The following is a 54,029-nucleotide window of genomic DNA, read 5'->3' on the forward strand; positions in this document are numbered from 1 at the left end:
GCGTGGCGGACCCGACGAAGTCCGACTCGGCCACCCTCACCGTGGACCCCGTCGTCGTTCCGACGGTGGCGGTGAGCGTCACTCCGAAGACGGCCACCGTGGATCAGGGGGCCGTCGTCAACCTCACGGCCGAAGTCACGGGCACCTCCGTCGTCGCGGTGACGTGGGCCGTCGAGGGCGGTTCGGCCAACGGCGCCGTCACCAGCTCCGGCGCATACACGGCGCCGAAGAAGCCGGGCACGTACACCGTGACGGCCACCAGCGTGGCGGATGCGTCGAAGAAGGACTCCGCCGTCATCACCGTGCCCGTCGCCGGCACGGTGAAGTACGAGGACCCCACGGGTACGGGCTGGCGCCTGGTTCGCAACGCCAGCCTGTCCTCGGGCAACACGCTGGTGCTGGACCTGGTGGGCCCCACGGGCCAGTCCGGCCGCGGCGCGGACCTGACGCTGGGGCTGGATGCGGCCACCGCGTCCTGGTCCACCGTGGACGGCTCCGAGTACGTGGCCAACGGTGGCTACGAACTCGGCGCCGCGCCCCAGTTGCTCAAGTCGGGCGTGAAGGGCAGCACGCTGAGCGTGGGCGTGTACCAGAAGGGCGCTCCGGCGCACGCGTACAACGGCGCGCTGCTGTCCGTGGCGCTGACCGTGAAGGCCACCGCAGAGACGCCGGCCGGCACCGTGGTGCCGCTGAACGTCCTCAAGGCGCACGCGCTGCCGGCTTCCGGCTCGCTGCAGGCCATCAACGTGGCGGTGGGCACCCTCACCACCGCGCAGTAGTCCGGAGCCTGACGCAGTGAGAGCGGCGGCCTTCCCCAGGGAAGGCCGCCGTTTTCATGGATGCGCCCAGCATGGGCATGGCTTGGAGGTGAAGGTCCTCCGGGCAAGCGGGGCGCAGCACGCCCGAGCGAACCGCAAGGGGCCGACCGCGAGGGAGGTTCTGGAGGATGCAGGAAGCGAGACTGCGAGTCGACACACGCCAGCCGCAGCAACAACGGTGATTACGCCGGTTGAGGCGGGTATCCACATACCGCCTGCGGGCCCGGCGATTCTTCGCCAGCCGCCGCTCGGAGGCGAGGAGCGGCTTTCCTAGAACGTATGAGGGTGTTGTCGAACCTCGGCGCGGTGAGCACTGGAGTCGGGAGGCCGGCACCTCCCAGCGCGACATGACGCGGGAGTTCCGTTCGGCCCGACGGCCTGCGACGCGCCTCTGAGGGCCGCCCCCCCGGCCTGCGGATGGCGGTCGCTGACCAACGCCCAGGCGCGCCGCGCCTCAGCGCAGTTCCTGGGCGAACTGCTCACGATAGCGCCCCTGGAGCGCCTTCAGCGCCTCCGCCATCCCCACGGCGCGGTACTGCTCCGCCAGGAGTTGCCACGCTTGCCTGTGCAAGGGCTCCAGCGCCACGACACGTTCCAGGTGGGTCCGCGCCTCCTCGCGGGGACCCGACGCGGAGGCCAGCCATCCCAGGATGAAGTGCGCCTGCACCGCCTCCTCGTGCGCGGCCACCGCCTGCCGACACGCCGCTTTCGCGGGCCCCGGCCTGCCAGCGCGCATGTGGCCTTCGCAGTCCAACACGTGCAGCACCGCCGCGCGCGGGAACTCCCGCCTCAGCCAGGTGAGTCGTGCCTGCGCCTTCGTCGCCAGCCCCTTGTCGAGGGAATCCTCGACGTCCTTCGCCGCGCGGATGAACTCTCCCTCCCGCTCCACCGCGACACCGCTCACGGAGACATCCACCGGCAGCGCCTTCCAGCGTCGAGCCTGCCGAGCCCAGGTCCGCAGAGGCTCGGCCCGAGAGTCATTGCCCGCCTTCTGGGTGGCCTGCTCCGCCCACGTGACCGAGGAGGTCTGCTTGAAGAGGTCCGCGAGGTCTCCCCAGACTTCCGGCGGTGTTCCAGGGTTCGCTTCCATCCGTTGCCGCGCCCGCACGAGCTGGCCTTGCGCCTCCAGGTGATGCCCCTGTTGGAGGTCCAGGAGCGCAAGCTGGAGCAAGGGGGCGGGCTCGGAGGGGAATTTCCCGGCGGCGGCCTCGCACTTCTCCCGGGTCGCCGGAAGCTTGGGGGCGACACGCGCGTCCAGGTAACAGGCCATCCTTTGGACGAGGGAGTCCTCCGGGTAGCGTCGCGCGAGGGGCTCCATCTGCTGGGCGGCGATCTCCACGCGTCCCGCTTTCTCGAGCGCGAGGATTTCGTCGAGCCGGCGCCGGTCCTCCGGAGGCAGGGTGGCCTGGGGCTGGTGGACGACCAGCGTCGCCTTGCTCTCGCGGACCTTCGCGAGCCATTCGACGACAGCCTCCTTCTCCGGTCCCTCCCAGTCCGGTGAGGACGTCGAGGCCAGCAGTGCACCCAGCTCGGTCGCCCAGGCCCGCGCGCCAGCGTCATCGCGACGGCCCGCCGAGGCATGGCGAAGGCTGGTCTTGAGCAACGCCAGGGTCTGCGGTGTGAAGGCCGCCTGCGCCGGTGCGTAGTTCGGGAACATCATCCAGTGCGAGTTGCGCACGTGGAATGCCCCCAGCGTGTGCGCCCACTCGTGGAGGAAGACGGACGTCTCCTTGTGCATCTTCCGCTCCTGGTAGAGCGTCTGCCGCTCGTCCTGGGGCAGGTGGATCAGCGCCTCCATGATGGCGCGGACCTCCTCCGGGTTTCCCATCTCGCGCAGCACGCAGTGGCGCCCGAACAGCCGGGCCATGCCCAACTCATGCTGCGCGGAGGAGAAGAGCTTGAGCGCGGAGACGAAGCCGACCACCAGGTCCACGTCCTCGCCCGGGTCCGTCAGCTCCAGCGCGGTCAGTGAACCCTCCAACTCGCCCTCGACACCTCGATGCGCCCACTCGCGCGTCGACTCAAGCTCGAAGACAACGCCCAGCGGCCCCTGCATCACCAAGCTCGCGCGCTGCAACTGGGACACGACACTGCTTCGCCAGCGCAGCACCTGCTCCCGATAGTCCGAGTCCGCGTAGACCCGGACCCGGATCTTCCGGACCGGACCCGTCGAGGGCTGCGACGAGGACTCCAACTTCGCTGGCGCGAGGGTTCGCGCCTGTTCCCGTGCGTAGTCCACGGGTCGCTTCACACACGACACCCCGAGGACACAGCCCCACACCGCCAGCAGGACGCCCCGCGCCGCCAATCCCATGACACGACCTGTGCTCATGGATTCATCCCATACGCGAAATGCGTCAGGAGCGCACCTGACTCCCAGCGCGAGCGCACGCCGCGTGAGAGGGCGCGCCTGACGGCGCGGCGGCGATGGAGGCAGGCACTCCGCTTGACGTACGCATGACGCAGCGACTGGATTCAAGGACAGGGGGCCACTTGCGTCACATTCCAGAGCTGTCCGGAGACGTCCCGGGTTGGGGCGAGGATGGGGGTGATGTTGGCCTTGCCGTCGTAGAGGATGTCCAAAGACAGGCTCGCGTCCTGCGCCAGGTTCGTCAGGCGCAGGGTGCCGTCGAGCTCCGGCGTCACCCGCCACAGTTGCTCCGGAGCGGCGGCCGTGTCGACGAGCAACGGCTGGTTGCTGGCGGTGTTGGCCAGGGACAGTCCTTTGCCGCGCCACTGCGTCACCAGCCGATGGGCGCCGTTGGCCTCGGGGAGCAGCTTCCATCGCTGCCCCGGCACCATGGCCGTCTTGGCGAGGATGGGGGTGTTGTTCTTCCCATCGTTGATGATGTCCAGGGACAGGCCATCGCCCCGCCACTGGGTGGTCAGCCGGTAGTAGCACCGGCTGTCGAAGCTCACCGCCTCGGGCACCTGCGGCACGGGCTGTGGCAGCGGCGCCGGCGTCTGGGGGGGCTGCCAGACCATGGCGGGATTGCGGCCATGCTGACGCAACCACGCTGCGTGGTAGTGGAACTCGGCGGTCGGGGGAAAGCCGGCGTACTGGGGTGACATCCACAGCGTCACCGCCTCAACGTCCGCGCGTGCCTCGCTCACTCCTCTTCGTGCGCCTGACGCTCTCGACGTCACTGTCTTCCGGTAAGGGCGACGGCCAGCATCAACGCGAGGATGAGCGCCGCGTTCGCCTTGGGTTGCCAGTACTCGATGAAAAGCACCGCGATGACCAGCCACGCGATGCTCGCCGTCATGGAGATGATGATTGCCGGAGACGCGCGCAGGAGGTCCGGCGCACGCCGCGCCAGGAAGAGACCGAGCGCACCCAGCACCACCTGGCCCAGCGCGAAGCTTGAGTGCAGCCCGTAATACAGCGTCGTCTCCGCGCTCGGTGTGCGGATTCCGCGCAGATGTTGAGACATGACGTCGGCGAAGAAGTGCATCGTGCCGGCGAAGGTCAACCAACCGAATGCGGCGTAGACAAGGTGCCTGTGCATGAGGCTCACCCGAAAGCGACGCGCGTGAGCTGTTCCGACTCGCGCCACAAACGTTGGGCGGTTGCCTGCTCATTGGCACGGGGCGGCACCTTCGCGGGCGCCGGGAAGCCCCGTGTCTCGTTCAGCTTGTCCGGCCCGTAGTAGCCGCCTCCCTTCGCGTCGGGAGAAGTCGCGGCGTAGAGCGTCGGCAGCGCGCCCTGTGACGCGGGCTGGAACAGAAACCAGAAGAGCGAGCGGACGATGCCAACGCCACTCCAGCGGCCGGGGGCGTTGTGCAGCAGGTCGGTGCGCGAGATGCCCGGGTGTGCGGCGACGCTGGTGATTCCCCACTGATTCGCTTCGGCGCGGCGCTGCAACTCAAATGCGAACAGCAGGCACGCGAGCTTCGACTGGCCATAGGCCTTCATCGGCGCATAGCCGCGCTGCGACTGCAGGTCGTCGAAGTCCATCGTTCCGTCTCGCGCGGCGACACTCGACAAGGTGATGACGCGCGCATTCGTGCCTTTGCGCAGCAGCGGGAGCAGGTGTGCCGTCAGCGCGAAGTGGCCGAGGTAGTTGGTGCCGAACTGAAGTTCGAATCCATCGGCCGTCTGCTCATGCTTCGGCGGTGTCATCACCGCGGCGTTGTTGATGAGCAGGTCGAGCTTGTCCGTCTGGCTCCGCAGCCGCGCGGCGAAGTCAGCCACCGAAGTGAGGCTCGCGAGATCGACCTGCTCGAACCTCACGCTCGCGGTCGGTACCTCGGCGAGCACCTTCGCGACGGCGTCGGCGCCTTTGCGCGGGTTCCGCCCGGCGATGATGACCTCGCTACCGGCTCGCGCCAGTGCGAGCGCGTCTTCGAGCCCGAGCCCCCCAGTACCAGTGATGACGGCGAGACGGCCGTGCTGCGAGGGAATGTCGGAGGGCTTCCAGTTCATGTCTGTAAAGTAGGGCACCCCGCGCGGGCGAAAAAGAGCGTGCATCCAGACACACTGTCTGGAAAATTGTGACAATGAGCATCGACCTCGACTCGCTGAAGGTCTTCGTCCGCGTCGCCGAGCTGCGGAGCTTCACCGATGCGGCACGTCAGCTGGGCATTCCCAAAGCGCGTGCGTCGGCGCGAGTCCTGAGACTGGAAGCCGAACTGGGAACACAGCTTCTCCAGCGCTCGACCCGCGTCGTCCGGCTCACGCCCGAGGGCGAGCTGCTCCTCAAGCGCGCCCCCGGGTTTCTCGCGGAGGCTGACGAAATCGAGACGCTCTTTCACGCCGGTCGCGTGCTGCGCGGGCGGGTGCGCATGGAGCTGCCGGTCGTCGTCGCGCTCAGGTTCGTCATCCCCCGGCTGCCGGAGCTGCTGGCCCGGCACCCGCAGCTCCAGGTGGACATCTGCGCGAGCGACCGAATCGTCGCGGCGCTGCGTGAAGGCTTCGACCTTGTGTTGCGCATCGGCGCGGTCGCCGAACCGGGCCTCGTCGGCCGACGCATTGGCGAATCAACGATGATGAACTGCGCGAGCCCGTCGTACCTGCGCCAGTACGGAACGCCGCGCACGCTGGACGAGCTGCGCTCCCACCTGGTCGTCCATTACGCTGCGGATCCCGTCCCAAACTTCGAGTACCTCGAGGGAGATGTCTATCGGGAGCTGCCGATGCGCAGCGTGGTCACGGTCGACAATTTCGAAGCGTATGAAGAGGCCTGCATCGCGGGCCTGGGCATCGCGCAGGTTCCCCGTCATGGCCTCGAGCGACATGACAACACGCTCGTCGAGATCCTTCCGGAGTTCGTCGCGCGGCCCGCGCCTATCGTGCTCCTGCACACGCACGGGCGCTCGGTGCCGCGCCGCGTGCGGGTGGTGATGAATTGGTTGATGGGCGTGCTCGCGCCCATCGTTGGTGAACTCGTACCGCGGTGAGCCGTGGGCGCGTGCATCTCCAGCCACGGCGGGAGTGCGCACTCGAACCGGCGCCCCGGTCAGGTGGACGCGGACGCGGCGGCGGCCTTCGCCTCCGCGTCCCGCCTCGCGAGGATGGAGGCGCTGGCGGGAACCACCACCAGGCTGCCCATCCAGCAGAAGAAGCCGAAGGTGGGGTAGGACAGCTCGAGTCGGCGGCTCCGGCTCCCGCCTCCGGTTGTGGGGACGGGGATCGCGTACCAGGAGAAGGTGGACAGCCCGACGATCACCGCCGCGATTCCCACCCAGAAGGCCCGCCGGTACCGGCCCATCGCCAGGCGTCAACCGAGGAGCTGCGGTGGGGGCAGGGGACGTGCTGGGGGGCGCGGACGTCATGTTCCCGCCGACACTGCCTCGGAGTCCGCGCGAACGCCGGAGCCGCCCCGCTCCGTCGGTCGTCCGCGTGTCCAACCTCCACCTGGAGGACCGTGCCTCGCCGGAGGACTCGCGCAGGACAGGGGAGGGCGGAGGCGGGCCACGCTCCGCGATTCAGGCGACTTCGGTGGTGGGACTGGCCACCTCGCGGTGCTGCCGGAGCATCCGCTGGACGAGCTCCTCCAGCGGCTCCGGTCGGTCCGCCTCGTGGAAGCGCGCGCTCATGGCGGTGACGGCCTGCTTGTAGGATGGATCTCCCAACACCTTGTCGAGCAGCGCGAGCAGTCCGGGGGCTCCGAGCTCCCGAGGCGGGGCCATGACACCGATGCCGTGCTTGTCCACGATGCGGGCCACGAAGGGCTGGTCCTGGGTCAGGGGGAGCGCCACCATGGGCACGCCCTCCCAGATGCATTCCTTCACCGTGTTGAAGCCGGCGTGCGTCACCATCACCGCGGCGCGCCGCAGCAGCGGCAACTGAGGGAAGGACTGCACCGCGATGAGGTTGGGCGCGCGCCCGTCGAGCGTGGCCGGATCCGCGGACGTGCCCGTCCCCATGACGAACTGCCAGTCCGGCCGTTGCTTCGCCACGTCCACCATGGCCCTCAGCAGGGGCGGGACCCACTTGGACACATAGCCGCGGGTCCCCATGGAGAACACGATGAGGGGGCGGTCCTCCCTCAGCCGTTCCCAGGCAAAGGGCTGCGCCTCGCGATGCTCCTGGTTGATGCAGGGGCCCACGTGGTGGATGCGGGCCGCCGCGGCAGTCCCCGCGATGTTGGCGAATGCCTCCGGGAAGAGCATCAGCTCGTTCACGCCCCCCACGCCGTGGAAGGGGTTGTTCCCCGGCGTGCCCAGGTTCTTCTGCCGCAGGAGCGTCTCGAAGGCGAACTCGAAGCGCGCGTGCAGCCCCAACCCGACCAGCGTGCCGTGGATCGCCTTCGCCAGCACCCGCATCACCGGCTTCGGTCTCCGCACAGGCTGTCCGAACAGGTGTTCCCGGAAGTGGAGGGGAACCGTCGTGTGCAGCCGCAGGAAGGGAATCCCGGAGGCATGGACCGCCGGGCCCGCGTACTTGAACCGCTCGTCAAAGAGGATGAGGTCCGGGCGGATGCGCTCGATGGTGCGGTCCAACTCGCCATCCAGCAGTGCCTGGAACATCGCGTTCTGACTTCGGACGCTGTCCCGCAGCGGGGACAGCAGGCCCAGGAGGCTCCGGCTGCGCCCCATGCGGGTCGACGCCTGGACCAGGTAGTCCCGCGCAAGGCTGGACTCGAAGATGGGAACGAACTCGAAGCCCGCTGCACGCACGGCCTGCTCCGCCGCGAGCATGCAGCAGAAGACGACCTGGTGCCCCAGCCGCTGGAGCTCGTCGGCCAACCGCAGACAGGGGTTGAGATGCCCTGTGTGGGGCAGGGGGAAGATCATCAGCTTGGCCATGAGCAACTCACGAGAGGCCGCACGCGGCCACGGGGCAGGGAACCGGGGGAAGCGGGAGCAACGCGGTGGGGGCGCTCCAGTCCACGCGCGAAGCGCGAGGGGTGTCGCTCTCGGGGGACGATCAGGGCGACAAGCATCGTCCCCCTCCACATTCCACCGGGACGTCCTCACACTCGCTCGGGCGCGCCGAGACGTCGGAGGTGCCCAACCTATCATGGCGTCCGGCCCGCGGTGCGTTCGACTCTTCATGGATTGGGCCGTGTTGCTGTGACTCCAAGTTTCAAGGATTCTTGGGGCAGATGTCTTCCCCCATCTCATTTTCTCCCCAGGCGAAGGTGTTCACGAACCTGGAGGCGTTCTCCCCCGCCGCAGAGCGCGTCCTTCCATGAGCCTGTTCCAGCAGCGCTACGACGTGGTGATTGTCGGCAGTGGGCCGGGGGGCAGCACGCTGGCCTACAGCCTGGCGCGGCACGGCTGTCGTATCCTGTTGCTGGAGGAAGGCGACTTCCTCCAGCCAGATCCCGCGCGAGCGGAGGTGACCGCCATCTCCATGGGCGAGCTGCAGCGCAAGGGTCTGCGCAAGTACGTGGGCGGTTCCTCCAAGCTCTACGGCGCGGCCCTCTACCGCATGCGCGAGATCGACTTCCGGGCCACCGCCACGGAGACGGGGGAGTCCTCCGCGTGGCCCATCTCCTACGCAGACCTGGAGCCGTACTACGCGCAGGCCGAGCGCCTCTACGGGGTGCGTGGCTCCCCGGAAGGAGATCCCTCGGAGCCTCCCCGTTCCGGGCCCTTTCCCCACGGCCCCATCCCACACGAGCCCTACATCGCGGAGGTCGTCGAGCGCATCCGCGCCCAGGGGCTGCCCGTCGCGTATATCCCCAAGGCGGTGGACCATGGGCCCGGCGGCCGGTGCGTGTTGTGCGCCACGTGCGATGGCTACTACTGCCAGCGCGATGCGAAGCTGGACGCGGAGGTCGCGGTGCTGCGGCCCGCCCTGTTGACGGGCCGCGTCCAGTTGCTCACCCGGGCCCGGTGCCTCAAGGTGCTCACCACCCCGGATGGCCGCAGCGCCACCGGCATCCTCCTGGAGCATGAGGGTGCGCGGCACGAGGTCCACGCTGGCGTCGTCGCGGTGTGCGCGGGCGTGACGCAGACGCCGCTCATTCTCTGGCGCTCGCGCAATGGGGCGCATCCCCAGGGGATCGGCAACGCCACGGGCTGTCTGGGGCGCTACCTCGCGGGGCATACCGCGGGGATGCTGTTCCCCATCCGGAACCTGCGGAAGGTGCCACCGCTGCACCAGAAGACCTTCGCCATCAACGCCTACTACGAACCGTCGGCGGACTGGCCATACCCGCTGGGCGTCATCCAGGCCGCGGGTCAGTTCCCGCTCTGGGAGAGCGTGCCGGGCTTCATGCGTCCGTTCGTGAAGTTCATCGCGCAGCGGAGTCTGATGTGCTTCCTGATGACGGAGGCCGTTCCCAGCAAGGACTCCGGGCTGCGGTTCGACGGAGACCGTATCGTCGGGATGCGCAGGCCCCTGCGGAACATGCGGACATACCGGAAGCTTCGGGAGCACGCGGTGCGTATCTTCAAGGACGCGGGCTACGGGTGGGTCTACTCGCCCCGGACGCCCGTCGCGCTCTGGCACCCGGTGGGCACGGCGCGCTTCGGCACGGACCCCGCGACTTCGGTGTTGGACCCCGACTGCCGCGTCCACGGCATGGACAACCTCTACGTGGCTGACTCCTGCTTCCTGCCCTCGGCGGGCGCGGTCAACACCTCCCTGAGCGTCATCGCCATGGCGTTGCGCGTGGCCGCCACCATCGCCCGGACGCCCACGGTCAGCAGCGTTCCCGCCGCCTGATACACGCCTCGGCTGTGCGTGGCGCGCTGGCGCAGGGGCCGCCACGGTCGCTCCATGGGTTGAAGCCGCGGGCTGTAGGGTGGGGGCGGTACAGCGTCAGATGCGGGTAGCGCCGCAGCGCCCAATCCACCGGGCGGCCGCGGTGCCAGGGCGTGTTGTCGATGACGGGGACCCTGGCTGTGGCGCGCACGCGGATGCCTGTCTTCAGTCGTCGGGCGGGGCGGCCTCGGGTAACTCTGGAACTGCGCGTGTTGATTCGGCGCAGGGCCGAAGCCAGCGCACTCGTGGCGGAGCTTCTTGCGCTTGCATCTGGCACAGCCACCCCACGCGCACTCCGGCGACGCCGCGAGACGTTGGGCGACCGGCACCCCACGCGCCGCGCGGGCCACCGCATCCTCCTCGCAGTCGCCCCTCTCCCGGAGGAACGCCCATGCGCGCCGTGCTCCTGCTCTCCCTCATCCTGCCGCTGTCCCTCGCCCAGGCCCAGGAACTCCAACTGCAGCCCTACGCCTTCCAGGCCCGCGACGGTCGCGTCGTTCAGGCCGAGCTGGGCACCGTCACCGTGCCCCTGCGCCACGCCCGCCCCGAGGGCCCGGGTCTGCCCCTGCGCTTCGTGCGCTTCAAGAGCACGAGCCCCTCGCCCGCGGCCCCCATCGTCTACCTGGCCGGTGGCCCGGGCGGCTCCGGTATCGAGGCCGCACGCGGCGTCCGCTTCGAGCTGTTCCTCGCCCTGCGCGAGGTGGCTGACGTCATCGCGCTGGACCAACGCGGCACCGGCCAGTCGGACCCCCATCCAAAGCTGGAGCAGCGCTGGGCCATCCCGCTCGAGCAGCGCATGGACGAGGCGCTGCTCACCACGACGGTGAAGAAGGCCGCCGCCGAGGCGACCCGGACCTGGGCCACGGCCGGCGTGGATCTGGGCGCCTACACCACGGAGGAGAACGCCGACGACCTGGAGGTGCTGCGCAAGGCGCTGGGCGCGCCGAAGCTCAACCTCTGGGGCATCAGCTACGGCACCCACCTGGGCCTCGCCTACCTGCGGCGCCACGGACAGCGGCTGGACCACGTCATCCTCGCCGGCATCGAGGGGCCGGACGACACCTGGAAGCGGCCTGCCCACGCGGAGGCCCTGCTCGAGCGCTGGGAGGCCGTTCTGCGCGCCGAGGGCGAGCGCGGGCCGGGCCTGAAAGCGCGGCTGGCGAAGCTGTTGAAGTCGCTGAAGCGCGAGCCCCGCACCGTTGCGTTCACAGACCCGGCGACGGGTGAGCGCCACACCTGGCGGGTCGGCCCCTTCGACCTTCAGTGCGCCACCTTCGAGTCCCTTCGAGACCCCGCCACCTTCCGGCGCTTCCTCACCCTGCTGCCGGCGCTGGAGGCCGGGGACTATGCGCCGATGGCGCCCTTCGCGCGCCAGCTGCGCGAAGGGTGGCTGGAGCCCATGTCGGTCGCCATGGACGCGGCCTCCGGCGTGAGCCCGGCGCGACACGCCCTCATCGAGAGGGAAGCGGCGAAGGCACTGCTCGGTGGCAGCGCCAATCCGGGAGCACTGCGGGCAGCGGATGTGCCCGGCGTGAGCGACCTGGGCGAGTCCTTCCGCGGTCCGCTGAAGGCCGAGGTGCCCGTGCTCCTCATCAGCGGCACCCTGGATGGGCGCACGAGCCCGGACAACGCGGAGGCCCTGCGCCCCGGGCTCTCCCGGACCGCCCACCTGGTGCTGGTGGGCGCGGGACACGACGGCCTCTTCCAGTCGGACCCGCGCATCCTCGAGCGCATGAAGGTCTTCCTGAAGGGCGAAGCGCTCCGCGATGAGCGGCTGGAGATCAAGGCGAAGCCCTGACGTCGCGCACTCGCCCGGCGCTCGTGCGGAGGACGGGCTGCGGCCTCGCGGTGGTCGAGGAGGCAGCCCGGCTTCCATCCGTGGCCGGGCCGGTGCAACGCTCCTGCACCGGCCGCGCCTTGATGCCATTCGCGGCGTCTGTACCGGGCACCGGTCGCGACGGCGCCTACGCCTCCAGCCGCTTGCGCAGCACTCCCAGCCGGCTGCGGCCCACCGGCAGCCGGGTGCCGTCCCGCAGTTCCACCGCGGTGCGCGAGCCCTCCGAGGCGACGAGCTCGCGGATGTCCGTCACGCGGACGAGATAGGAGCGGTGGACGCGGAGGAAATCGGCGGGGAGCAGTTGCTCAAGCCGCTCCAGGCTCTTCTCGCTCAGCTCGGTGCCGCCGTCGCGCAGGACCAGCTCCGCGTAGTCTCCAGCGCCCTGGATGTACGCGACGGAGTCCAGTGGCACGAGGACCACGCCTCCGCCCTTTCTCACCGCGAGGGTCCGCAAGGGAGTGGCCGCGCGGCTTCCCACGCGGGCGAGCGCGAGGGCGAGCCGCTCCGGCGTGTATGGCTTTGGCACGAAGTCCAGCACCCCCAGCTCGAAGGCGCGCAGCGCCTGGTCGGTGTTCGCGGAGACCACCACCGTCTGGAATGCGCCCGCGGCCGCCTCCGCGAGCAGCGCGAAGCCGTCCTCGCCCGAGAGGTTCAGGTCCAGCAGCAGCACGTCCACGTCGCGCTCGGCCAGCAGCGCGCGCGCCTCGTCCAGACTCGCGCACACGCGCTGGGGCGGGGTGCCCGGCCCCAGCTGCTGCTCGCACAGCCGGGCGAGGCGGCGCGCCGCCAGCGGCTCGTCCTCCACGATGAGCAGCCTCACGACGGCACCTCCACCCGCGTCATCCACCCCTCCTCCGTGGGCCCGTCCTCGAGCCGCCACGCACCGGGGAAGGCCTCCTCCAGGCGCGCGCGCAGGTAGCGCGAGCCGGTGCCCTCACCGCCCCCCTGGCGCGTGCCCGTGCCCGGGGGGGCGAGGAAGACGTAGCGACGCCGCGGCCGGGCGCCCTCGGCAACGAGGCTGCTCTGGAGCCGGAAGGTGTGGGGCGAGATGTAGCGGTTGTGGCTGAAGGCGTTCTCCAGCAGCGTGTGCAGCAGGGCAGGGGGGACGGGGGCCTCGAGGTCCACGCCATCGGTCGCGAGGTGGAAGGCCGTGCCCTGCCGGCAGCCCATGACCTCCAGATGGGCGCGGCACAGCTCCAACTCGCGAGCGAGCGGAATGGTGCGCTCACCGGAGACGGCGAGCAGGTGCCGGTACGCCGCGCCCAGGGCCTCGATGAAGCGCACGGCCTGCGCGGGCTCCGTCTCCACCCACTCACTCAGCGCGCCCAGTGTGTTCATCAGGAAGTGCGGCTGCAGGCTGCGCTTGAGCAGCTCCAGTTGCAGTCGCTCCGCGGCGCGCGTCGCGCTCTCCAGCCGCTCCTGCTGACGGCGCTGCTGCCGGGCATGTACCGCCGTGAGGCAGAGCAATAGCCCTCCGAAGGCGAGGAAGAAGCCTCGCTCGGAGAAGCCCCAGGGTTCCAACAGGTAGAGCGTCCCGGCGAAACCGAGCCCCGCCAGCGCGCCCAGGGCCCCCCACGGTTCCCCTCTACGCCACGCGCGCACGGCGAGCGCCGTGGAGACGACGAGCGAGGCCCCGAGCGCGATGCTGTTCTTGCCATCGAAGCCCGGAACGAAGACGAGCGAGAGCAGCCCCAGTCCGAGCCCCATCCACCGCAGCCAGCGGCGTGGCTCGCCGAAGGCCGCGTGCACGGTCGCTGGCAGCAGCGCCGCCACCGCCAGCACGGCCGCCGCCTGCAGTCGCAGCCGCACTGCGTGCTGTGGGTAGGGATAGTTGGCGAGCCCGCGCCACGCCTCCAGCAGGACGAGCGCCGCGGCGGCGAGGCACAGCACGCCGAGCAGCAGCGTGGCGAGCCCGCCGTGAGCGAGCCGCACGCGCGCGAGGTGGTAGAGCCCCATCAGCACCAGTGCGCCCAGCATACAAAGGGCTGGCACCAGGCCGAGCATCCGCGCCCGGGCGAGGGACGCGGCCTCGCCCACCTGCAGTTGGTGGAGGGTGCCCACGGGCTGGAAGCCGAGCCGGTGCGCGGAGATGCGCATCGTCAGCACGTGAGGGCCCGGCGCGCTGGACTCGGGCGGAAGCGGGAGCAGGGCATCGACGCGTCCTGGTACCTCCTCCGAGGGCGTCCGCCCCACCCGTCCGTTGCGCCCCAGGGGCTTGCCGTCCCACCAGGCCTCCCATGACCCGAGCACCGACAGGGCGAGGGCAGGCGTCGGGGCTCCGGCTTCACGCGGGGGCACCTCCACCTGCGTGCGCAGCCAGAAGGGGCCGGTCCCCTCATTCAACTGACTGCTCTCCACCGTGCGCCAGCCCCGCGCGTCCCCAGCAAGCGCTACTTCCGCGGGGAAATCCTCCGTGTGCACCTGCACCTGTCCCTGTCGTGCGGAGGGCAGGGCGGCCGAGGCGGCGAGCGAGAGCGCGAGGCATCCCGCGAAGAGGGCGGACGACGTCATGGGCCGCAGCATACGTAGCGCGGCGCCGCCCCACGCGCACTCCGGCGACGCCGCGAGACGTTGGGCGACGCGCACCCCCACGCGCCGCGCCGGCCACCGCATCCTCTTCTCCGTACCCCCTTCGGAGGAACGCCCATGCGTGCCGTGCTCCTGCTCTCCCTCCTTCTTCCGCTGTCTCTCGCCCAGGCCCAGGGTCTCCAGGTGCCGCCACCGCCGTTCGCCCAGGTCATCGAGCGCGAAGTGCCGGCCCTCATGAAAGAAGCCCGTATCCAAGGCGCGGCCGTGGGGCTGATTGTCGGAGGCAGGCTGGTCTACGCCAAGGGCTTCGGCTTCGCGGACCACGCGGGCAAGGTGCCAGTGACGCCCGACACGGTGTTCGCCGCTGCCTCGCTGGCCAAGCCCATCGCCAGTTGGGTGGCGATGCGTCTGGCCGGGCAGGGGCGCGTGCGGTTGGATGCGCCGGTGGCCGATGTGCTGTCGCCGTGGCCGCTGGCGCAGAGCCCGTTCGACCATCGCCAGATCACGATCCGCCGCCTGCTGTCGCACACCGCGGGCACGACCTTGGGCGGGTATCAGGGCTGGCTCGACTTCAAGGAGCTGCCGAGCCTGGAGGAGTCGCTGGCCGGCAAGACGAATGGACGCGGCGCGGTGGAGCTGTTCGCGCCGGCCGGTGTGAAATTCCAATACTCCGGCGGCGGCTACACCCTGATGCAGTTGGCCATCGAGCGGACCACGCAGCGCAAGTATTCGGACCTGGCGCGCGAGCTGGTGTTCCGGCCGCTGGGCATGAAACACAGCAGCGTCGCCATGACGCCGGAGGTGCTGGCCGGCGCGGCGCAGGGACACGGCGACGATGGCAGGCCGGTGCCGGTGCGTTACTACGTCGAGCAGGCTCCTTCGACCCTCACCACCACTGTCCGTGACTTCGCCCGCTGGATGATTGCCGGCATGGCGAACACCGCCGGCGCGCATCCACTGACCCAGGCGCAACTGGCCCAGATGTACACACCCGCGGAACTGAGCACGCCGCGCGCGCCCGATGAGGCGGTCTACGGCCTGGGCCACTTCATCGAACGACTCAGCGACGGCAGCACCGCCGTCGGTCACGACGGACGCAACCAGGCCGGCTTCCGCGCCAGGTTCTTGATGCGTCCGCAATCCGGTGACGGCATCGTCTTCTTCAGCAACTCCCGCAGCGGGTTGGCTTTGGACCGCGTCGTCTGCCTGTGGGGCGCCGACGTGGCTGACAGCCGCTACCCTGACATTTGTTAGAGGCTGTAGACTACCGGGTACGAACTGTCTCACTCACGTTGGCAGAGAGGGTAGGCTCAAGCCTCAAGATCTTGATGCACTTGAACGCTCAGTGAGGAAAGCCGAGGGTGAGGTTGCCGGTGTGGAGGTGCAGTTCCAATGAAGATCCTGGAGTTCCATGAGCTCCAGCGGAAGACCGTCTGCGACTGCTCGTAGACGGCACTGTCGCCGAACGCGTCGCGCTCGGAGTCGGGGTTGGCGCCAACGAGGTGTGGCTCCTGTCTCGGTCAAGGCATAGACCGCAGTCCTCTGGTGAAAAGGAGCAGCCCGTTGGAGAGACGAGTTGCGAGAGACGAGACGATGGGAGTCGAAAGACGTCCAGATTTTCCGGGTCGACACCGAACGCTGGACGTCCCTTCGCCGAGCGTCAAGGCGTTACGAGAGAAATGCACTTCGGACGCTCTAGAACTTTGGGATGCGGCTGAGGCCCTTTCTTTCTGGCGTGCTCAGGAATATCGGCGGTTTCAGACAAGATGGGATGAACTTCATTCCGCCCCGGCTCTCTTGCCTTCTGCATTGCCGCTCCCAGGCGAGCCCTCGATGAGCGACCTTGACCTCGTTCGAGCCATGGTGGTGACGCAGCAGAAGACCTTGCAGGACCTGTCTTTGGCGCCGATAGATGTCTGGAACAAGCGAATGGGTCCGGAACGCCTTGAACGTCTTGCGTATAGCTGGGGCCGGCGCTGGGCGTATCTCTCCCCTATGTCTATTGGGCTCCAGGAAATGTTTCGCTCGCTGTCGAGGCGCGCACTGACTGCTCTGGCGCATTTGGACGAGCAATTTCAAGAAGGACTCATCACCGAAGAAGAGGCTCTGAGTCATCTTATAGACAACGTCGCCTCGCGTGGCTGGTACGGAGGTGACATCCCTCCGGCATGGTTGTCACGACACAGCCCTCAACTCGACACCTCTGCGCCAGGACACGCTCTGGTCGGGCCTGCGGGGGCCGGGAAACGAACCTTTCTTGGCCGCCTTCCTTTCCTTTTCCCAGAGCGTGAAGTCAACATTGACAACTTCCATGGGGGAGGATTTTCAGACCCGAAGTATGAGGCTCGTCCCGAAACGTCGTACGCCTCGCTGTCTCCGGGCCTGGTGTGTGGCTGGTCGTGGGCCCACAAGCTTGAACCCGCCCTGGTCCGATATGCCATCGAGATGGCGAACGACTCCGAGGCCAGATTTCACCTTGTGATCGCGGCGACGCCTGATGAATGGGAGCAGATCAAGGCAGTTGCTCCTCAGGCTTCCACGCTCAGGGTGCTCATGTTTGAACCACCGGCCGATGATGAACTGATCCCGCTTTGGCTCTGTCAACGCCCGATGCTGGAGGATCGGCTCGGGCGACTTCTCGATCTCAGCTGGTTGATGAGCCGGCTCGCTCGGTTGCGACGCTACGGTTCACCCGCGTCGATTCTGCGAGGACTATTGCCGACGCGGAATGCCGTGGGTTCGCTCGTCCTTCCCGAAGCAGACCTCTTCGGTGAACATGAGGCTTCAACCCCGCGTCCGCTTTCCAAAATCGGATGGGACCGCCTGACCCGAAAAGACGGTGAATGGTTGCAGCAGCTTTTGCCTGCTCCAGACCACTTCTCGCGGGCGATGCGTCTGGACGCCGCCTTGAGTGGTGTTCATCACCCCGAGGGGGAGCGCAACGGGCCGTACCACGTCCAAATCCCATGACCGGGTGAGGTCTGTGGGTTGGTCATGGAACTTCACTCGGGTCTTCGGCACGGTGAATCGCCAGCGAATCCGGAGTTGGTGTCGGTTGGCCCATTTCTGCCATGCCAGCGTTTCGCAGCGGAGCTTGTCGAGCGTGGGGATGCGCCGCCTCCCCAACCCCTGACGGGAGCGCAGGGAAATCTCTACCTCCGCACGCGCTCCGCGTCGGGGCCCCGCATGAATGACGCAACATGAGGCGTGGGGACGTCGGACGCAAGTGATAGGAGAGGGGTCGGACCACCCCCAGACACGGCCCCACACAAACCCGATGAAAATCCTCCTCCTGACTCCGCTCCTGCTGAGCGTTGCTTGCATTCAATCCGCCCCGGCCAAGGAGGCTGAGACGGCAAGTCGGACCGATCGCGTCCTGACGCATGAACAGATTGGACATCCCTACCAGCAGAACTCACCGCTGCCTTACAGGACAGTGGCTCTCACGTTCGACGATGGTCCGGATGTCGACCATGCCGACGGCGGGAACACCAGCGTGATGATCGCGGAATACCTTCAGCAGCAGGGTATTCGCGCGACGTTCTTCGTCAATGGCTGCCGGATTGACGGGATTAGCGACGGCAAGTGCTTCGACCGTCCCGACTTCCCCGGACAAGTCGTCGCGCTGGGACACCGCGTCGCCAATCACACCTATTTCCATGAGGACCTGCCGAGCCACGATCCGAACGATGGCGGTGCACCGGGGGCCCAGGCCGCCACGATTCACAATACCCAGGTCCTTCTTGATCCCCACATCAGCGACGGCATGTATTTCTTCCGGGCGCCCGGCGACAAGTGGGGGCAGGATCCTCACAACGGCGAAAATGCTTGCGACGGGTCGGCGGCGGTCGCGAACTACCTCCGGAACGATCCACTGCTGTCCAAGATGGCCGGCCCGTTCTGTTTTGACTGGGATGCCCACGACTGGGCTTGCGCGGAGCTGGGCGGGACGCCCGCGGCGTGTGCCGACAGCTACATCTATGAAGGTGAGCGGCCGTATGTCGCCAACCCGGATGCAGGCACCGTGGCGGGCCCCCGGGAGCGGGGCATCTTGCAGTTGCACGACGCAAGCCCGGTAGCGGGCCTCGCCGGAACGACCTGGTCCTACGACCTCGTGGTGTCCCTGGTCACCAAGCTGAAGGCCAAGTCGGGCACCCCGTATGTCTTCGTCCCGCTCGACGCGATTCCGGGCGTCCGGGGAACGCTCAGCTTCCCGTCACCGACCAACTGGACGACGACCTACCTGTCCGACGCGGACCTGTGGAACACCGACATCGGCTATCACGGCACCGTCCGACTGGGAGACATCAACGGGGATGGCCGGGCCGATGTCTGCGGTCGAGGCAGCGCGGGCCTCCGCTGCGCCCTGTCGAACGCCGACGGCTCCATGGGGGCGGAGGCGCTGTGGCTCTCCATCGTGTCGGACACCCTGGGCTACAAGCCGAGAGAGTACAGCACGACCTTCCAGCTCGCGGACATCGACAACGATGGCAAGGCGGATGCCTGCATTCGCGCAGTCGACGGCTACCTCTGCTTCAAGGCGCTCACAGGGGGCTTCCAGACCTCGGCCTGGCCCTCGACGTCGTTCTCGAATGCGAATGGCTGGAACGCCGCGGAGGCGCGCCATGGCTCGATTCGCGTCGGGGACGTCGATGGGAACGGATATGGGGACATCTGTGGCAGGGACGCGAACGGCAAGATCGTCTGCAGCCTCTTCAACGGGACGACCTTCGCGGCGGCGGGGGAGTGGAGTTCGGCATTCACCGCATCGTCCTGGTCGCAGCCGGAGTACGCCACCACCTTCCAGCTCGCGAAGGTGAACAACGACAACCTCGCCGACCTCTGCGTCCGGGGTCCTGACGGAATCTTGTGCGCGTTGTCGACGGGCAGCGGCTTCGGCACGCCGTCCCTCTGGACTCAGATGGCCTTCGATGACGCGTCGGGGTGGGCCACGAGCCCGTCGCGCTACAAGTCCATCAAGCTGGGCGATGTGGATGGGGACGGCAACGCGGACGTGTGCGGCCGGCACTCGACGGGGATCGTCTGCGCCTTCTCCACGGGCACTTCCTTCAGGAACTACCGCTACGTCCTCAACACGAACTTCGGAGATGCCTCCAACTGGTCGGGCGAGGAGTACGGCGCGACGCTCGCGCTGGGCGACGTCAATGGAGACAGCTACGCGGACGTGTGCGCGCGTGCCGCGGCGGGGCTGACCTGCATGCCCGCCACCACCCGTCTCGCCGAGTTCGACCCGGTGCTGAAGGTGGGGTACTGCTCGACAGTGGGTACGGCTTGTGACTCCGGGAGCTTCTATGAGGGGCGCGGAGTGGTGCACCCGGAAGCCAACCAGCCCAACACCCTGCAAGGCACCTGCGCGGATGGCGCCTCCGGCGACTACCTCTCCGAGCCCTCCATCGAGCGGGTTCGGGTCACCACGGTCGACAACCCGGTCATCACGCCGCGGGTGGACCGGGAGCTCGCGGTGGGCGAGAGCGTGCGTGTCGAGGTCAGCGCGTATGCCTCGGCGGCGGGAGAGCAACTGGAGATCTTCCGCGCGGCGAATGCCTCGAGCCCTACCTGGGTGAGCCTGGGCACGACGACGCTGTCCAGCGCCGGGTACGCGTGGGTGACGAAGACCTATACGCTCCCGTCGGGCACCACGCAGGCCGTCCGGGCGGTGCTCCGTCCCTCCACCCTGTCGGGAGCATGCCCCGGCGGCAGCACCACGGACGTGGACGACCTCGCCTTCCATGTGAAGTGATTCGCTGAGCCCCCAGAGCGCCCGGAGGCCGAGCATCGTCTCGACTCCGGGCGCTCCCGCACTTCGTGGGGTCGGCAGGCTCAGACGCTGAGCAGCACGCGACGGCGCAGCAAGTCGAAGCTGGCGAAAGCCCCGCTCCCAATGGCCAGGCTGACGGTGCATTCAAAGGCTGGCTCGAACCTGTTTCAGCGCCTCGGTCGTAACGCGGCTGGCGGCAATCCACGACCGTGCCCCGGCTCGACCGTCGCCGGGGCGCGGCCCTGGTTGCTAGGGCGTGTTCACCACGGCGACGTCGCAGGCGGTGAGCTCGCGGCTGTAGATCCGGACATCGTCGAACGAAGCCGGAATGCTGGCGAAGGTGCTCGGGCAGGTCGGCAGCCTGCGGCCGATGCGGAACGAATTGGCGCCCGTGAGGTTCGTCGGCGCAGCGCTGGTCGCGGAGCCGACCAGCACGCCGTCAATGTACACTTTGAGCGAGGTCCCGCCGCGGGTATAGACGACGTGGTGCCAGCTGCCGTTGTTGAGCGGCGATGGAGAGACGTTGACGCCTGCACCGTTGGTGCCTGCCGCGTTCTCGTACATCTCGAGCGACGCTACCGAGGTGCTGCCGTTGAGCCTTGCCGAGAGGAAGTTGCCTGCGCTCCCGGCCACCCGGTTCCCGATGAGATCTCCGCTGCGGGGGGCGTTGAAGGTCGTCTTCAGCCAATAGCTCACGGTGAAGGCGTCCGTCCCGAATTGCCCGGGCGCGAGGCCGAAGTCGACGTGGGCGTTGAGATCGCACTGCTGGGTGGGCGTGAGCGTGATTGCGCCGGAGCCGTCGAAGCTGACCGTCCGCGACGCCGAGCTGCCCAGCGTTCCGTCCGACGTGCCCGCCGAGTCCAGGGCCGTGCCGCCGCTGGCCTCGTCGAAGGTCCACCGGTGGGCCAGGTTGCTGGTCGTGTCGCCGACGAGCGGGCCACCGGTGCAGACCCCCTCCTGACAGGTGTCCGGCTGGGTGCAGGCGTTGCCGTCGCTGCACGCCGTTCCATTGGGGGCCGCCGGATTGGAGCACTGCCCGGTCGACGGATTACAGGTGCCTGCGACATGGCACGCGTCGAGAGGCGCGCAGACCACCCCCGCGCAGAGGTCGGGCTCGCAGGTGTAGCTCCCGGGCGTGTTGACGCAGATTTCACCCGGCTGGCAGTTCGCTGTCCCGTTGGCGCACTCGTCGATGTCGGTGCAGACGCTCGGCTGTCCCGTGCAGGTGTAGCCCGGCTCCACTTCGCAGACGCTGTTGCAGCCGTCTCCAGAGAGTTGATTGCCGTCGTCACAGATTTCGAATCCGCCCAGCACCCCATCACCACAGACGGGCCGTAGCGACGTCTCCACCGCATCCACCAGGTAGAGCGCCACCGCGCCCCTCAGGCGCACGTAGCGATAGGGCAGGTTCCCCGGGTACGTCGCCACCGCGACATGCGTCCCCAGGCCCAGCTCCACCAGGTGCAACGAGCTGGAGCCAATGAAGGTCCCATCCGCCTTCAGGAAGTCCACCTGGGCCACCAGCGCCAACGACAGGCCTTGGTAGTAGACGCGAAGGTCGCCGGTGCCTTCCTCTCCCTGGCCCAGGTCCAGCACCAACGCCGCGTTGAGCAAGCCCACCAGGGTCGCGGCCTGCCCGTCCGGAGCGCCCAGCGCCGCGCTCGGATTGAGCACCGTCGCCGTGGTGCCCGACGCCACCGCGTCCGCATACGGGTCCCACGTCAACGAGGCTTCCGGACGCTCACGCGTCAACGCCCCGTCGTTCTCTTGCGACACCCCAATCTCCGGAGGACGGGCCTTCTCCCCCAGAGACTCCACACCACACGCCCCCAACGACAAGGCCAGCGTCACGCCCAGTCCCCACGACCACAGCACACCAGGACGGCTTCGCATCGAGTGTCTTCCTCCGCGGAGCAGGATGGAGCCCGGAATGGACCGTCCCCCCATGGAATGAACGACACCATTCCTTACTCCCACTGCTCGGCACGCAACACTCTGATGGCAAACGTCCTCCGGCTACCAGGGGACAAGCACTCGAGGACCATGGACACAACGTCTATGCCATACAGCCAATCGTCTCCGCGAATCGACGGGCCGTGATGGGGAAGGGCAGCGCACCGACCCGGTCGAAGCTTGACTCTACTTCCAAGGCTGCGACGTCCTCATGGTCGACAAACCCCGAGATTCCTTCGCCATCAGAAACCAGCAGAAGCCATACCTGTTGGCAGTTGCGACGATACTCTGGAAGCTTCTGGGTCTTCTGTGCAACGACGCCATGGACGATATCAGCCCGTGCATCGAACCATCCTCTCTCAGAAGATGCCCACATCAAGGGGACATGAGGGAATCGGATGATGCGAATTGAATGAACCAAGCGGTTGAGGTCTGCTGAACGCAGTTCGAGCCACGTCCGCTCAATGGATTCGACGTTGCCTGTGTCTGAAGGTGTTTCGTGTCGGCGTTGCCGGGAGCGGGATTCGAACCAGCGACCTCGCGCGCCCGAGGCGCGCTCTGACCAGACTGAGCTACGTCCCGATGTGAGGTGGAGCCTCGAGGGAGGGCCCGGACATGACGGAGGCCGGGTCCCCCCTCGGGAGCCCGGCCTCTGGCCCTGCGTCTTCCCTGGGGTCCAGGGAGACGGGGGCGGGTGCCGGGCGGACTGCCGCGGAAGGAGGCGATCGCCCATTCCAGGCTGCCGGGAGCGGGGACCGGGTCGGGGAGTGGATTCGGGTTCAGCTCGTTGCGCGTCGTCATGGTCACCGCTCCTTTCGGGGATGAGAGGCGCGGCGGAAATCCGGCCCTGACATGTCCGCGTGCAGGGTCATCTGCTTTCATCCACGGGATGCGCCTTCCGGGTCACCCCGATGACAACGCGACGGTCAGCCTCCCGGCCACCACCCCTTCGCCAGGTCCGTCGCCTGGCGAGTCCTCCTACCTGCTCGTCATCGAGGGAGGTTCTTCCTCCACGTTCCGCCTGCCCACGGAGGGCGAGGTCGTCATCGGACGCGCCCAGGACGCGGAGGTACGCATCCAGGACGGCTCGGTGTCCCGGCGGCATGCCCTGCTGTCGGTGAGCTCCGGGGAGGGAGCGATCGCGGACCTGGGCAGCCACAATGGCACGCGGGTCAACGGCCAGTCCCTCGCGGGTGCCACCCCGTTGGTGTCGGGCGATGTCATCTCCGTCGGAGAGGTCATCCTCGTCCTGCACCAGAAGAGGGCCGATACGGCGGCCCCGAGCAGCGTTCTCTCACTGCCTGGATTCCGACAGCGGCTCGCGGAGGACGTAGCGCGGGCGCTTCGCTACCAACGCCCCTCCGGTGTGCTCTTCCTGGATGGCGCGGACACGGTGTTGGATCCTCCGGTCATCGCGGCGGCGCTGGAGGCACACCTGCGCCCTCTCGATGCCTGCGCTTGTTGGAGCGCGTCCCAATGCGTCCTCAGCCTCAACGACCTCGAGCCGGATGAAATGGAGGAGGTCTCCCGGCGCCTCCTCGACCACCTCCTGCCGCTCGCCCCTCGGGCCCGCGCGGGATTGGCCCGGTGCCCGGCGGATGGTTCGGATGCGGATGCGCTCCTGTCGCTTGCTCGACGCGCCGCGAGCGCGGCCCTGCCGGGAGCCCTGGCCACGGAGGCCCAGGTCGTTGAACACAAACGCCTGGGTGAACACGTGGCCCTCATCGCCGACCCGGCGATGCTCCGGCTCCATGCGTTGCTGGAACAGCTCGCGCCGAGCACGCTGCCTGTCCTCATCCATGGGGAGACGGGAACCGGCAAGGAGCTGGCCGCGGCGGCACTGCACCAGGGGTCGCCCCGGCGTGGGCAGCGGCTGCTCGCCATCAACTGCGCGGCGCTCCCTGAAGCGCTCGTGGAGAGCGAGCTGTTTGGCCATGAGCGGGGCGCCTTCTCCGGGGCCGTCACGGCCAAGGTGGGGTTGCTGGAGAGCGCCCAGGGCGGCACCGTCTTCCTCGATGAGGTGGCGGAGCTGTCCCTGTCCACGCAGGCCCGGCTGCTGCGCGTCCTGGAGACGCGGCGGCTGACCCGGCTGGGGGAGGTCCACGAACGCCCTGTCGACCTCCGGCTGGTCGCCGCCACCCACCGCGAGCTGTCCGCCGAGGTCCAGGCAGGGCGCTTCCGCCAGGACCTGTACTTCCGGCTGAATGCCGCGGTGGTCCACCTGCCACCGCTGCGCCACCGACGCGTCGAGATCCCCATCCTGGCCCGCGCCTTCCTCCAGGCCGCATGCGAGCAACTCGGCCGTGCACCCCTGCTCCTGTCGGACCGGGTCATGGCGTGCCTCCTCGCGTTCGACTGGCCCGGCAACGTGCGCGAACTCAAGAACGACATGGCGTTCCTCGCGGCGACGGTGCGCGATGCTTCGGTGGAGCCCTGGCACCTGCCGTCCAAGCTGGGGGGACCCCGGACTCCCGTGCCCGTGGACCCGCCCGTGGCTCCCGTCGGTGCGCCTCCGCGATTCCGCCCCATTGAAGAGGAGCTGCGCGAGCTGGAGCGTGCGCGGATGGTCGAAGCGCTCGAAGCCTCCGGTGGCGTGCAGACCCACGCCGCGGAGCTCCTCGCCATGCCCCGGCGGACCTTCTTCACCAAGATGAAGCAGTACGGCCTGTCACCGCGGCCCCCGCGCTGATCCTCAGGGGCGTTGCCGCTCACGTGCCAGCGGGACGAGCAGCGCGTGTGCTTCGTGGGACCTGGGCCCCCGGACCTTCCCGGCGCTCTTCGTCGCCCGCGCCAACAGCGACGCATGCCGGGCGCCGCCACGGTGCTCATGCCGGGACATCAGCACCAGCACGCGCGTGAGCTCCAGCGGATGGGCGTCCTCCGTGGGGTTGAGGAGGACGGCCTTCTCGGCCTCCGCCAGGGCTTGCGTCAACAGCGCCTTCGCGCCGGGGCCTGGCCAGGCCAGTGCTCGCAAGCGCAGGACCCGGGCCAGCAGACCGTGGCTCTCCGCATCGCCGGGGTTGAGTGCGAGCGCCGTCTCGAGGTCGGCCCTGGCCGCGTCGAGCGGTGCCCGTGCCTCATGCCCGTCGCGCCAGGCGCGTTCGCCCTCGCTGGCGGAGATGGCGGCGCGGTAACGGTGCAGCAGATGGCTGCCGGGGGCCAGCGCGAGCGCCCTGTCCATCAGGGGCCGCGCCTCCGCGCTGAGCGCTTCGAACGGACGGCCCTGCTGCTGCTCCTGTTCGATGAGCCCGCTGTAGAAGCGCGCCAGGTTCTCATGCGCGAACTGGCTGTCCGGCTCCAGTTCGAGCGCCTTCTTGTACGCGGTGAGGGCCTCCCTGAGAGAGGGGCCCGCGGCCTCGCCCCGCTGGAGCCGCGACAGCCCCTGGAGTGCGCGGAGGTTGCCGAGCGTGGCCCAGGTCGTCGAGGAACGGGGGGCGAGCGTCGCCGCCTCCCGCGCGTGCGACCCGGCGGCTTCCAGCAGGGACTCGGTGGGGAGCCCCCGTTGGAGCGCATGCAGGGCCTGGAGCAGATGGGTCTCCGCGAGCTTCCGGTGCGCCCAGGGGTCGCGGTGCTCCAACTCCAGTGTCCTTCGGGCCGCGACGAGGGCCTTCTCGATGAAGGGCAGGGGATCCCCGCCACGGTCCAGCGCATGGCGGGCGAGCGTGACGTGGGCCGCGTATTCGTACTCCGCGAGCTCCGGATGCTCGGGATGGGTGAGTGCGGCGCGCTGGCAGGCCTCCAGCACGCGCTCGTAGGCGGGGAGCGGCGGGCGTCCCTGGTACATGTCCAACACCAGCCGCTGCGTCCACAGCCTCGCCTGGGCCAGCAGGAGGGTGGTGTCGCTGCGTGCCATGTCCGACGCGGCGGCGTAGAGCGACTCGGCGCGCTCATAGGCGTCCCGCGCCAGCGCGTGCTCCGTCATCAGTTCATGGTGCAGTCCCTGGGCGAACCAGGTGTCGGCGGCGAGCTTCCGGGCTTCGTACCGCCAGGCCTCGGTTCGCAGGGCCTCCTGGGCCTTGCTCCGTGCCGCCGCGTATTGCTGTGAATAGAGGTCGAGCAGGCCTTCGTCGTAGGGCTTCGGCTCCGGGCTCGTCGACATTCCCTGGCGCAGGTGGAAGCGCGCGGGCGCGAGAAAGTCCGCGTCCAGTCGCCGCAGGGTTGTTTCTCGCTCCTGCTTGTCGCCGGGCTGTTCCGCCTGCCTCCGGGCCTGTTCATATCGCGCACCCAAGGCCTGGCCGAGCGCGAGGTGGACGTCCGACTCTTCCACTCCGCCCTCCAGTGCGGCGCGCAGGTGGTGCACGGCGCTCGCGTATTCACGCAGCGCCAGATGCGCCCGCCCCAGGGCATGGTGGGCGAGGGCCGCCTCCAGCCCGGTGAGGTGTGTGAGCTCCGCGGAGATGCGGCCCATCCGCTCGCGCACCACGCCCTCCTCCGTTCGCACGTCGTGGAGCGGCAGCGAGTACACGGCACGCAGGAACAGCTCGCTCGTCTCCACCTCCTGCGCGAGCCGCCGCGCCAGCGCCGCGCGCCGCTGCGCCATCGCCCGCTCCCGCGCCATCAGTCCGCCCAGCGCGCCCGCACCCAACAGGACGAGCAGCAGCGAGGTGGCCAGGGTCCGGTGGTCGCGGATCCACCGCCAGGCGCGGCGACGCCAGGAGGCCCTGCGCGCCCGGAGCGGCTCTCCCTTCAGGTAGCGCCGCAGATCCTCCGATACCGCGCGTGCCGAGGCGTAGCGGCCGTTCACGTCCTTGCACAGGCATTGGAGCGTCAGGGTCTCCAGGGGCCTGGGAAGCGACGGACACCTGCGGCGTGGCGCGACGGGCTCCTCATGCAGCACGCGCAGGAGGATCTGCTCGACGTTGTCGCCGGAGAACGGCGGTGCTCCCGTCAGCAGGTGGTAGAGCAGGGCGCCCAGTCCATAGACATCCGCCCTGGGATCCAACGGCCCTCCGCGTCCCCGGGCCTGCTCCGGGGGCATGTACGCGGGCGTTCCGAGCACGCCGCCCGTGGCGCTCGGGCCCTCGGGATCGCCCGGGCCTCGGGCCAGCCCGAAGTCCGTCATGGTGGCGTGCCAGCGGCCCTCCTCGCGTCGCTCCACCATGACGTTGGAAGGCTTGACGTCCCGGTGGACGACACCCAGCCGGTGCGCCGCATGGAGCGCCTCCGCGACCTGCCGGACGATGTGGAGCTTGTCGGGGAGGGACAGGTGCGGCAGCGCGACGTGGAGCGGCTGTCCGGGCAGGTATTCCATCACGACATAGGACTGCCCCGCGCGCACTCCCGCGTCATAGACAGCGCAGACGTTGGGATGTTGGACCCGCGCCTGCGCGCGCGCCTCCCGCAACACCCGGCTCACGGTCCGCTCGTCGCGGACGTGGAGGAGCTTGAGCGCCACGGTGCGTCCCAGCCGCAGGTCCCGCGCTTCGTACACGCTCCCCATGCCTCCCCGGCCCAGGAGCCGGAGCGGCGCGTACCTCCCGTCCACGAGCGAGGCGAAGGACGGCTGCGAAGCACCGATGAGGGGAACGGGTCCCAGGGGACCTGTCCTGGCGGGTGGTGCGCCCCGGGTGTCCTCGACGGCGGCGAGTTCCGCGAGCAGCGCGCGGACGACGGCTTCGTCCAGGTGTCCCGCGCGGATGAGCCCGTCGATGCGCGGTCCGTAGCGATGTCCGGGGGGCGCCTCTGGCGTGTCCCGGGGCAGGGCCTGCCGCACGTCTTCCGAGAGCAGCCCGCGCCGGACCGCGAGTTCGAGCAACGGGGCGTCTGGCGAATCCATCTTGCCGGGGATGATAGGGACGCGGCTTCCGGATTGGGCCACCCGGGCAGGTCGTGCGGTGCCGCATCGGCACACGGTCGTGCGGGAATGGCACACGCCTTCGGGCCGCGACGGCACCCGTGGCCGCCAGGGCGTGAGGCCGGGCCGCTGCCTTCCGACGGGAGCCCCCGCGTGCGGAGCCACGCGGGGGTGGCACGGTTGCTGCTCATTCACGCAAGAGCGGGCGACAACTCCAGACGCACCTGTTCGGAGCGTTGCTCGCGGAGGAAACACCATGCCCGAGATCCGCTCCGTCCAAGACCTGCTCCAGGCCGCCGCCCCCATCCTCCACGCCGCGCGGGGAGACCCGGCCCGCATGGAGCAATTGTGCAAGGACCCTGTTCGCGTGTTGACCGAAGCCGGCCTCACCGTTCCGAACGCCGCGCGCGACACGCTGCCGCTCATCTTCAAGCAGGTCCTCTCCGTCCCGGCGAAGGCGTTGCCGGCGGGCCCCGAGCTGATGATCGCGACGATGGGCGCGAACACGGCGCTCCGCGGGCAGCTCTCCATTGAGCCGGGTCTCCAGGACTCGCTGCTCGCGTGCTCAGCGCGGGTGCAGGAGCGGCTGAAGGCCGAAGGGGCGAGCGACTTCCCGGTTCCGCTGAAGCCCCGGACGGTGCTGTCGGCCCCTGGGGCTCGGAGGTCGGTCCCGGCGGGGAGCGACGTCCAGACCGCCTCCAGTGCCGACGGCCTCGCGGTCTCCACCTCCGGCGAGGTCATCCCCGGCGAGGCGGAGTACTCGCGGATCCGGGGCCTGCTCGCGGCGCTGCGCGCGGGCTACGAAGTCTTCGACGCGGCCACCGCCTTGCGCCTGGAGGAGGACTCTGCCGCGCTCATCAAGGCCATCGAGGCGGTGGACCAGCCCCAGCTCAACCCGCGCCAGGCCGTGCCGTGGGGCACCGCGGTCAACCTGCTCACACGGGACATGGTGAGCCTCCTGGCGAAGGCCCGGAAGGGTGACTTCCTCGCCTCGCCGGAGCAGGCCGCGGAGTTCCTCGACCTCAAGGTCACCCAAGCGATTCGTGCGCTCTACGAGGCGCGCGGCAAGGTGTGGGCCCGGCCGGACGTGGAGCTCAGCGTGCACTGGCACGGCATGGTGCTGCGCTTGTCGACGGAGCGGGTCCAGGCGTTGGCGGAGGGGCTGACGACGGCCGCGTCCATCACCGGCGAGCTCTCCGAGAAGGCGCCGACGGCGGACGTGGCGGCGGTGCTCGAGGTGGTGCAGTGGGTGCTCGGCCTCTACGCGAAGGTCCTCACCGTCGTGGACCGCGGCAATGGCGTCTACCTCACCTGCTGCTGGTGGTCGCTGCCGCCGCTGATGCTGCCGCCGCCTCCGTTCTTCCCAACGCCTGTCTAGGAACTCCTGAAGGTGGCCATCGCGGCGCCTTCCCGGCCCAGGCGTGCATCGCCGGTGAGGCTGCTCCTCGAAGGACGCAGGTCGTCCTGCGAGGAGAACGGCTCCGGTTCAATGTCGGAGTGGAAGGTGGATGTTCGTGACAGTGATTGGGGGCAATCCACGACCACGGTGGGTTGGCCCCGTTTCACGGGACGCACCGTCCAATGCCTGCCCATTCCTCCAGGCCAGGAGTCCCCACGTCATGTCATCCCTGGGTTTCCTGCGGAATGAGTGGGTCTCCAGGGAAATGTTGTTAACCGCCTCCCCAAAAGTCAGCAGCACTTGTTAACCGCTCTCGGCCTCTCTCCCCAGAACGGGTGAAAGAGCGGTCCAGAGAGCCCAATCGGCGGCGGAGGAGAGGGGGCATCTCGCTCTGCGGGGTTGAGAGCCGAGAGGGCCCTCTTCAGCACCGCGAGCCAGAATCCCTTGGAATTCAGCGGCTTGAGCACGAAGGCCCCGCGATATTCATCGCGAGGCCCGTGTTAAACAAAAAGGCCCTGCCAGTTGGCAGGGCCTTTCAAGAAGCTCCCCGAACGAAGGCCTGCGCGAACCCGTTCTCGGCTTCTCTCTAGAGACTGCGACGGAAAACACGAGAGACATCATGGGGTTACGTGAAGTCGGGAAGATTCGGGGTCCGATTGAGTGTCCGCAAACTTCCTGCGATTGGTTCCCCGGATATCGCAGATTGGGGATGGCGCCCAGCAGTCTTCAGAAGCAAATGGTATGGGGGGCGCATCGCACATCGCCGAGGCCGTGTCGTAGAGAATTCCACCCCGGGACGGAGTCCACCTCTTCTTGTCGCGCCCGCAGTGAGCGCCCTGGTTGAAGTGATGCCGGTCCGGCCTTCCGATAGGCCCCAGCTGGTGGCCTTGTGCGGAATGCCCTGCTTGCAGCGGCGGCAGCGCGCCGTTCCAAGCTGGCTGGGCCCGTGAGCCTCCATTGAGGGGCGTCGCCGTTAGATGGCATCTACCGACCGCGTCGTACTTCGGACTGCGCATGGCGAGCATCACCGTCGGGCTCCAGGCGGGTTCTTTGTGACAGCCCCACAACGCCTCACAGCGCCGCCATACGTGGAATCCACGACAGGAATTGACTGGCTGCAATGCAGTAATAAATGATAATTAGCGCACCATCCGCGAGCGAGGTGCGCATGTCAGTGAATAAAAGCCTTTCCAGCCGCATTGCCTTCATCGTTTCCCTGCTCATCGTCAGCGTGGCGTGGAGTGGGGCCTGGGCAGCGGGTTGGTCGCCTGCGGCGCCGATGTTGGGTCCCCGGTCGCTGCACAGCGCGACCCGGCTGGCGAATGGCAATGTGCTGGTGGCGGGCGGCTTCTACATCACGACGGTCTGGAACTTCCCGACCGCCGCCGAGCAGTACAACCCCTCGACCAACACGTGGACATCGGCCGGCACCCTGCTCCGTGGACGCCGGGCCCATACCGCCACCCTGTTGCAGGACGGTAGGGTGCTCGTCACGGGAGGAGAGAGCACCACCAGCACCCTGGCCCAGGCCGAGCTGTACAACCCGGCGACCAACTCGTGGACGGAAGTGGCCCCCATGATCAGCCCGCGCGCCTTCCATACGGCGGTCCGGCTGCAGAACGGGAAGGTACTGGTGGCGGGGGGCGCTCCCGTCAATTCGGCGACGAACGCGGCCGAGCTGTACGACCCGGCGACCAACACCTGGACGGCCGTGCCTTCCATGAGCAGCGCCCGCAAGCAGCACAGCGCGGCCCTGCTGGGGGATGGAAGGGTGCTGGTGGCGGGGGGCTACAGCGCGACTACTCCCTTCTGGTCCAGTGCAGAGGTGTACAACCCGGCGACCAACTCCTGGTCGTCCGTGGGCTCCATGAGCACGGCCCGAGTGCTGTTCCCCCTGGTGGTCCTCCCCAGCGGCAAGGTGCTGGCGGTGGGGGGAAACAGCGGAGCGGGCCTGCCGCCCAGTGTGGATGCATTCGACCCTGCGACCAACACCTGGGCCCCGGTGGCGCCCATGGGAATCGGTCGCTACGTGCACACCGCGACCGTGCTCGCGAACGGTCAGGTCCTGGCGGCGGGGGCCTATGGCCGGGACAGCGCCGAGCTCTACGCACCGGCGACCAACACCTGGACGAGCGCCGGCGTGATGAGCAGCACCCGCGGTGAGCACACCGCGACCCTGCTCGCCAATGGGAAGGTCCTGGTGACGGGCGGAAGCGGTGGCAGCGGCCATCTCGCGACGGCCGACCTGTATTCGCCCGACGTGGGGAGCGACCTGGGGAGCGCCCTGGGCTCGGGGCTGGTGCAGGCGGACACGTGCGCCGCCACCAACGATTCCACGCCCGCGTGCAGCGCAGGCAGCACCGCGCCGGACCGGAGCTTCACCTGGACGGCGCCCTCGTCCGGCACCTTCACCGTATCGACGACGGGCTCCTCCTTCGACACCGTGCTGTCCCTCTTCGACGCGAACACCGGCGCGGCGCTCGGATGCAACGACGACGTGAGCGCCAGCACGTTCCAGTCGTCCGTCGCCGTGACGCTCACTGCGGGACGGCAGCTTCGCATCGTCGTGGATGGCTACCGGACGCGGTGCGGCACCCTCACCCTCAACATCCAGTAGTCGCGGTCAGTCAGGGCGGGGCGCCTCCGGAGACGACGGGGGCGCGGTGGATTCGTGTCTGTTCAAACCCAGCATGGAGGCTTGCCATGAATCTGAGACGTCTGTGCAGCATCTTCGTCGTGCCCGCGCTGCTTGCGACTGGCTGCGGAGCGCTGGAGGACTCGAAGGCCGTGGGCGATGAGACCCGGGAGGCTAACGCGGACCTCGCCACGTCGGCCGTCTTCTCGGGCACGGTGCGCAACTCGGCGGGCGCCGTGCAGGCGGGCGTCACGGTGGTCATCAACGGAATCTCCCGGACCACGGACACCACCGGCCGGTACTTCATGTCCGTCGTGGCGTCGGCCAACGGCTACGTCCTCACCCTCCGGAAGAACGGACTGGCCTCGGCGACCGAGTTCTATTCGGCGGGCAAGACGAACCTCAATCACACCCTGGAGACGGGCTTCGTGCAGACCGTCAGCCCGACGGTGGACAGCACGGTGACCACGCCCAGCGGCGTGAAGGTGAACCTGAAGGCGAACACGCTCGTCAACGCCAGCGGCGTGCCGGCCACGGGCCCGGTCAGCATCACCGTCGCGAGCTATGACCCGATGCGCATGCCGGGCGACTTCACGGCGGTGAACTCCAGCGGGCAGCAGGTCGCGCTCGAGTCCGTGGGCGCCGTCTTCGTGGGCGCCACCGATGCCAGCGGCGCGGCCCTCAACCTGGCGACGGGGGCCACCGCGACGGGCTTCATCCCCGTGCCCACGCAGGTGGGCAGCATGCCGGCGTGTGTCTCCGACGGCACCTGTCGACTCGCGATGTGGAAGTTCAACGAGACGACGGGCAAGTGGGAGGAGAAGTCCGCCAGCATGCAGGTCGGCCCAACGGGCACCACCTTCACCATGCAGGGCACCAGCAGCATCTCCGGCGCCGTCCCCATCAGCGTGGGCGGGCTGGGCATGTGGAACGCGGACATCGAGAAGCGCGAGCCCGCTTGCACCATCATCGAGCTCGTGGGTTTCCCGGAGACCTGCTTCGGCACGACGGGCACCGTCCAGTTCAGCCTGAAGCTGCCCAACGCGGCGGGCACGCTCATGCCGCGCACCGACACGATGTCCCAGGCGTCGCCCTTCATCGTGCTCTACAACATCCGCGCGAACGCCTTGCAGGAGGTGGGAATCACGTTCCCGGCCGGCGCTCCCACGAGCTGCGCGAAGAACCTGGACATCTCCTCCACGCCCGCCGCCGCGGCCGGCTACCCGTTGTACAACACGACGGGCGGAGTCACCCGGTTCAACTCGGGCGCTCCGTGGGGAGGCACCGGCTACCCGAAGGACCCGGGCGGCAACATGGTCGACTTCGAGGACGTGGCCCTGGGCACGCACCCCTGCAAGTCGTCCGTGCAGTTCAAGACAGAGCTGTAGTCGTTTCCGAACGGCCTGTCCCCTGAAGTCCCGAGCGGGACAGGCCGCTCGTCGCTCGGCGTCGAAGCCTCCGACAAGTCGATTCGGAGGGAAATGACTCACAGGGAATGGGGCACCCGGACGAGGAGAAATTACTGGACCGCGCCCTCCACCGGCATGTTCACCTTCACCACGACGGGCTCCACCTTTGACACGGTGCTCCTGCTCCTCGATGCGTCCACCAATGCGTCGCTGGGCTGCAACGACGATGCGAGCAGCACGACGTTCCAGTCCTCGGTGACGGTGAACCTCACCGCCGGCACGCGGGTGAAGATTGTCGTCGATGGCTACAGCACCCGCCGCGGCGACTTCGCGCTCAACATCTCCGCGCCGACCTTCGCGAGCTGCGCGGCGGTGAAGGCCGCGATTCCCAGCGCTCCCGATGGGGAGTACGTCATCAACCCGACCGGCGCCCGGCCCATCTCCGCCTACTGCGACATGTGGGGCAGCAGCTACTCCGGGGCGACGTCTTTCTCTTCGTCGGCCGGTGTAGGCGTCGAGCCAAGGTGCTGCACTTCGACGGCACGGGCCTGGTGCTCCTCACCAAGAGACTCTTCCGGGGACGCTTCGGCAGCCCTCTTGCCCCGCGGTGCCCCGGGCCGCTCCCCGCAACAGTGCCCTCATCCTTCCTGTTGGCACCAGATCGTACTTTCAAGTATTTACATGGTTCCAAGTCCTGTTCGCCTGGCGTTCGGTGGCTTGAGCTGTCCCTGGCGTGGTCGTCCCTGAACAGGTCCGCAGATGAAGAACGAAGAGAGCACGCAGAGCCGCCGCCAGCCGCGGCAGGAGCGCTCGCGGCAGACGGTGGAGGCCGTCCTCGATGCCGTCCCCAGAGTGCTCAAGAGGCACGGAGCCGGCGCGGTCACCACCAACCGCATTGCGGAGGTGGCGGGGGTCAGCATCGGCTCTCTGTACCAATACTTCCCGGACAAGCAGGCCATCTTCAATGCTCTTCATGAGCGCCATGTGGAGGATGTGAAACACAGAATGGAACGTGCCGTGGCACAATGCGCCTCGAGCACCATCGGCGAGTTTGCGGCCTGCCTGGTGGAAGGACTGGCGGATGCCCACATCGTAGAGCCTGAGCTCCACGAGATGATCTCCGCCGCAGTCCCGGCTTCCTCGCTCGGGTTCAAGGAAGCCCTTCAGATGGCATTCGAGCTGGTGATTCCATCGCCCGAGGCCGGCACGTCCCGCCCGCCTGCGGGCGACCGGATGTTGTTCGTCCTGCCTCACCTGGTCGAGGCGCTGGTACACGCTGTGCCCCAGGCGCGCCCTCCCTTCACGGTGGATCGCGCCAAGGGCGAAGTCATCCGGACGGTCCTCCATTACCTGGACCGGCCATGACCCCTCACTGAAAGGCTTCGGCGTTCTGATGGATCCAGCGGTCGAAGGCGAGGGGCTTGCGGCCGAGGATCCGCTCAACGCCGTCAGAGACAGTCGTCAGTCTGCCGTCTCGGATGGCACGCCAGATGTCCACAAGAGCGTCCGCATACTGCCGGCCACCCCCGTATGCGAGTGCAGCCTCGTGGGCTTCTTCGTCCGAGAGCTCCTCGTAGCGGACCTCCTTCCCAATGACCGCGCCAATCTTGGCCACCATGGCTGCGTAGCTCAGCGCCTCGGGTCCGGTGACCACCAGTGACTCTCCGATGTGCTCGCCCGTCGTGAGTGCGTGGGTGATGACGTCGGCGAGGTCGTCGGGATGAATGAATGCGATCCTTCCTTGCCCGGTAGAGGAACGGAGGACCCCCTCCGTGGCAATCGACTGAGCCCAACCGAGCACGTTCGACATGAAGGCGGCTGACTGGATGAACGTGTACGGCATACCGCTCTGCCGGACCGCGTCCTCGCCGCGCGCGTGCCATGGGCCGGTTCCCACCCCGGTCCGGACGTCCAGCGTCGAGAGCTTCACCATGTGCTTGACACCCGCATCCACAGCGACCTGAACGACGGCTCGGTCCCGACCGGCGAGGCGTGGCCCGCTGTTGAGGAGAAACACGCCGTCGCTGCCGGCGAGTGCCTTCCGTAGAGCGGGGCCTGGCTTGGCCAGGTCGCCAACGTGCATGTCAACCTCGTCGCCGAACAGCGCCCGTGCTCGGGCTGCATCCCGGACAAAGACGCGGGGACGGTGCCCACCTCTGATGAGGCGATGGGTGACGAGAGAGCCGATATGACCTGTCGCGCCAGTCACCAAGAATGTCATTGAACGCGGCTCCAGGTTCGCATGAGCTCAAGGACGACCATTCGCTGACCGGCAAGCGAAAGGTGCAGGCCATCCTCCGTGAAGAGCTCAGGCGGTGGAGATGCGCCGAAGGCCGAAAAGAGGTCGACCGTGGGCTCCTCGAGGGCACGGATGGCCTCCGCGACACGGCGGACGTCCTCGTTGCGGAAGTGGACTCCGAAGCGGGACAGCCCCCAGTGCTTCGACGCGCGATCCTCAAGGACCGGGGGAGGCGTAATCCACAGGCGACGTGCCTGGGTCCCCCGTGCAGCACGGGAGCGAAGCTCCTCAAGGTTGCGCGCAGTCTCACGGGCGTCAACGAGCGTCTTGCCCGCGTTCGGGCCTTGAGTCCGCGCGTCATTCACGCCGATGAAGAAGATGATCCAATCCGGCTCCTGGATGAGGGCGTTCCCCATCCGCACCAACCCATGCGTGGTCGTCTCACCGCCTACAGCGTTGATGGCCACTGAGACCTCATCATGGGGACGCTGAGCAGCCACCAGCTCCTGGAGAATGACCGCCCAAGATTGAGGATCTGCCGTGTGACTGTCGCCGAACGTGACAATGCGTGCGCGCTTGCGCAACGGCAGTTCTTCCAGCATCCGGCTGAACTCGGGTTCCGCGAGCAGCCCCTGTGCGGCTTCTCTTGCGCCCTTCTGGCTCTGAGCAAGCTCGGCGCGGTACGTCTCCGGCTCGAGGCCGAGCAAGGCGGCGCACGTCTCGGCAGATACTTTGCCGCCGCCCGGAAGCGACGAGACGGTCCTCTCCGGTTGAAGGACTTTCACGAGCCAGCGCCTCTGTTCAGTTGACCATTCCATGTGCTCCATCTCCGGTGATTGGGGAGGCATAGAGGTACCGGACAGGGGCCGCACGGTCAGCTCGCGTTGCCCCGCGGCCAAACCCTTGAAATGACTCCTTATTTACGCAGCGGCGAGTGACTTGCTCAGGTTCCACGCCCAAACGCGCAGGGGACGTGCTCGCGGAGGCCCGTGATCGTCAGGCCATCCGCCGTCATTGGGAAATGAGACATAGGTCCTTGGCCGTCGCGGCGAGCAGGTGCAGGACCCGCTCGGGTTCACTGTAACTGCGATGTTTGGAGTGCTGTTGGGATTCGTGGTGGTGAGTCACCGGGACAGGCGAATCCTCCACCTCAACGTGACAGCGCACCCGACGGAGGAATGGACGCAGCAGCAGTTGCGAGAGGCATTCCCCTGGACCAGCGCTCCGAGGTACTTGCACCGAAGCTCTACACCGAAGGCGTTCGCGCCACGCTCTCCATCTGGGGGTTCGAGAGGTGCCGAGTGCAGCACGTTGCCCGTGGCAGAATCCCTATGCCGAGAGAGTCATCGGCTCAATTCGTCGGGAGCTGCTGGACCATACCCTGCCTACCTTCGCAGGAAGGGAGCGGTGTGCCCACACGCATGCAGAGAGGCGCTGAGACGTATGGTTCGGGCGTAATTCCGACCTCCATCAAGCACGAGAGACGGCGCGGCGGCGCGTCGTGCGTATCGCTCACCGGGATGATGCGCGTTTTGACGCACCCATGACGCAGCAAGCGAATTTTGGATAGGCACAGGTACTGCCGAAGGCTAATGCCGACTCGTTCAGCGCTGTCGCGGGCGTTGCGGGTCTTTCGCGCGCGCGACACCTGCCTCTCCACATTGGCGAGTGGGGAGCCCCGTTTCGACGATGAAGTCGATGAGCGTGCGCACGGCGAGCGGCATCAGCTCGCGCTCGTGGTAGACAACCGAGAGGAGCGTCTGCGCGCCGATGTGCTTGGCGAGAACCCGCACCAGCGTGCCGGCAGCGACCTCTGCCTGCGCCAGGAAATCGGGGAGCAGCGCGATGCCAAGGCTGGTGCGTGCCGCGCCGAGCAGCACGAACATGTCGTTGGAAGTCATGCGCGGATGAATGCGCACGCTGCCCCCCTTGAGGCGCGGCCAACTCAGCGAGGGTGTTTCTCCGCGCACGAACGGACTCAAGCAAGCGTGTCTGCGCAGGTCCGTAGCGCGCTTGGGAGTTCCTGCTCTTGCCAGATACTCAGGCGTCGCCACGCAGACCAGCGTGTTCGTACCCAACTTGCGTGACACCAGGTTGAGCGGCGTCGACGCGACGGGACCGGAGCGCAGCGCGAGGTCAAATCCGCCGTGAATCAAATCGACGTGCGTATTGCTGGCGTCCACCTCCAATACAACGTCGGGATGGCGCAACGAGAACTGACCGAAGAGCTCCCCCAGGGAGTCGGGGGCTCCGGTAGGAACGGAGATGCGCACCCGGCCCTCAACCTTGCCACTCGGCCGCTGAACGATGGCGCGCGCACGCTCGAGTGCTTCGACCGAGTGGCGCGCGTGCTGGTAGAACTCGGCGCCCGCGTCGGTGAGAGCCTGTCTTCGGGTCGTGCGTTTGAGGAGGCGTATGCCGAGGCGTTCTTCGAGCCGTTGCAAGCGCCGTCCAACGGTCGAGCGTGGCAAGCGCAGCTCTTTCGCGGCGCGTGAGAGCGAGCGCGTGTCGACCACACGCACGAAGGCGATCAGTTCGGCTGTCTCCGGTAAGTCGTCCATTTGGAGCAAATCGTAGCCAATCCTTCCAATTTTTGCATAGTTGTCTCAGGTCGGCGCGATGGCTTAGGCAAGTGCCATGAGAACGAAACTCCTGTACTGGATACCTACCGGCTTGCTGGCGGCGATGTTCCTGATGTCCGGCACCTTCAACGTCACTCACCAGCCCCACGTGATGCAGGTCGCGGCGCGTCTGGGCTACCCCAGCTACCTGGCCACGATCCTTGGAGTTTGGAAGCTGCTCGCCGCAGTCACCTTGGTGTTCGGCTCGCGTTGGCCGCGCTTGAAGGAATGGGCGTTTGCGGGCCTATTCTTCAACCTCAGCGGTGCGATCATCTCTCACGTAGCCTCCAGTGACACCGTCGCCAGTAGTGTGCCCGCTGGCGTACTGCTTGTGCTGACCGGCATCACCTACGCGGCGCAGCGACGGTACGGTCCTGCCGGCTCGGCGTTGTGAAGATGACGTAGAGCCGTTACACCGTAATGGCCAGCGTCGTGGTGCGGCAGAGTCCGTGGTACGGCGGGAAGCCCACGCCTGATTCCGCGAGCTGCCTGTCCGAAGCGAGCGCGCGGAATTCGCCGACGTCGTCGCGTGTGCCGGCGGCGGAGCGGAGCACCTCGGCGAGGCGCGTCTCCTGGCCTCCTCGGCTGACGTAGAGGATGGCACGCCCCGTGTCCGCGTCGAGGCGCTCCCTCACCCAGGGCAACTCCTGCTTCACGTCCTCGGGTTGGCTGCGGGACTCCAATCGCTCGAACCGCTGGAGGGCCTCGCCTACGGAGAATGTCTTCCCGTGGAGGAACCGGCACACCTGGGTGGTGGCCTCGTCGAGGACCGCCTCGATGCGGTAGCGGCGGATGCCGGCCTCGGCGTAGCTGCTCATCTGACTGAAGGAGCGCCCCTGGCCGATGAAGTGGCTTGCCACCACCTCCCAGTAGAAGGGGGCCTGCTCGATGAGGGCGCCGCGCGCGGCACGCTCCAAGGACTCGGCGATGTCGCCTCGCCCCAGGCCCGCTTCCAGTCCCTCGGCGACAAGGCGTCGGGCCTCCTCGCCGAAGGCGTCCAGCCGGCGCCCGTACTCGTCCCGCACGAATTTGCCCTGGGTCCGGACGATGTGTTGGGCCACGCGCCTGTCCATGGCGTTGACGCGTGCGGCGAGGGCGAGGCCCTGCTCTCGTCGGACGTGGCTGCGAGAGGACGCCACCACCTCTTCGGCTGCGTCACCGAGGGGCGCTTGGATGCGGGAGGGGATGACGGCTGTCCGCCGGCCAGCAGCCTCCAGGGCCTGGGCGACGAGGCGCCTGCGCTGGGCCGCCGTCGTCGTCCCCCAGTCGACGTCAAGGACGGCCATCGCCTCTCGCATGTCGTCCACGTCCGCGCGCCCGACGGCGCGTCGAAGGCGCGCGGCAAGCAGGGCCACGGCGCGCTCCATGCCTGCGGCGGTGCCTACGTCCAGCGCCTTCGCCACCGGCAGCCGGAGGACATCACCCAGCAGGGGGGCCGCCACCTCACGTGCCTCGTGCAGGAGAAGCAGGCCGTCAGCGGGGGCCGTGCACATGGGGGGCCTCCTGCGTCACCAACTCCACGGAGCCGCGGCGCCTGGCGCGCACTTCGACACCTGCCGGAGTGGGGGAGAAGACGACGTCGTGGCTGGCCGCGCATCTGTCACACAGCACGAAGACGAGGAGGCCGTTGCGCCACAGCGTCGTCGTCTCATCCAGGGGGCCACGCTTTCGGTGGGAGTAGCCCAGTTCGGTGGACACCCGAGATGTGATGGAAGGAGCCCGGGATGTCCACGAAAGAGGAGAAGCCGAAGAAGCCCCGCAGGCCGCGCCAAGAGTTCACGGTCGAGTACAAGGCCCAAGCGGTGAAGCTGGTGGTGGAAGAGGGCAAGTCCATCCCCCAGGTGGCCCGAGACTTGGACCTGACGGAGTCGGCGCTACGGCTGTGGGTGGAGCAGACGAAGACGGACCGGGGCGAGGGCAAGCCCGGTGCGTTGACGACGGCTGAGCGCGAGGGTGAATTCAACTGGTCGTCGCAACACTCGAAGCCAAGGAGTTGCGATGGGTGCGAAGAGTCATCGACGGTCGGCCCGAGCTGGCCGCCCTCCCATGTCGTCGCCCGGTCCATCCGTAGGGCGGCGTGAGCATCGGGAACGCTTCTGGTTGGCGATCGCCCAGGGGCTGTCGAGTGAGGAGGCCGGCAGGGAGGCTGATGTGTCGCCGGTGGTGGGATGCAGGTGGTTCCGCGAGGGTGGCGGCATGCCTTCCATCAAGCTGGCCTCGTTGTCGGGGCGGTACCTCTCGTTCGCCGAGCGAGAAGAAGTCGCGATTCTCCACGCCCAGCACTTCGGAATTCGCGCTCCGCCGTCCGGCCGTGCGGCAGCTCGAGCAACATCACGTAGCGGCTGTGGCGCTCTACGAGAGTGCCGATATCGGACTTGCCTGCCTTGCCGATGATGAGGTCGCCACTCCCAGTGGCCCACGACGGCGCAGTCCTCGGCCTCTGGCGGTCTCTGGCCGCAGCCTCCAACGATGGGTAGTTCGTTCGCTGCTGCAATGTGGAATTGCTCAGGTCAAACGGGGCGGCGCATCAACCAGCTGTTCTTGTAGGTTGAAATCTTAACGAACCCACAGTTTTCGTGGAAATGGATGGATGGGCTGTCTTGGGTGACATGGAGATGCATGAGTTGATAATGCGGAGCGCTCTTGCGAGCCTCTTGGGCAAGGAACTCCATGAGGTCTGTGCCAACGCCTTTGCGTCTGTGAATCGGTTCGGTGGCAATGGCGCCTATGTAGAGAGAGTATTTCCGCCATTCCTGAGTGCCATGCTGAGTTGTTGGGTCGATGAGAAGTGTGGCGAATCCAATGAGTCTGCCTTCGTTGTTTGTCGCCACGGCGTTCAAGCAGTTGGATTCTCGAATGTTTTGCGCGTACGGATGAGGGTCATCGGGAAAGACAAGGCCGAGCAGATGGGATGCGGCTGCTTCATCGAAAGGAGACGCGATACGAATCTGAGTCAAAGGATCGTTGGGGACCATGAAGGTATGTTCTGGGTTGACGACTGGTCTCACGAACATCGGTGCTGTTCACTGATTCCATCAAAGGCTAGCCGCTACCAATACGGGACGATGGCCTTCAGCTCCTTGCGCCTCCCCCTGCCAAGGCCGTCAGTCGCTCGCGGGTCGTGGCCGATCAGCAGGCGCTCAGACGCTCTGGTCTGCTTGGCATCAGTCGCGAAGCTCGGAAAAGCAAAAAGGCCCTGCCGGGTTAGGGCAGGGCCTTCTTTTTTTGCTCCCCGAACGGTGCCCTCCACGAACTCGTTCTCTGTTTCTCTCTGGAGAATTCGAACTCTCTGAGCGCCAGAAAGCCCTGTTGAATCCAGTGGTTACGGGTGTGTGGGGTGAGATGCTGACCAATCGGGGGCCGATTGGTCCACCGCAAACTCCGAGGCCTCCAGGTAGGTGTGGTGCGCTGTGCTGATGTGCGAGTCGCCCTTCGACAGGTTGCTGTGCGGCACTGGCGCCGCGCGCTGGCTGCCCACAGCACGCGGCCGGGCCCCGTGGGGAGGGTGCCGAACGCGACTTGGCGCGCTCCTCGGCCACCGGGACTCGGCCCCTGGAACTGGGGGCGAGGGAGGGCCACCGCCAACCTCACGGCCGGGCGGTGCCGGGGCTGGCTGAAGGCGAGCGCCTCCAGGGGACCGGGAGACGGCCGCGCTAAGTCGACGGCGGAGGGGCGCGACCTTTGCTTCGCCGCCACAGGAAGCTCGATGGCCCGCCTTGTGCGTCGCTCGCCCGCATGACGCGCGATTTGACGCAGCCTTGGCGCACCCATGACGCAGCGATCGAATTTGGGGTAGGCACACCCCTGCCGCGCCCCTGAGGGGAGCGCGGCCTGAGCGGGGGTGTGCCCAATGAGGGCTGCACGGCTTCTCCACCGGCCAGGCGCACAGCTCGGCGGCACCCGTCAGCGTCTCTCTTCGGCACCTCTGCTCCAGCCCCCACCCTCAACAGGCCTTCTATTCGCCCTATGCGTCGAGGTCCTGCTGATGGAGGTCGACGCGGCTCGCGGCGGAGGCAGAGCCAGCGACCAGGATCAACGGGAGGGCCGCGGCAAGGGATGCGTTTTTGCGAGAGGGCTTCACGTCTGACGCTCCTGGAAGGTCGTGATCTGCCAGGAGAATCATAAAAAAATAGAAATACCCGCCGTCAACACGCGACTGATACTCAGAGTGCGTTTGGCTTTACCGGACACGACGCTTCCCGTTCGGCTGAACGGACGCGGATTCAACTCGGCTTGATTCGTCCTCCGACGCGTTCCGCGCGACTACCTGCGCCGTCGGTGCTCGCGGCAGCGTGAGCGTCACGCGCGTACCGCCCTCGGGCACGCTGTGGATGGCGAGCGTGCCGCCATGGGCCTCCACGATGCGGCGCACCAGGGTGAGCCCCAGTCCGACGCCTCCGGTGTCCCGCGTGCGGCTGCGGTCGGTCCGGAAGAAGGGGGTGGAGAGGCTCGGCAGGTCGTCGGCGCTGATGCCGATGCCCCGGTCCTCCACCTCCACGTGGACCGTGCCCGCATCCGCGCGGGCCCGCAGCGTCACCGGGCTGCCGGGCTCCGAGTACTTGCGCGCGTTGTCGAGCAGGTTGTGTACCGCGCGCCGCAGGAGCACCGCGTCCGCCTCCAGCGCCGGCAGCCCGGGGGCCAGCTCCAACTGGAGTGGGCACTCGGGGTGGCCCAGCCGGAAGCGCTCGGCGGTGTCGCGCAGGAAGTCAGCGGGATCCAGGGCGCTCCGCTGGACGCCGAGGCCGGGCTGCCCGGCCTGGTTGGCGGCGAGGTCGAGCCTGGCCATCTGCAGCACGCCGTCCACGAGCTGTTGCAGCTCTCCGATGTCGCGGCGCAGCTCCGGCAGGCGCCTCGCCAGTTCGTCCGGCTGGCCCTCCTCGACGAGGTCCAGCGTGACGCCCAGCCGGGACAGGGGCGTGCGCAGCTCATGGGACACGTTGGCCAGCAGCTCCTTCTGGCCCCGGATGAGGGACTCCATCCGCACGGCCATCTCGTCAAACGTGCGCCCCAGCTCCGCCACTTCGTGACGGCCCTTCAGCAGCGCGCGGGCGGACAGGCGGCCCTGGCCGAACTCCCGTACCGCCGCGGTCAGCCGCTCCAGCGGCGCGGCGAGCACCCGCGCGATCGGGAAGGACAAGCCCGCCAGCACGAACAGCTCGAAGACCAGCAGAGCGCCGAAGACTTCATCCGTCGAGAAACGACGCGTGTTCGCCGTCACCACGTAGGCCGTGAGCGTGTCGCCGTTCCAGACGGGGGCGACGTGGTACACGAAGTTGGCATCCTGGAAGGCCCACAGCTGCCGGACCTTCAGGTCGCGCAGCTCCTCGGCCGTGAGGGTCCCCACGGGAGGTGGGGACCACTGCAGCCGCTCCTTCGCGTCGCGCAGGTCGGCGGCCGGTATGGCGACCAATGGAGGTTGGACCGACGAGGCCAGCAGCTCTCCACCGACTCCGTACAGGGTGGCCTGCGTGCCCTTCGCCGCAGCGGGCGGACCCAGCTCCCGAGCCAGCTCTGGAGACTTCGCGCTGGCCAGCTCGGCCAGATGCAGGGCCTCCATCCGGAATTCCATGATGTTGAGAGACAGAGCGAACGTCACCCGAATAGCACCCTGGAGCGCCACGTACGAGCCCAACAGCATCAGCAGGCCATACGCGTAGATGTACCAGAACAGCCGGCGCGGCCGGGACACCGTCCCGCTCATGAGCCCTCTCCCTGCTCCAGCACGTAGCCCACGCCGCGCACCGTCTTGAGCAACCGGGGATGGCGCGCGTCGTCTCCCAGCTTCTGACGCAGCCGAGACACGTGCACGTCGATGGCGCGGTCCACCGGCCCCTCGATGCCGCCGTTCGCCAGCTCCAGGAGCTGCTCGCGGGACAGCACCCGTCCGGCCCGCTCCGCGAGCGCGCAGAGCAGGGAGAACTCCTGCTGCGTCAGCGCCAGCTCCTGCCCGTTCAGCGCGGCCCGCCGGCCCGCCCTGTCCAGCGTGAGCGGCCCCACGCGCAGCACCTCGCGCGCCGGGCCCAGCAGGCCGCGGCTGCGGCGCACCTGCGCGGTGATGCGCGCCAGCAACTCGCGCGAGGAGAAGGGCTTGGACACGTAGTCGTCCGCGCCCAGCTCCAACCCCATCACCCGGTCCGCCTCCTCGCCGCGCGCGGTGAGCATGAGGATGGGCACCGCCGAGCGTGCCCGCAGCTCGCGACACACGGTGAGCCCGTCCTTCCGGGGCAGCATGACGTCGATGAGGATGGCATCGAAGGTGCGCCGCGACGCCTCGGCCAGCCCGCGCTCTCCATCGTGCGCGCAGCAGGTCCTCACGCCGTGGCGCTCCAGGTACTCGGCCGTGAGCCGGGCCAGGTGGACGTCGTCCTCGATGAGCAGGACCTGGATGGGGGACTGCGGCGCCGTGGAGCCTGTCATGGCCATAGCCTAGCGCGGCGTGGCCGCACCTTGCGCATTGAGCGCCTCTCCTGAGACAGGCGTCTGGCTGACATCGACCAGGGCGAGCGCGCGGGGGATGAAGTCATTGAAGGAGACGGACTCATCGGGCTGCGGCCCGGTCTCATCCAGCGGGGTGAACATCCGCACCGCGACCAGCCGGTGCTCGGGGACGACGAGCAGGTACTGCCCGAGGTAGCCATTGGAGTTGAAGCCGACACGGGGGCCTGTCTCCACGGTGGCGAGCCTCAGGTGGCGCCCACGCACCTCCTTCTTGAGGGCCGGCAGCCGTGAGCCCAGCGCGTCGAGGTAGGCCTGCTCGTCCGTGAACGTCCGGCCCTTCAGCGGGGCCATGTCCTGGAGGAGCGCGTCGGGCACGCCCGCCTTCTTCCACGCGTCGAGGAGCGCGTCGTCCACCGTGAACCGCTCCCAGGCATACTCGGACCACCACAGCAGCCCGCCGGGGGAGAACACGCCTTCTCCCGGCGTCGTGGCCTGCTTCACCCACTCGGCGGGGAGGAGACGGCAGCCCTGCCACACGCCGCCGTCGAGCATCAGCTGCCCAAGCTTCGCCAGGTCTCGCGGCCGCAGCTGCACGCCCGCCATGACGTGCGGGTTGCCCGCATCGTCCAGCGTCCAGCCGAAGTCGGTGATGCCCATGGGCCGGAAGAGGGCGTCCGCGAGGTAGCGGTCCAGCCGCTTGCCGGACGCCTTCTGGACGACGGCGGCCAGCAGGTTGACGGCCTTGTTGTTGTAGTGGAAGGCCGTGCCCGACGGCTCGGTCAGCTCCGCCGCCAGGGCGAGCTTCACGAAGTCCGGGCTCCGGTAGATCTCCTCCGTCGTCGGGTCCGACTGGAGCCCCGACGTATGGGTGAGCAGGTGGCGCAGGGTGATGTCCTTCTTGCGGCCCTGGTTCCACTCCGGGAAGTACGTGTGCAGGGGCACGTCCAGGGACGCAATCTTCCCGTCCGCCAGCAGCTTCAGCACCGCGAGCCCCACGACAGACTTGGTGATGGACATTGCCTCGATGCGCGCGGGGGCGTGGCCGAAGGACCACTCGCCCACGAGCTTCCCGTTCTTCAGGATGACCACGGCGCTCGACTTCGACGCCTCGGCGCCCTGGAGGAGCTGTTGCAGGGCCTTGGGGTCGATGCCCTCCGCGGCGGCCGAGACGGCACGAGGAAAATCCGGTGGCGCCGCGGAGGCTGTGGGGGCCCGCAGCAGGAGCCCCATTGCGAGGAGCAGCACGCGCATGCGGTGGAGTGCACTCAGAAGACGGGACATGGAACCTCCCTGGGCCCGAAGGCCGGTTGGACGGTTCGCACTCCACGCCTCGCATGTCTCTGGCGTATGTGCCGCGTGTAAACGATTGTAACTCAGTGCAGGAAGTCCCGGACGCTCTGTTGATGAAGTTTCTCGGATTCGATGCACAGCCGGATGGACTCCATCGCCCGGGCCAGTGCGCGCGGTCCGCCCTCCACCTGCTTCACCCGGGGCGTGAGGAAGGCTTCCGCCTCCGTGAGCTGGGCGGCATCACAGAGGTTGCCCACCTGGTTGATGAGGCCTCCCAGCTCGTCGGAGCGCAGTCGCTGCGTCAGGGTATCGAACTGCTCGCGGTAGAAGCCCCACGCCAGGGATTGCGTCTCCGGCAGGACCAGCGCCGTCCTGAGGATGATCAGCGCATCCCGCGTGTCGAAGTCCGAACCCACCACGAGGCCCAACGCCCGCCGTGTCAGCTCCGGCACGCGGAAGTAGCTCAGCGCCGACAACAACCGGACGCGCTCATTGCGGTTGGGTTCCTTCTTCGCGGCCTCCAACAACGCATCGAACAACGCGGCATTGCCATGCGTCGCCGCGCGGGGCAGTGCGCTGCTCAAGGCCTCCGGGTCCACGGTCTTGCGGTCCTTCAGCCACGCGAGCACCAACGGCGTGGCTTGCGTCACCAGCACGGCGTTCCCTCAAGCGGAGGCAGAGGCGAAGCCGGAAGAGGCAAGCGAGCTGCCTTTAGCAGCGACGAGACAGGAGCCGACCCAGGAGCGCACGCCGCGGCTGGATTGGGCCGGGTTGCTGCGCAGGAGTTTCGCGCTGGACGTGTTCGCCTGCGGCAGGTGTGGAGGCAGGCGCCGGGTGCTGGCGTATCTGACGGCTCCCAGTGGGGTGCGTGCCATCCTGGAGCACCTGGGACTGCCCACGCTGCCTGGGAGACTGTCCCCAGCACGGGGGCCACCCCAGAGTGCGTGGTGTTGAGCGCCAGGCCGCAGTGGCCCACATGCCCAAGCCCCCTGCCGCGCCCCTGAGGGGAGCGCGGCCTGAGCGGGGGTGTGCCCAATGAGGGCTGCACGGCTTCTCCACCGGCCAGGCGCACAGCTCGGCGGCACCCGTCAGCGTCTCTCTTCGGCACCTCTGCTCCAGCCCCCACCCTCAACAGGCCTTCTATTCGCCCTATGCGTCCCGCCACCAGCCGCTCCTCGTGCGCGGTGAAGATGCCGGTCGTCGGGTGGCCGAAGAACAGCCCGCCAATCACCTCGCCCGAGCGTGAGGCCACGGGCACCGCGAGGTAGTTGCGCACCGGGAGGTGGCCTTCGGGCATCCCGTGGCGGGGCGTGTTGTGGCCGTAGCGCGGATCCTTCGTGATGTCGTCGCTGCGGAGGATGCCCTCGCCCTTGAAGGTGGGCTCGAAGACGCGGGTCGAGCGCGGCATGGGGAACTTCGCGAAGGCCTCCCGGGGCACGCCGCTGAGCGTGTAGAGCATGTATGCGTTTCCGCGCTCATCCAGCACGTTGTAGAAGAACGCGCCGAACGCGGCCCGGGTGAGCTGGGTGGCGGCGTCCGTCACGCCCTGCACCAGCTTCTCCAATTGCAGCTCCGCGCCCAGCGCCTGGCCCGTGCTGTTGATGAGCTCCAGGTTCTGCAGCGAGTCGTTCTTCTCGATGAGCGTCTGGCGCAGGGACTCCTCCAGCTGCCGCTCGGCGGTGATGTCCTGCGAGATGCCCTCGAAGTGCCGGGCGCGCCCCGCCGCGTCGTGGAAGACGGAGCCCGTGACGTGCAACCAGCGGAAGGGGGCCTCCTCGTTCGGGCGGATCCGGAAGCGCAGCTCGAAGGGCGCCTGCTCTTCCAGCGCGCGCCGTGCCGCGTCCCATACCCGCTCCAGGTACTCCGGATGGATGCGCTCCTGGAGCTGGGCGGTGCTCACCGGGCCGTCCGCGGGCAGACCGCACTGCACGCGGCAGATGGCGTCGCAGACGATGGGGCCCAGGGACAGGTCGCGGGACCAGCGGCCGATCCCCGCCGCGGCGAGCACCTTCTCGGTGCGCTCCAGCTCCTCCAGCCGCCGCGGGGGGTGGGGTCCAATCCCAGCGCACCACGGCCCAGGTGTCCGTGGCGTCCGCGTAGGTGTGGAGGGTGCGGAAGCCCAGCCACTCATGCGCGCGCAGGGAGCGGCGGTTGTGCACGGAGATCTCCGTGACGACGCAGTCGAAGGTGCCCCGGAGCTGCTCGCGGTGCTGGTGGTAGAGCGCTTCGAACAGGCCCTGGCCCCGGTGGGCCTTGTCGATGCAGATCTGCCCCATCACGTAGAAGCGCTGATCCCGGAGGGGGCGCCCCTGGTCCTCGAGCTGTTCGATGAGCGCGAACATCGGCTCCAGCACGGGGACCCACTCCCGGCACTCGCGGGGCATCACCAGCGCGTACGCCACGAGCTCGGAGCCGTGGAGGGCGATGATGCTGGGGGCCACCGCGTGCATGCGCTCCAGCGTGGGCAGGTCATGCGCCACGGTCACGAAGCCCTGCGTGCGCCGCTCCTCCTCGGACAGGTGCTGCTTCAGGTTCCTGCGTTGCAGCGCCAGGACCTGTTCGAGCTCCGCGCGGGATTGGACGGCCCTGACGACGTAGGGACTGGGCATGGCGCGGGAGCATAAAGCCCCCGCGCCAGGAACCCAGGGCCTAGGAGAGGGGTCCGGCGTTGCCCGGCGGCGGCTTGTCCGGATGGTCGCTCAGGTCGCTTTGCGGCTTCTCGATAGGATCCGGCGTGGCCACGGTGTTCGGCGCCAACCGGATGCCCACGGGGCCCGGGGGCGGCTTGTCCGGCAGGTCGTTCAGCGGATGATACGGGAGCGGCAACTGCTCGGAAGGGACCTGGTGATTCATCATGTCCGTCTCCTTGAAGAGACCGCTGCGGTCCCGGCCCCTTGCCGGTGTCGGTCTCTCTTTTATAACGCACCAGGTCGAATCCTTTTAAATGGCTTTCTAGATGACTCTCATCAAATGACTCTCTTTGGATGACCCTTTGGGAAGGGTGCTTCATTCGAACAGGAGGACGTCGCGCACCCACCTGTCGCCCGGGGATGACTCCAGCCATTGCCGCCGCTCGTCGCGCAGGGCCACGGCGGGCGGGGCCCCGGCGCGGATCCGCTCCCGGACCGCGTTGAAGAAGCGGCCCGCCGAATCCGGGATGTCCACCGTGGCGGCCAGCACCGCGCGCGCTCCCGCTTCGAGGAAGGCCACTGGCAGGCTGAAGGACTCAATCGGGAAGGGCGCCGTGCGCGCGGCGCTGCAGGCGGCCAGGAACACCAGCGGCGCTCCGGAGAGCCTTCGCGCCCGCACCTGACTGGCGGTGAGCACGTACCGGCCATCCTTCTCCGGGGCCAGCATGAGAATCGAGGCGTCCGACATCTCCGGGCTGAACTCCCCATGCGTGTGGATCTCCACCTCGGTGGCCGTGCCCATCGCGTCCAGCACGCGCGACGGCGTGGCCTGGGCGCCCTCCAGCGTCACGCGCCAGGGGTCCGCGCCCGCCGCGGAGGCCATGGGCGGGAGCCAGGGAAGCCCCAGGGCCCCAGGGGTGTCCACGCCCGAGACGACGAGGTGCGTGCCCTGCGGCGCCGTGGGGCCCGGCGGCGCCGCGCGCCCCACCCGGTAGCTCCAGGCCAGGTCCGGGGGCAGCAGCCTTGGCAGGCCATACACCGGGGGGGGCGCCAGCACCTCCACCTGGGCGCACCCCCGCAGCACCTCCACGAGCGGCACCGGCACCAGCCCGGAGGCGTCCTGTCCGAGCGGTGCCGTGCGCCCCTGGGCGAAGTCCCCGAGCACCGCGCCCGAGGGCCCTCGCACCACCGTGACCGTGCGCTCGTGCCATACCGTCACCGCGAGCACGCAGCGCTCGGGCACCTCGCCCCGCTGCAACCGCCGTCCCACCAGGGCCAGCACCTCGGTGAACGCGCCCGTGCGCCCCGCCTCGGAAGCGAGCACGGCATGGGCATACGCCAGCGCGCGGCGGGCGTTCGCGTCGTCGGGCCATGCTTCCGCCTGGGTGATGGCGCTCCACAGCAACTGGCGCCCGGCGACGGGGTCGTGCTCCAGCGTGAACTGGCCTTCGATGAAGTCCATCAGCGCGCGCTCGCCGGGTCGGGGCTCGCCCCGGCGCAGCTCGGAGAGGGCCCGGCGCATCGCGTCCGCGGCCCCGAGCATGGGACCGAAGCGGGCCAGGTCCGCCAGCACCAGGGTGCCGTGGATCCCCAGCGGGAGGCCGGACTCCATCGCCTGCTCCAGCTCATGGCGCGCCTCGTCCATGCGAAAGCCCATCCACGCCAGGCTCGCCAGGTTCCGGTGGACGTAGCCGCGCTGGAGGAGGTCCTCGGGCATGCGCGCCAGGGACTCCCGCAGGTACGCGCGCGCGGTCGGCAGCCGGTGGTGCAGGCGCGCCACCTGCGCCAGCTCCTGGAGGAACTGCCGCTCCAGCCCCCACTCCCCCTGGGCCTTCGCGAGCTGCCAGCCGCGCAGCGCGTGCACGGAGGCGTCCGCCGGCCGGTGCAGCTCACCCAGGTACATGTCCGTCAGCCACTTCCGCAGGTCGGCGCAACGGTAGAGCAGCCGCTGCTCCTGGCACGTGCGCAGGGCATGCAGCACCCGCGTCTCCGCCTTCCACCACTCTCCCGCCTGCACCTCCTGGTTCGCGCGCTCGCGCTCGGCGATGAGGTGGAACCAGGGGTCGCCCAGGCCGTCGGCGGCCCGGGCGAAGGCGGCGGAGTCCACGGGGCGCCCGGCGAGGAGCTCATGCCCGAGCGCCCCCACGTACAGGTCGTCCTCGCCCGAGCGCTTCAGCTCCTCCAGGAAGCCCTCGCGGGAGGAGCGCCCGTCCCGGACGAGCAGCGCATAGTCCCGCGCCAGGGGCCCGCGACGGAGGAAGTCCCGCGCCGCCACGCGCGCCACGTACTCGCGCAGCACGGTGCCGCCGTAGGTCCGGTCCAGTGCGTCCGCCAGCGGGAGCAGCCGCAGCGTCGCCTCGCGCGACGGCGCCGCCCGCACCGCGTCGTAGAAGGCCACCCGCACGATGCCCGGCAGCCTCGCGGCCTCCTCCAACGGCAGCCGCGCGCCGGAGTCCACCACCAGGTCCTGCGTGGCCGCGAAGGCCTGCTTCCAGGCGCGTCCCCGGGCCAGCGTCTCTTCGCGGAGCCTGTGCGCCTGGGTCCGGGCCTCCGTGCTCCAGCCCGGCTCGCCCTGGCTCGCCATCGCCTCGAAGGCGTCCGCCGCCAGCAGGGGCAGGTCCATGTCCCGCAGGACCAGCGCGCGGTTCCACAGGGCCTGGGGGTGGTCCGGCCGCTGGAGGAGCACGCCGTCCAGCAGGGCCAGGGCTTCATCGAGCGCCGTCTGCTCCGGGGGCCCCGCGCGGCCCAGCGCCATCGCCACCGCGCGGTCGGAGTCCAGGTCGGGGGAGACGGGGGCGCTGCGCAGGTAGGCCAGGGCCTGCCGCGGGTCGCCGGCGAGCAGGTACACGGTGGCGATGCCCTGCCAGTCGTGGCGGTCCGCCAGCGTGGCCAGCTCCCGCAGGGGCAGCGGCGCCGCCCCGGGGGCCTGCCTCCGCAGGGGCACGTAGGCGCGATGGCCGTCCAGGGCCGCGTACGTCAGCCGTGCCTCCAGGGGGCGCGTGGGGCCCGGCGTGAGCCACGAGGCGGGCGCCTCGCGGGTCGACAGCGTCGTCCACACGGCCAGCAAAGCCAGCAGCAGCGCGAGTCCTGCCACGCGGGGCCAGACCGGGGGGCGGCGGGGCGGCGTCACCGTCACGGTCGCCTCGGGCGGCAGGGGCCCGGGCTCCGCCGGGTCCTCGCGGGCTTCGGCCACTTCCGCGAGCGCCATCCGGCCGAGCATGTCCACCTGCAGCAGCTCATGGAAGCGGGCCCAGCACACCTGGCAGGAGACCAGGTGTGCGCGGAAGCCGTCCTGGGACTCGGGGGGCAGCTCACCGTCCACGAAGGCGGGGAGGTTCATGCAGCCGGCGCTCACCCATTCCCCCGCTTCCGGCGAGCCTGGGCCATGTCGAGGAACTGGTCGCGCAGGCGGTGGCGCGCGTGGAAGAGCCAGGTGCCCACGGTGCCCACGGGCACCCCGAGGTGGCGGCCGATCTCCGCGTGCCGCAGCCCCTCCGAGTGCATCTCGAAGGTGCGGCGCAGGTTGTAGGGGAGGGAGGCGACGGCCTCGCGCAGCTCCGTCTCGGTGATGCACTCCCACAGCTCCAGGTCCGGCGCGTCCGGCTCCTCGAAGAGCTTGTGCACGTTGCCCAGGTTGATGACGTTCGCGGCCTCGCTCCGGGTGCGGCGGCACTGGTCGAGGACGCGGTTGTGGAGCACCCGCACCAGCCAGGCGCGCCGCTCGGGCTCCGTCCAGGACTGGAGCTTGTCCCACTTCAGCAGGGCCCGCAGCAGCACATCCTGGACCAGGTCCGCGCAATCGCTGGCGTTCCGGCCACAAAGATTCCGGGCAACGGCCACCAGACTGGGCTGATACCGGACCGCGAAGACGGCGTACTCCATGTCTGAACTGTCGAGCTCTTCTTTCAACGTACGGCCCCCCGATGCCGGTGATGATTAGATAACGCTATAGGTCTGATTTCTTGGATAGGTTACACCCCCCCCGTCGGGTTGGGTGTGGTCGCCTGAGAGTCTTTGTGGGTCTTGACCCAGTCGGAGAAGCCCACGCGGGAATCCGCTATTTCCGTAGATTCCTGGGAGATGTGTGAGATTTCTTGCAGAGCAAGGGCAGGGAATTCCTGGGGGCCTGCTGGTCCGCGCCTTGCTGAAGAACCGGCCACCCTCAAGGACCCTTCACGCTCAAGCTTTGGGATGCGGATCAACGCCGTACCGTCACGCTGGGCAACATCACTTTCCCATGAGCTGGAGTGTGCGCGAGTGAATGCACGACTCACTGATGGCTGCGGGCGCCCTGATGGCGACGCTCCTGCACAATCTTCAATCACTGCACCTCGATGTCGGTGTTGGTCTCGCGAGCTGAGCAGGGACTTCCTGCACCATATAAGGCACTCGCTGGCAGTCGTCGTGCGCGAGTAGCGGTCTGCGCTTCGTCGTGCAGCATGCCTGCCGGACGCTGTGGAGTGTCGCCACGGTCATTCCTATTCGCGCGGCTGGCGCCGTAGCGTGGCGTGGCACGTCTGTCTATCCCCCGGCGGGCCGGGTCGTATGTGACTTTTTCAGTGCAATGCCCCACCCGGTCCTCCGCCTTGTCGGACCGAACATGGAACCTCTGTCCTGAGCGCCCCTGCTGGGGCCTGCCACGGAGGGGTCGATGGGCATGCATTGGAGTTGGGCCGTCGTCTTGCTGCTGCTGTTGCCCGGGGCCGGAGGGGCGCAGGAAGCCATCACTCCAGAGGACTTCGACGCCACCGTGCGCAGGTTGGAGGAGGCCATCTCGGACAATGCTTCTGGCGAGGAAGAAGAGGACGAGGCTCCGTCCGAGGAGGAGGCTTCTGCGCCCGCGGCGCCCGACTCGGCACCTCCGATGACGAACCTGCTGCGCATGGACGCGGCGACGTTGACGTTGCTGCCTGGGAGGGGCGCGGGCACCGAAGAAGGCTTCGTGCAGGTGGAGCCCATGGTGGCCTTGGGGAGAGGGGAGTCGTTCCGCCTCATTCTCGGGGCACCGGTACGGCTGCGGCTGTGGGGTGGAGGCGAGGGCGCGGGCCTCGTGAGGAAGGAGGACTGGGACACGCTGTCCGACTGGGGGCAGGTGGTTCGCCTCTTCATGGTGGGAGGGGATACGCCCAACTCGGTGTGGCTGGGGATGATGGAGGGCTACTCCCTGCTGTCCGGACACCTGGTGCGGCGCTACGGCAACCGCGTCAACCCCGACTACCACCCGGCCGGCGTCATCGCGACGGGGACATTGGGGCCGGTGTACGCAGAGGCCTTCGCCTCGGACGTGCTGAGCGCTCGCCTGGCGGGGGCGGAGGTAGCCCTGGACGTGCAACACGTTCTCTTCGGCCGGCCCCCTGTCCCGGGCCGCTACACGCTGGCGCTGTCGGCGGTGCATGACTGGGGGCGGATCGCCGGCACCGCGAGGCCCATGACGCTGGCGCACCTGGACGCCACCGCCGTGGTGTTGCGGCGAGGGCGCAAGGGGCAGAGGGTGGAGG

Annotated in this window: 39 protein-coding genes and 5 pseudogenes (1 of these 44 only partly in view); 17 read left to right on the forward strand and 27 right to left on the reverse strand. The window is 68.4% G+C overall.

Going from position 1 to position 54,029, the window contains the following annotated elements; translation table 11 throughout:
* Positions 1 to 779 carry the 3' end of an Ig-like domain-containing protein gene (locus D7X32_RS00455; RefSeq protein WP_120600494.1) on the forward strand. It extends 1,300 nt beyond the left edge of the window, so the window shows 779 of its 2,079 coding nt (coding positions 1,301-2,079); its start codon lies beyond the left edge, outside the window; its stop codon occupies positions 777 to 779.
* A 493-nt stretch (positions 780 to 1,272) separates the two neighbouring features.
* On the opposite strand, the gene D7X32_RS00460 is transcribed toward D7X32_RS00455, so the two are convergent.
* The 4 genes from D7X32_RS00460 to D7X32_RS00475 form a co-directional block, all read right to left on the reverse strand.
* Positions 1,273 to 3,150 (reverse strand): tetratricopeptide repeat protein, encoded by a 1,878-nt coding sequence (locus D7X32_RS00460; RefSeq protein WP_147449956.1) that lies wholly within the window; start codon positions 3,148 to 3,150, stop codon positions 1,273 to 1,275.
* A gap of 143 nt (positions 3,151 to 3,293) precedes the next feature.
* Entirely contained in the window at positions 3,294 to 3,932 is a 639-nt protein-coding gene (locus tag D7X32_RS00465) for an RICIN domain-containing protein (RefSeq protein ID WP_120600496.1), read from the reverse strand.
* 29 nt (positions 3,933 to 3,961) lie between these two features.
* Positions 3,962 to 4,327 carry a hypothetical protein gene (locus D7X32_RS00470; protein ID WP_120600535.1) on the reverse strand — a complete coding sequence of 122 codons (366 nt, stop codon included), beginning with the start codon at positions 4,325 to 4,327 and terminating at the stop codon, positions 3,962 to 3,964.
* 5 nt (positions 4,328 to 4,332) lie between these two features.
* Positions 4,333 to 5,244 carry an SDR family oxidoreductase gene (locus D7X32_RS00475; protein WP_120600497.1) on the reverse strand — a complete coding sequence of 304 codons (912 nt, stop codon included), beginning with the start codon at positions 5,242 to 5,244 and terminating at the stop codon, positions 4,333 to 4,335.
* A 74-nt stretch (positions 5,245 to 5,318) separates the two neighbouring features.
* Here D7X32_RS00475 and D7X32_RS00480 point away from each other — a divergent pair, with 74 nt between their 5' ends.
* Complete coding sequence (locus tag D7X32_RS00480; RefSeq protein ID WP_120600498.1) at positions 5,319 to 6,218, forward strand: LysR family transcriptional regulator; 900 nt, start codon at positions 5,319 to 5,321, stop codon at positions 6,216 to 6,218.
* A 59-nt stretch (positions 6,219 to 6,277) separates the two neighbouring features.
* Here D7X32_RS00480 and D7X32_RS00485 read toward each other — a convergent pair whose 3' ends face one another.
* Positions 6,278 to 6,529: an inosine/xanthosine triphosphatase gene (locus D7X32_RS00485; protein ID WP_120600499.1), complete on the reverse strand. Its 252-nt coding sequence runs from the start codon at positions 6,527 to 6,529 to the stop codon at positions 6,278 to 6,280.
* Positions 6,530 to 6,746: 217 nt separating this feature from the next.
* Positions 6,747 to 8,069 carry a glycosyltransferase gene (locus D7X32_RS00490; RefSeq protein WP_158625549.1) on the reverse strand — a complete coding sequence of 441 codons (1,323 nt, stop codon included), beginning with the start codon at positions 8,067 to 8,069 and terminating at the stop codon, positions 6,747 to 6,749.
* 385 nt (positions 8,070 to 8,454) lie between these two features.
* Here D7X32_RS00490 and D7X32_RS00495 point away from each other — a divergent pair, with 385 nt between their 5' ends.
* Positions 8,455 to 9,939: a GMC oxidoreductase gene (locus D7X32_RS00495; protein WP_120600501.1), complete on the forward strand. Its 1,485-nt coding sequence runs from the start codon at positions 8,455 to 8,457 to the stop codon at positions 9,937 to 9,939.
* A gap of 430 nt (positions 9,940 to 10,369) precedes the next feature.
* Complete coding sequence (locus D7X32_RS00500) at positions 10,370 to 11,776, forward strand: alpha/beta fold hydrolase (RefSeq protein WP_158625550.1); 1,407 nt, start codon at positions 10,370 to 10,372, stop codon at positions 11,774 to 11,776.
* A gap of 166 nt (positions 11,777 to 11,942) precedes the next feature.
* On the opposite strand, the gene D7X32_RS00505 is transcribed toward D7X32_RS00500, so the two are convergent.
* Both D7X32_RS00505 and D7X32_RS00510 read right to left on the reverse strand, forming a co-directional pair.
* Positions 11,943 to 12,635, reverse strand: coding sequence for a LytR/AlgR family response regulator transcription factor (locus D7X32_RS00505; RefSeq protein ID WP_120600536.1), 693 nt, complete (start codon positions 12,633 to 12,635; stop codon positions 11,943 to 11,945).
* Complete coding sequence (locus tag D7X32_RS00510; RefSeq protein ID WP_158625551.1) at positions 12,632 to 14,326, reverse strand: histidine kinase; 1,695 nt, start codon at positions 14,324 to 14,326, stop codon at positions 12,632 to 12,634. The genes D7X32_RS00505 and D7X32_RS00510 overlap by 4 nt, the downstream gene beginning before the upstream one ends.
* Before the next feature lie 135 nt (positions 14,327 to 14,461).
* Between D7X32_RS00510 and D7X32_RS00515 the strand changes: the two genes are divergently transcribed.
* The 4 genes and pseudogenes from D7X32_RS00515 (at position 14,462) to D7X32_RS00520 (ending at position 20,105) form a co-directional block, all read left to right on the forward strand.
* Positions 14,462 to 15,598 carry a serine hydrolase domain-containing protein gene (locus D7X32_RS00515; protein WP_120600504.1) on the forward strand — a complete coding sequence of 379 codons (1,137 nt, stop codon included), beginning with the start codon at positions 14,462 to 14,464 and terminating at the stop codon, positions 15,596 to 15,598.
* 579 nt (positions 15,599 to 16,177) lie between these two features.
* Positions 16,178 to 17,314, forward strand: a complete 1,137-nt coding sequence (locus D7X32_RS44805; RefSeq protein WP_147449957.1) for a hypothetical protein — start codon at positions 16,178 to 16,180, stop codon at positions 17,312 to 17,314.
* 307 nt (positions 17,315 to 17,621) lie between these two features.
* Positions 17,622 to 18,089 (forward strand): annotated as a pseudogene (locus tag D7X32_RS47780) (polysaccharide deacetylase family protein); the annotation flags it as partial.
* A 141-nt stretch (positions 18,090 to 18,230) separates the two neighbouring features.
* Positions 18,231 to 20,105 carry an FG-GAP repeat domain-containing protein gene (locus D7X32_RS00520; protein ID WP_244238785.1) on the forward strand — a complete coding sequence of 625 codons (1,875 nt, stop codon included), beginning with the start codon at positions 18,231 to 18,233 and terminating at the stop codon, positions 20,103 to 20,105.
* Positions 20,106 to 20,372: 267 nt separating this feature from the next.
* Here D7X32_RS00520 and D7X32_RS00525 read toward each other — a convergent pair whose 3' ends face one another.
* On the reverse strand, positions 20,373 to 22,016 hold the full coding sequence (locus D7X32_RS00525) for a LamG-like jellyroll fold domain-containing protein (RefSeq protein WP_120600506.1): 1,644 nt from the start codon (positions 22,014 to 22,016) through the stop codon (positions 20,373 to 20,375).
* A gap of 949 nt (positions 22,017 to 22,965) precedes the next feature.
* Here D7X32_RS00525 and D7X32_RS00530 point away from each other — a divergent pair.
* A complete protein-coding gene (locus tag D7X32_RS00530; protein ID WP_120600507.1) occupies positions 22,966 to 24,765 on the forward strand; it encodes a sigma 54-interacting transcriptional regulator in 1,800 nt (599 codons plus the stop codon).
* Positions 24,766 to 24,768: 3 nt separating this feature from the next.
* On the opposite strand, the gene D7X32_RS00535 is transcribed toward D7X32_RS00530, so the two are convergent.
* Positions 24,769 to 27,831, reverse strand: coding sequence for a serine/threonine-protein kinase (locus D7X32_RS00535; RefSeq protein ID WP_158625553.1), 3,063 nt, complete (start codon positions 27,829 to 27,831; stop codon positions 24,769 to 24,771).
* 295 nt (positions 27,832 to 28,126) lie between these two features.
* On the opposite strand from D7X32_RS00535, the gene D7X32_RS00540 reads away from it, so the two are divergent.
* From D7X32_RS00540 to D7X32_RS00550, 3 genes are all read left to right on the forward strand, one after another.
* Positions 28,127 to 29,248, forward strand: a complete 1,122-nt coding sequence (locus tag D7X32_RS00540; protein WP_158625554.1) for a hypothetical protein — start codon at positions 28,127 to 28,129, stop codon at positions 29,246 to 29,248.
* A 1,300-nt stretch (positions 29,249 to 30,548) separates the two neighbouring features.
* Positions 30,549 to 31,886, forward strand: a complete 1,338-nt coding sequence (locus D7X32_RS00545) for a Kelch repeat-containing protein (protein ID WP_158625555.1) — start codon at positions 30,549 to 30,551, stop codon at positions 31,884 to 31,886.
* A gap of 86 nt (positions 31,887 to 31,972) precedes the next feature.
* Complete coding sequence (locus D7X32_RS00550; protein WP_120600511.1) at positions 31,973 to 33,292, forward strand: carboxypeptidase-like regulatory domain-containing protein; 1,320 nt, start codon at positions 31,973 to 31,975, stop codon at positions 33,290 to 33,292.
* Positions 33,293 to 33,423: 131 nt separating this feature from the next.
* Here D7X32_RS00550 and D7X32_RS45230 read toward each other — a convergent pair whose 3' ends face one another.
* Positions 33,424 to 33,594, reverse strand: a complete 171-nt coding sequence (locus tag D7X32_RS45230) for a hypothetical protein (RefSeq protein ID WP_158625556.1) — start codon at positions 33,592 to 33,594, stop codon at positions 33,424 to 33,426.
* Positions 33,595 to 33,771: 177 nt separating this feature from the next.
* Between D7X32_RS45230 and tnpB the strand changes: the two genes are divergently transcribed.
* Complete coding sequence (gene tnpB, locus D7X32_RS47935; protein WP_158625557.1) at positions 33,772 to 34,290, forward strand: IS66 family insertion sequence element accessory protein TnpB; 519 nt, start codon at positions 33,772 to 33,774, stop codon at positions 34,288 to 34,290.
* Entirely contained in the window at positions 34,208 to 34,678 is a 471-nt protein-coding gene (locus tag D7X32_RS00560; RefSeq protein ID WP_439328979.1) for a TetR/AcrR family transcriptional regulator, read from the forward strand. The genes tnpB and D7X32_RS00560 overlap by 83 nt, the downstream gene beginning before the upstream one ends.
* Before the next feature lie 4 nt (positions 34,679 to 34,682).
* Here D7X32_RS00560 and D7X32_RS00565 read toward each other — a convergent pair whose 3' ends face one another.
* From D7X32_RS00565 to D7X32_RS00580, 3 genes are all read right to left on the reverse strand, one after another.
* Positions 34,683 to 35,534, reverse strand: a complete 852-nt coding sequence (locus tag D7X32_RS00565) for an NmrA family NAD(P)-binding protein (protein WP_120600513.1) — start codon at positions 35,532 to 35,534, stop codon at positions 34,683 to 34,685.
* Positions 35,531 to 36,370, reverse strand: coding sequence for an SGNH/GDSL hydrolase family protein (locus D7X32_RS00570; RefSeq protein ID WP_120600537.1), 840 nt, complete (start codon positions 36,368 to 36,370; stop codon positions 35,531 to 35,533). Before D7X32_RS00570 ends, D7X32_RS00565 begins: the two co-directional genes overlap by 4 nt.
* Positions 36,371 to 37,156: 786 nt before the next feature.
* Entirely contained in the window at positions 37,157 to 38,113 is a 957-nt protein-coding gene (locus D7X32_RS00580; RefSeq protein ID WP_120600514.1) for a LysR family transcriptional regulator, read from the reverse strand.
* Between the two features lie 76 nt (positions 38,114 to 38,189).
* On the opposite strand from D7X32_RS00580, the gene D7X32_RS00585 reads away from it, so the two are divergent.
* A complete protein-coding gene (locus tag D7X32_RS00585; protein ID WP_120600515.1) occupies positions 38,190 to 38,567 on the forward strand; it encodes a DoxX family protein in 378 nt (125 codons plus the stop codon).
* 16 nt (positions 38,568 to 38,583) lie between these two features.
* Here the strand turns inward: D7X32_RS00585 and D7X32_RS00590 are convergent, their stop codons facing one another.
* Both D7X32_RS00590 and D7X32_RS00595 read right to left on the reverse strand, forming a co-directional pair.
* Positions 38,584 to 39,666, reverse strand: coding sequence for a head morphogenesis protein (locus tag D7X32_RS00590; protein ID WP_120600516.1), 1,083 nt, complete (start codon positions 39,664 to 39,666; stop codon positions 38,584 to 38,586).
* Entirely contained in the window at positions 39,647 to 39,871 is a 225-nt protein-coding gene (locus D7X32_RS00595; protein WP_244238786.1) for a hypothetical protein, read from the reverse strand. Before D7X32_RS00595 ends, D7X32_RS00590 begins: the two co-directional genes overlap by 20 nt.
* 26 nt (positions 39,872 to 39,897) lie before the next feature.
* On the opposite strand from D7X32_RS00595, the pseudogene D7X32_RS47940 reads away from it, so the two are divergent.
* A pseudogene (locus D7X32_RS47940) lies at positions 39,898 to 40,125 on the forward strand (transposase); the annotation flags it as partial.
* A 362-nt stretch (positions 40,126 to 40,487) separates the two neighbouring features.
* On the opposite strand, the pseudogene D7X32_RS00605 reads toward D7X32_RS47940, so the two are convergent.
* The 11 genes and pseudogenes from D7X32_RS00605 to D7X32_RS00660 all read right to left on the reverse strand — a co-directional run.
* Positions 40,488 to 40,626 (reverse strand): annotated as a pseudogene (locus tag D7X32_RS00605) (IS30 family transposase); the annotation flags it as partial.
* 57 nt (positions 40,627 to 40,683) lie between these two features.
* Positions 40,684 to 41,148 (reverse strand): GNAT family N-acetyltransferase, encoded by a 465-nt coding sequence (locus D7X32_RS00610; protein WP_158625559.1) that lies wholly within the window; start codon positions 41,146 to 41,148, stop codon positions 40,684 to 40,686.
* 1,205 nt (positions 41,149 to 42,353) lie between these two features.
* Complete coding sequence (locus D7X32_RS00615) at positions 42,354 to 43,874, reverse strand: sensor histidine kinase (protein ID WP_120600518.1); 1,521 nt, start codon at positions 43,872 to 43,874, stop codon at positions 42,354 to 42,356.
* Positions 43,871 to 44,590, reverse strand: coding sequence for a response regulator transcription factor (locus D7X32_RS00620; protein WP_120600538.1), 720 nt, complete (start codon positions 44,588 to 44,590; stop codon positions 43,871 to 43,873). Before D7X32_RS00620 ends, D7X32_RS00615 begins: the two co-directional genes overlap by 4 nt.
* Before the next feature lie 9 nt (positions 44,591 to 44,599).
* Complete coding sequence (locus D7X32_RS00625) at positions 44,600 to 45,892, reverse strand: serine hydrolase domain-containing protein (protein WP_120600519.1); 1,293 nt, start codon at positions 45,890 to 45,892, stop codon at positions 44,600 to 44,602.
* Between the two features lie 92 nt (positions 45,893 to 45,984).
* Positions 45,985 to 46,557 carry an ERAP1-like C-terminal domain-containing protein gene (locus D7X32_RS00630; RefSeq protein ID WP_120600520.1) on the reverse strand — a complete coding sequence of 191 codons (573 nt, stop codon included), beginning with the start codon at positions 46,555 to 46,557 and terminating at the stop codon, positions 45,985 to 45,987.
* Entirely contained in the window at positions 46,548 to 47,909 is a 1,362-nt protein-coding gene (locus tag D7X32_RS46420; protein WP_244238787.1) for a GAF domain-containing protein, read from the reverse strand. Before D7X32_RS46420 ends, D7X32_RS00630 begins: the two co-directional genes overlap by 10 nt.
* Positions 47,910 to 48,075: 166 nt before the next feature.
* Positions 48,076 to 48,510 (reverse strand): annotated as a pseudogene (locus tag D7X32_RS46425) (GNAT family N-acetyltransferase); the annotation flags it as partial.
* Positions 48,511 to 48,550: 40 nt separating this feature from the next.
* Positions 48,551 to 48,757 carry a hypothetical protein gene (locus tag D7X32_RS00650; protein WP_120600521.1) on the reverse strand — a complete coding sequence of 69 codons (207 nt, stop codon included), beginning with the start codon at positions 48,755 to 48,757 and terminating at the stop codon, positions 48,551 to 48,553.
* Between the two features lie 150 nt (positions 48,758 to 48,907).
* Positions 48,908 to 51,871: a CHAT domain-containing protein gene (locus D7X32_RS47395; protein WP_120600522.1), complete on the reverse strand. Its 2,964-nt coding sequence runs from the start codon at positions 51,869 to 51,871 to the stop codon at positions 48,908 to 48,910.
* An 11-nt stretch (positions 51,872 to 51,882) separates the two neighbouring features.
* On the reverse strand, positions 51,883 to 52,413 hold the full coding sequence (locus D7X32_RS00660; protein WP_244238788.1) for an RNA polymerase sigma factor: 531 nt from the start codon (positions 52,411 to 52,413) through the stop codon (positions 51,883 to 51,885).
* Between the two features lie 769 nt (positions 52,414 to 53,182).
* Here D7X32_RS00660 and D7X32_RS00665 point away from each other — a divergent pair.
* Positions 53,183 to 54,029, forward strand: a pseudogene (locus tag D7X32_RS00665) (hypothetical protein); the annotation flags it as partial.

The organism is Corallococcus carmarthensis (genome assembly GCF_003611695.1).
GTDB lineage: Bacteria > Myxococcota > Myxococcia > Myxococcales > Myxococcaceae > Corallococcus > Corallococcus carmarthensis.

Excerpts from the sequence above, each read along its gene's own strand:
- D7X32_RS00475 (WP_120600497.1), bottom strand. The coding sequence starts at position 5,244 with ATGAACTGGAAGCCCTCCGACATTCCCTCGCAGCACGGCCGTCTCGCC.
- D7X32_RS00480 (WP_120600498.1), top strand. The coding sequence starts at position 5,319 with ATGAGCATCGACCTCGACTCGCTGAAGGTCTTCGTCCGCGTCGCCGAG.
- D7X32_RS00515 (WP_120600504.1), top strand. The coding sequence starts at position 14,462 with ATGCGTGCCGTGCTCCTGCTCTCCCTCCTTCTTCCGCTGTCTCTCGCC.
- D7X32_RS00545 (WP_158625555.1), top strand. The coding sequence starts at position 30,549 with ATGTTGGGTCCCCGGTCGCTGCACAGCGCGACCCGGCTGGCGAATGGC.
- D7X32_RS00620 (WP_120600538.1), bottom strand. The coding sequence starts at position 44,590 with ATGACAGGCTCCACGGCGCCGCAGTCCCCCATCCAGGTCCTGCTCATC.
- D7X32_RS00585 (WP_120600515.1), top strand. The coding sequence starts at position 38,190 with ATGAGAACGAAACTCCTGTACTGGATACCTACCGGCTTGCTGGCGGCG.
- D7X32_RS00570 (WP_120600537.1), bottom strand. The coding sequence starts at position 36,370 with ATGGAATGGTCAACTGAACAGAGGCGCTGGCTCGTGAAAGTCCTTCAA.
- D7X32_RS00660 (WP_244238788.1), bottom strand. The coding sequence starts at position 52,413 with ATGGAGTACGCCGTCTTCGCGGTCCGGTATCAGCCCAGTCTGGTGGCC.
- D7X32_RS00500 (WP_158625550.1), top strand. The coding sequence starts at position 10,370 with ATGCGCGCCGTGCTCCTGCTCTCCCTCATCCTGCCGCTGTCCCTCGCC.
- D7X32_RS00650 (WP_120600521.1), bottom strand. The coding sequence starts at position 48,757 with ATGATGAATCACCAGGTCCCTTCCGAGCAGTTGCCGCTCCCGTATCAT.
- D7X32_RS47395 (WP_120600522.1), bottom strand. The coding sequence starts at position 51,871 with ATGAACCTCCCCGCCTTCGTGGACGGTGAGCTGCCCCCCGAGTCCCAG.
- D7X32_RS00525 (WP_120600506.1), bottom strand. The coding sequence starts at position 22,016 with ATGCGAAGCCGTCCTGGTGTGCTGTGGTCGTGGGGACTGGGCGTGACG.
- D7X32_RS00520 (WP_244238785.1), top strand. The coding sequence starts at position 18,231 with ATGGCCGGCCCGTTCTGTTTTGACTGGGATGCCCACGACTGGGCTTGC.
- D7X32_RS00540 (WP_158625554.1), top strand. The coding sequence starts at position 28,127 with ATGCCCGAGATCCGCTCCGTCCAAGACCTGCTCCAGGCCGCCGCCCCC.
- D7X32_RS00565 (WP_120600513.1), bottom strand. The coding sequence starts at position 35,534 with ATGACATTCTTGGTGACTGGCGCGACAGGTCATATCGGCTCTCTCGTC.
- D7X32_RS44805 (WP_147449957.1), top strand. The coding sequence starts at position 16,178 with ATGAGCGACCTTGACCTCGTTCGAGCCATGGTGGTGACGCAGCAGAAG.
- D7X32_RS00495 (WP_120600501.1), top strand. The coding sequence starts at position 8,455 with ATGAGCCTGTTCCAGCAGCGCTACGACGTGGTGATTGTCGGCAGTGGG.
- D7X32_RS00470 (WP_120600535.1), bottom strand. The coding sequence starts at position 4,327 with ATGCACAGGCACCTTGTCTACGCCGCATTCGGTTGGTTGACCTTCGCC.
- D7X32_RS00485 (WP_120600499.1), bottom strand. The coding sequence starts at position 6,529 with ATGGGCCGGTACCGGCGGGCCTTCTGGGTGGGAATCGCGGCGGTGATC.
- D7X32_RS00490 (WP_158625549.1), bottom strand. The coding sequence starts at position 8,069 with ATGGCCAAGCTGATGATCTTCCCCCTGCCCCACACAGGGCATCTCAAC.
- D7X32_RS00530 (WP_120600507.1), top strand. The coding sequence starts at position 22,966 with ATGCGCCTTCCGGGTCACCCCGATGACAACGCGACGGTCAGCCTCCCG.
- D7X32_RS00510 (WP_158625551.1), bottom strand. The coding sequence starts at position 14,326 with ATGACGTCGTCCGCCCTCTTCGCGGGATGCCTCGCGCTCTCGCTCGCC.
- D7X32_RS00625 (WP_120600519.1), bottom strand. The coding sequence starts at position 45,892 with ATGTCCCGTCTTCTGAGTGCACTCCACCGCATGCGCGTGCTGCTCCTC.
- D7X32_RS00610 (WP_158625559.1), bottom strand. The coding sequence starts at position 41,148 with ATGGTCCCCAACGATCCTTTGACTCAGATTCGTATCGCGTCTCCTTTC.
- D7X32_RS00580 (WP_120600514.1), bottom strand. The coding sequence starts at position 38,113 with ATGGACGACTTACCGGAGACAGCCGAACTGATCGCCTTCGTGCGTGTG.
- D7X32_RS00460 (WP_147449956.1), bottom strand. The coding sequence starts at position 3,150 with ATGAGCACAGGTCGTGTCATGGGATTGGCGGCGCGGGGCGTCCTGCTG.
- D7X32_RS00590 (WP_120600516.1), bottom strand. The coding sequence starts at position 39,666 with ATGTGCACGGCCCCCGCTGACGGCCTGCTTCTCCTGCACGAGGCACGT.
- D7X32_RS00615 (WP_120600518.1), bottom strand. The coding sequence starts at position 43,874 with ATGAGCGGGACGGTGTCCCGGCCGCGCCGGCTGTTCTGGTACATCTAC.
- D7X32_RS00550 (WP_120600511.1), top strand. The coding sequence starts at position 31,973 with ATGAATCTGAGACGTCTGTGCAGCATCTTCGTCGTGCCCGCGCTGCTT.